47 protein-coding genes and 2 pseudogenes (2 of these 49 cut by a window edge) are annotated in these 56,760 nt (G+C 72.1%); 27 read left to right on the top strand and 22 right to left on the bottom strand.

Annotated features, from left to right (window positions below; genetic code table 11):
- The 5 genes from ACWDRW_RS08650 to ACWDRW_RS08630 form a co-directional block, all read left to right on the top strand.
- Positions 1-86, top strand: partial view of a gas vesicle protein gene (locus tag ACWDRW_RS08650; RefSeq protein ID WP_451721613.1) — the 3' portion only. The gene continues 364 nt to the left of window position 1, outside the view; the window shows 86 of its 450 coding nt (coding positions 365-450); its start codon lies off the left edge, out of view; it ends in the stop codon at positions 84-86.
- On the top strand, positions 83-862 hold the full coding sequence (locus ACWDRW_RS08645) for a GvpL/GvpF family gas vesicle protein (protein ID WP_451721553.1): 780 nt from the start codon (positions 83-85) through the stop codon (positions 860-862). The genes ACWDRW_RS08650 and ACWDRW_RS08645 overlap by 4 nt, the downstream gene beginning before the upstream one ends.
- Positions 859-1,113: a gas vesicle protein gene (locus ACWDRW_RS08640; protein ID WP_451721552.1), complete on the top strand. Its 255-nt coding sequence runs from the start codon at positions 859-861 to the stop codon at positions 1,111-1,113. The genes ACWDRW_RS08645 and ACWDRW_RS08640 overlap by 4 nt, the downstream gene beginning before the upstream one ends.
- Positions 1,097-1,483 carry a gas vesicle protein K gene (locus ACWDRW_RS08635; RefSeq protein WP_451721551.1) on the top strand — a complete coding sequence of 129 codons (387 nt, stop codon included), beginning with the start codon at positions 1,097-1,099 and terminating at the stop codon, positions 1,481-1,483. The genes ACWDRW_RS08640 and ACWDRW_RS08635 overlap by 17 nt, the downstream gene beginning before the upstream one ends.
- A gap of 192 nt (positions 1,484-1,675) precedes the next feature.
- Complete coding sequence (locus tag ACWDRW_RS08630; protein ID WP_451721550.1) at positions 1,676-2,065, top strand: VOC family protein; 390 nt, start codon at positions 1,676-1,678, stop codon at positions 2,063-2,065.
- Here the strand turns inward: ACWDRW_RS08630 and ACWDRW_RS08625 are convergent.
- Positions 2,053-2,979 (bottom strand): aldo/keto reductase, encoded by a 927-nt coding sequence (locus tag ACWDRW_RS08625; RefSeq protein WP_451721549.1) that lies wholly within the window; start codon positions 2,977-2,979, stop codon positions 2,053-2,055. The genes ACWDRW_RS08630 and ACWDRW_RS08625 overlap by 13 nt on opposite strands.
- Before the next feature lie 76 nt (positions 2,980-3,055).
- Between ACWDRW_RS08625 and ACWDRW_RS08620 the strand changes: the two genes are divergently transcribed.
- Positions 3,056-4,108, top strand: a complete 1,053-nt coding sequence (locus ACWDRW_RS08620; RefSeq protein WP_451721548.1) for an ArsR family transcriptional regulator — start codon at positions 3,056-3,058, stop codon at positions 4,106-4,108.
- On the opposite strand, the gene ACWDRW_RS08615 is transcribed toward ACWDRW_RS08620, so the two are convergent.
- The 3 genes from ACWDRW_RS08615 to ACWDRW_RS08605 are packed head-to-tail and all read right to left on the bottom strand — an operon-like array spanning position 4,029 to position 7,176.
- Entirely contained in the window at positions 4,029-4,826 is a 798-nt protein-coding gene (locus ACWDRW_RS08615; protein WP_451721612.1) for a sugar phosphate isomerase/epimerase family protein, read from the bottom strand. The genes ACWDRW_RS08620 and ACWDRW_RS08615 overlap by 80 nt on opposite strands.
- 32 nt (positions 4,827-4,858) lie before the next feature.
- Positions 4,859-6,028 (bottom strand): dihydrodipicolinate synthase family protein, encoded by a 1,170-nt coding sequence (locus ACWDRW_RS08610; protein ID WP_451721547.1) that lies wholly within the window; start codon positions 6,026-6,028, stop codon positions 4,859-4,861.
- A complete protein-coding gene (locus tag ACWDRW_RS08605; protein WP_451721546.1) occupies positions 6,025-7,176 on the bottom strand; it encodes a Gfo/Idh/MocA family protein in 1,152 nt (383 codons plus the stop codon). Before ACWDRW_RS08605 ends, ACWDRW_RS08610 begins: the two co-directional genes overlap by 4 nt.
- 282 nt (positions 7,177-7,458) lie before the next feature.
- Here ACWDRW_RS08605 and ACWDRW_RS08600 point away from each other — a divergent pair, with 282 nt between their 5' ends.
- The 5 genes from ACWDRW_RS08600 to ACWDRW_RS08580 all read left to right on the top strand — a co-directional run bounded on the left by ACWDRW_RS08600 (position 7,459) and on the right by ACWDRW_RS08580 (position 15,167).
- The gene (locus ACWDRW_RS08600) at positions 7,459-8,505 is read left to right on the top strand and encodes a LacI family DNA-binding transcriptional regulator (protein WP_451721545.1); all 1,047 of its coding nucleotides are present in this window, start codon (positions 7,459-7,461) and stop codon (positions 8,503-8,505) included.
- Between the two features lie 645 nt (positions 8,506-9,150).
- Positions 9,151-11,916, top strand: coding sequence for a hypothetical protein (locus ACWDRW_RS08595; RefSeq protein WP_451721544.1), 2,766 nt, complete (start codon positions 9,151-9,153; stop codon positions 11,914-11,916).
- 165 nt (positions 11,917-12,081) lie between these two features.
- Positions 12,082-13,014 carry a bifunctional helix-turn-helix transcriptional regulator/GNAT family N-acetyltransferase gene (locus ACWDRW_RS08590; RefSeq protein ID WP_451721543.1) on the top strand — a complete coding sequence of 311 codons (933 nt, stop codon included), beginning with the start codon at positions 12,082-12,084 and terminating at the stop codon, positions 13,012-13,014.
- Positions 13,015-13,065: 51 nt separating this feature from the next.
- Positions 13,066-13,866 (top strand): sugar phosphate isomerase/epimerase family protein, encoded by an 801-nt coding sequence (locus tag ACWDRW_RS08585; protein ID WP_451721542.1) that lies wholly within the window; start codon positions 13,066-13,068, stop codon positions 13,864-13,866.
- A gap of 80 nt (positions 13,867-13,946) precedes the next feature.
- Complete coding sequence (locus ACWDRW_RS08580; RefSeq protein WP_451721541.1) at positions 13,947-15,167, top strand: MFS transporter; 1,221 nt, start codon at positions 13,947-13,949, stop codon at positions 15,165-15,167.
- On the opposite strand, the gene ACWDRW_RS08575 is transcribed toward ACWDRW_RS08580, so the two are convergent.
- Positions 15,164-15,727 (bottom strand): RBBP9/YdeN family alpha/beta hydrolase, encoded by a 564-nt coding sequence (locus ACWDRW_RS08575; protein WP_451721540.1) that lies wholly within the window; start codon positions 15,725-15,727, stop codon positions 15,164-15,166. The genes ACWDRW_RS08580 and ACWDRW_RS08575 overlap by 4 nt on opposite strands.
- Positions 15,728-15,778: 51 nt before the next feature.
- On the opposite strand from ACWDRW_RS08575, the gene ACWDRW_RS08570 reads away from it, so the two are divergent.
- The gene (locus ACWDRW_RS08570; RefSeq protein WP_451721539.1) at positions 15,779-16,741 is read left to right on the top strand and encodes a LysR family transcriptional regulator; all 963 of its coding nucleotides are present in this window, start codon (positions 15,779-15,781) and stop codon (positions 16,739-16,741) included.
- Here ACWDRW_RS08570 and ACWDRW_RS08565 read toward each other — a convergent pair.
- The 3 genes from ACWDRW_RS08565 to ACWDRW_RS08555 form a co-directional block, all read right to left on the bottom strand.
- Positions 16,686-17,297 carry a GNAT family N-acetyltransferase gene (locus ACWDRW_RS08565; RefSeq protein WP_451721538.1) on the bottom strand — a complete coding sequence of 204 codons (612 nt, stop codon included), beginning with the start codon at positions 17,295-17,297 and terminating at the stop codon, positions 16,686-16,688. The two genes, ACWDRW_RS08570 and ACWDRW_RS08565, sit on opposite strands and share 56 nt — an antisense overlap.
- A 10-nt stretch (positions 17,298-17,307) precedes the next feature.
- On the bottom strand, positions 17,308-18,540 hold the full coding sequence (aroA, locus tag ACWDRW_RS08560; protein ID WP_451721537.1) for a 3-phosphoshikimate 1-carboxyvinyltransferase: 1,233 nt from the start codon (positions 18,538-18,540) through the stop codon (positions 17,308-17,310).
- An 856-nt stretch (positions 18,541-19,396) separates the two neighbouring features.
- Positions 19,397-20,734: an aminotransferase-like domain-containing protein gene (locus ACWDRW_RS08555; RefSeq protein WP_451721536.1), complete on the bottom strand. Its 1,338-nt coding sequence runs from the start codon at positions 20,732-20,734 to the stop codon at positions 19,397-19,399.
- 141 nt (positions 20,735-20,875) lie between these two features.
- On the opposite strand from ACWDRW_RS08555, the gene ACWDRW_RS08550 reads away from it, so the two are divergent.
- The 5 genes from ACWDRW_RS08550 to ACWDRW_RS08530 all read left to right on the top strand — a co-directional run bounded on the left by ACWDRW_RS08550 (position 20,876) and on the right by ACWDRW_RS08530 (position 29,040).
- Positions 20,876-21,523, top strand: a complete 648-nt coding sequence (locus ACWDRW_RS08550) for a LysE family translocator (RefSeq protein WP_451721611.1) — start codon at positions 20,876-20,878, stop codon at positions 21,521-21,523.
- Between the two features lie 435 nt (positions 21,524-21,958).
- A complete protein-coding gene (locus tag ACWDRW_RS08545) occupies positions 21,959-23,692 on the top strand; it encodes a glycoside hydrolase family 3 protein (protein ID WP_451721610.1) in 1,734 nt (577 codons plus the stop codon).
- A 222-nt stretch (positions 23,693-23,914) separates the two neighbouring features.
- Positions 23,915-24,541, top strand: coding sequence for a hypothetical protein (locus tag ACWDRW_RS08540; protein WP_451721535.1), 627 nt, complete (start codon positions 23,915-23,917; stop codon positions 24,539-24,541).
- A gap of 57 nt (positions 24,542-24,598) precedes the next feature.
- On the top strand, positions 24,599-24,937 hold the full coding sequence (locus tag ACWDRW_RS08535) for a CU044_2847 family protein (RefSeq protein ID WP_451721534.1): 339 nt from the start codon (positions 24,599-24,601) through the stop codon (positions 24,935-24,937).
- Positions 24,934-29,040 carry an nSTAND1 domain-containing NTPase gene (locus ACWDRW_RS08530; RefSeq protein ID WP_451721533.1) on the top strand — a complete coding sequence of 1,369 codons (4,107 nt, stop codon included), beginning with the start codon at positions 24,934-24,936 and terminating at the stop codon, positions 29,038-29,040. The genes ACWDRW_RS08535 and ACWDRW_RS08530 overlap by 4 nt, the downstream gene beginning before the upstream one ends.
- A gap of 58 nt (positions 29,041-29,098) precedes the next feature.
- Here ACWDRW_RS08530 and ACWDRW_RS08525 read toward each other — a convergent pair whose 3' ends face one another.
- The 3 genes from ACWDRW_RS08525 to ACWDRW_RS08515 form a co-directional block, all read right to left on the bottom strand.
- Positions 29,099-30,520, bottom strand: a complete 1,422-nt coding sequence (locus ACWDRW_RS08525; protein ID WP_451721532.1) for a S28 family serine protease — start codon at positions 30,518-30,520, stop codon at positions 29,099-29,101.
- Between the two features lie 171 nt (positions 30,521-30,691).
- Positions 30,692-31,081, bottom strand: coding sequence for a hypothetical protein (locus tag ACWDRW_RS08520; protein ID WP_451721531.1), 390 nt, complete (start codon positions 31,079-31,081; stop codon positions 30,692-30,694).
- Positions 31,082-31,163: 82 nt separating this feature from the next.
- Positions 31,164-34,886 carry an ABC transporter ATP-binding protein gene (locus ACWDRW_RS08515; protein ID WP_451721530.1) on the bottom strand — a complete coding sequence of 1,241 codons (3,723 nt, stop codon included), beginning with the start codon at positions 34,884-34,886 and terminating at the stop codon, positions 31,164-31,166.
- A gap of 153 nt (positions 34,887-35,039) precedes the next feature.
- Between ACWDRW_RS08515 and ACWDRW_RS08510 the strand changes: the two genes are divergently transcribed.
- Positions 35,040-35,612 (top strand): hypothetical protein, encoded by a 573-nt coding sequence (locus tag ACWDRW_RS08510; RefSeq protein WP_451721529.1) that lies wholly within the window; start codon positions 35,040-35,042, stop codon positions 35,610-35,612.
- Positions 35,613-35,617: 5 nt separating this feature from the next.
- On the opposite strand, the gene ACWDRW_RS08505 is transcribed toward ACWDRW_RS08510, so the two are convergent.
- Both ACWDRW_RS08505 and ACWDRW_RS08500 read right to left on the bottom strand, forming a co-directional pair.
- Positions 35,618-36,241 (bottom strand): response regulator, encoded by a 624-nt coding sequence (locus ACWDRW_RS08505; protein ID WP_451721528.1) that lies wholly within the window; start codon positions 36,239-36,241, stop codon positions 35,618-35,620.
- Positions 36,241-37,512 carry a sensor histidine kinase gene (locus ACWDRW_RS08500; RefSeq protein WP_451721527.1) on the bottom strand — a complete coding sequence of 424 codons (1,272 nt, stop codon included), beginning with the start codon at positions 37,510-37,512 and terminating at the stop codon, positions 36,241-36,243. Before ACWDRW_RS08500 ends, ACWDRW_RS08505 begins: the two co-directional genes overlap by 1 nt.
- Before the next feature lie 170 nt (positions 37,513-37,682).
- Here ACWDRW_RS08500 and ACWDRW_RS08495 point away from each other — a divergent pair, with 170 nt between their 5' ends.
- Together ACWDRW_RS08495 and ACWDRW_RS08490 are read left to right on the top strand one after the other, a co-directional pair.
- The gene (locus tag ACWDRW_RS08495; RefSeq protein ID WP_451721526.1) at positions 37,683-38,234 is read left to right on the top strand and encodes a GlcG/HbpS family heme-binding protein; all 552 of its coding nucleotides are present in this window, start codon (positions 37,683-37,685) and stop codon (positions 38,232-38,234) included.
- A 77-nt stretch (positions 38,235-38,311) separates the two neighbouring features.
- Positions 38,312-39,436, top strand: coding sequence for a hypothetical protein (locus ACWDRW_RS08490; protein ID WP_451721525.1), 1,125 nt, complete (start codon positions 38,312-38,314; stop codon positions 39,434-39,436).
- Here ACWDRW_RS08490 and ACWDRW_RS08485 read toward each other — a convergent pair.
- The gene (locus ACWDRW_RS08485; protein ID WP_451721524.1) at positions 39,433-40,464 is read right to left on the bottom strand and encodes an esterase-like activity of phytase family protein; all 1,032 of its coding nucleotides are present in this window, start codon (positions 40,462-40,464) and stop codon (positions 39,433-39,435) included. The genes ACWDRW_RS08490 and ACWDRW_RS08485 overlap by 4 nt on opposite strands.
- Positions 40,465-40,512: 48 nt before the next feature.
- Positions 40,513-41,352, bottom strand: coding sequence for a serine hydrolase (locus tag ACWDRW_RS08480; RefSeq protein WP_451721523.1), 840 nt, complete (start codon positions 41,350-41,352; stop codon positions 40,513-40,515).
- Positions 41,353-41,451: 99 nt separating this feature from the next.
- Here ACWDRW_RS08480 and ACWDRW_RS08475 point away from each other — a divergent pair, with 99 nt between their 5' ends.
- From ACWDRW_RS08475 to ACWDRW_RS08465, 3 genes and pseudogenes are all read left to right on the top strand, one after another.
- Positions 41,452-41,817, top strand: coding sequence for a hypothetical protein (locus ACWDRW_RS08475; RefSeq protein ID WP_451721522.1), 366 nt, complete (start codon positions 41,452-41,454; stop codon positions 41,815-41,817).
- A 181-nt stretch (positions 41,818-41,998) separates the two neighbouring features.
- Positions 41,999-42,799 (top strand): endonuclease I family protein, encoded by an 801-nt coding sequence (locus ACWDRW_RS08470; protein WP_451721609.1) that lies wholly within the window; start codon positions 41,999-42,001, stop codon positions 42,797-42,799.
- A 136-nt stretch (positions 42,800-42,935) separates the two neighbouring features.
- Positions 42,936-43,562 (top strand): annotated as a pseudogene (locus ACWDRW_RS08465) (MmyB family transcriptional regulator); the annotation flags it as partial.
- 176 nt (positions 43,563-43,738) lie between these two features.
- On the opposite strand, the gene ACWDRW_RS08460 reads toward ACWDRW_RS08465, so the two are convergent.
- From ACWDRW_RS08460 to ACWDRW_RS08450, 3 genes are read right to left on the bottom strand one after another with little or no spacing between them, the layout of a single operon-like run.
- Positions 43,739-45,433 (bottom strand): thiamine pyrophosphate-binding protein, encoded by a 1,695-nt coding sequence (locus ACWDRW_RS08460; RefSeq protein ID WP_451721521.1) that lies wholly within the window; start codon positions 45,431-45,433, stop codon positions 43,739-43,741.
- Entirely contained in the window at positions 45,430-46,398 is a 969-nt protein-coding gene (speB, locus tag ACWDRW_RS08455) for an agmatinase (protein ID WP_451721520.1), read from the bottom strand. Before speB ends, ACWDRW_RS08460 begins: the two co-directional genes overlap by 4 nt.
- Positions 46,399-46,453: 55 nt before the next feature.
- The gene (locus tag ACWDRW_RS08450; protein WP_451721519.1) at positions 46,454-47,920 is read right to left on the bottom strand and encodes a sodium:solute symporter; all 1,467 of its coding nucleotides are present in this window, start codon (positions 47,918-47,920) and stop codon (positions 46,454-46,456) included.
- A gap of 185 nt (positions 47,921-48,105) precedes the next feature.
- Here ACWDRW_RS08450 and ACWDRW_RS08445 point away from each other — a divergent pair, with 185 nt between their 5' ends.
- Positions 48,106-49,572, top strand: a complete 1,467-nt coding sequence (locus ACWDRW_RS08445; RefSeq protein ID WP_451721518.1) for a PucR family transcriptional regulator ligand-binding domain-containing protein — start codon at positions 48,106-48,108, stop codon at positions 49,570-49,572.
- 90 nt (positions 49,573-49,662) lie between these two features.
- Here the strand turns inward: ACWDRW_RS08445 and ACWDRW_RS08440 are convergent.
- Positions 49,663-50,527: pseudogene (locus ACWDRW_RS08440) on the bottom strand (RNA-guided endonuclease TnpB family protein); the annotation flags it as partial.
- 169 nt (positions 50,528-50,696) lie between these two features.
- On the opposite strand from ACWDRW_RS08440, the gene ACWDRW_RS08435 reads away from it, so the two are divergent.
- Positions 50,697-51,485 carry a phosphatase gene (locus tag ACWDRW_RS08435; protein ID WP_451721517.1) on the top strand — a complete coding sequence of 263 codons (789 nt, stop codon included), beginning with the start codon at positions 50,697-50,699 and terminating at the stop codon, positions 51,483-51,485.
- A gap of 7 nt (positions 51,486-51,492) precedes the next feature.
- Here ACWDRW_RS08435 and ACWDRW_RS08430 read toward each other — a convergent pair whose 3' ends face one another.
- The 3 genes from ACWDRW_RS08430 to ACWDRW_RS08420 form a co-directional block, all read right to left on the bottom strand.
- Positions 51,493-52,362: an acyl-CoA thioesterase gene (locus ACWDRW_RS08430; protein WP_451721516.1), complete on the bottom strand. Its 870-nt coding sequence runs from the start codon at positions 52,360-52,362 to the stop codon at positions 51,493-51,495.
- A gap of 36 nt (positions 52,363-52,398) precedes the next feature.
- Positions 52,399-53,556, bottom strand: a complete 1,158-nt coding sequence (locus tag ACWDRW_RS08425; RefSeq protein ID WP_451721515.1) for an acyl-CoA dehydrogenase family protein — start codon at positions 53,554-53,556, stop codon at positions 52,399-52,401.
- A 112-nt stretch (positions 53,557-53,668) separates the two neighbouring features.
- On the bottom strand, positions 53,669-54,268 hold the full coding sequence (locus ACWDRW_RS08420; RefSeq protein ID WP_451721514.1) for an SACE_7040 family transcriptional regulator: 600 nt from the start codon (positions 54,266-54,268) through the stop codon (positions 53,669-53,671).
- 87 nt (positions 54,269-54,355) lie between these two features.
- Here ACWDRW_RS08420 and ACWDRW_RS08415 point away from each other — a divergent pair, with 87 nt between their 5' ends.
- Both ACWDRW_RS08415 and ACWDRW_RS08410 read left to right on the top strand, forming a co-directional pair.
- The gene (locus ACWDRW_RS08415) at positions 54,356-55,972 is read left to right on the top strand and encodes a carboxyl transferase domain-containing protein (protein WP_451721513.1); all 1,617 of its coding nucleotides are present in this window, start codon (positions 54,356-54,358) and stop codon (positions 55,970-55,972) included.
- Between the two features lie 11 nt (positions 55,973-55,983).
- Positions 55,984-56,760, top strand: partial view of an acetyl/propionyl/methylcrotonyl-CoA carboxylase subunit alpha gene (locus tag ACWDRW_RS08410; protein WP_451721512.1) — the 5' end (the start) only. Its footprint extends 1,218 nt past the window's final position; the window shows 777 of its 1,995 coding nt (coding positions 1-777); the start codon lies at positions 55,984-55,986; its stop codon lies beyond the right edge, outside the window.

The raw sequence follows: 56,760 nt of genomic DNA, 5'->3' as shown, positions 1-56,760 counted from the left end.
GTGAGACGGAACGAGAGCCCGCCAAGGAGCCACGGCGCACCCGGCGCAGGGCGAGGGACGCCGAGGACGGGGACCAGGAGCCGTGAGCGGCCGGGCGAGCTACGTCTACGCCGTCGTCCCGGCCCCGGCCGAAACGGCGGCGTCCCCGGCACCGGCCGGATTGCGCGGGGTGGCCGGGGCGCCGGTGACGTTCGTGCGCTCGGGGGCAGTGTCCGCGGCGGTCAGCGAGGTGTCCGGCGAGGAGTTCTCGGAGGAGGCGCTGAAGCGGCGCCTGGAGGACCTGGACTGGCTCTCGGAGACGGCCCGCGCCCATCACTTCGTCGTCGACACCCTGGCCACGCGGACCGCGGTCCTGCCCCTGCGACTGGCCACCGTGTACCACGACGAGGCCCGGGTCGCGGAGATGCTGAGCGAGCGTCAGGAGGTCTTCGCCACGCTGCTGGGCCGGCTGGCGGGCCATGTGGAGTGGGGAGTGAAGGTGTACGCGGAGGCCGCGCCCGCCACGGCCGCCGCCTCCGAGCCGGAGTCGGGCCGCGCCTATCTTCGGCAGCGCCGACAGCAGTACCGCACCCGCGAGGAGGTCTGGCGGTCCGCCGAGGCCGTCGTACGGCGGACCGAGGAGGAGGCCCGCGCGCTGGCCGTGGACCGGGCCCGGCACCGGCCGCAGTCCGGTGACCTGGCCGAGGGACCCGGGGAGAACGTGGCCAACGACGCCTATCTCGTCCCGCTCCGGCTCGCCGAGGAGTTCCGGGGCCGGATGCTGCACGCGGCCGACGGTGTGCCCGGCGTCCGGGTCGAGGTCACCGGCCCCTGGGCGCCGTACTCCTTCGCGGTGCTGCCCGAAGGGCCCGGGCTGCGATGAGCGGGTACGACGCGCCCCTCCATGACGACCGGCCGATCAGCGGGCGGCAGGTGGCGCTGATCGACCTGCTCGACCGGCTGCTGAGCGGCGGAGTGGTGATCACGGGCGATGTCGTGCTGTCGATCGCCGACATCGACCTGGTGCGGGTCTCGCTGCGCGCGGTGGTGGTCGCCGTGCGCGAGCAGCTGGCGGAGCAGTGGCCGCTGCCCGCGGCCCCGAAGGACGGTGGCGACGGTGACGAACCCGGATGACCGGCTGCGGGAGGTGTCCGAGGCCGCGAGCCGCGCGTTCTCGCTGCTCCCGGCCCGGCCGGACGAGGTCCCGCGGCCCTCCGCCGGACAGTCCGCCGCGCGCCGGCTGCACGCCGATCCGGACACCGTCGAGCGGGACCTGGTCCGGCTGGTCCTCACCATCGTCGAGCTGCTGCGCCAGCTGATGGAGCGGCAGGCCCTGCACCGCGTCGACCAGGGCAATCTGACCGAGGAGCAGGAGGAGCGGCTCGGGCTGACGCTGATGCTGCTGCACGACCGCATGGCGGAGCTGTGCGACCGCTACGGCCTCACCCTGGAGGACCTCAATCTCGACCTCGGGCCTCTCGGTCCACTGCTGCCCCCGCAGTGATCGAGCCCCCGCCGATTCGGCGGGCCCGGCCGGTGCGCGCCCGCCGGTCCTGGCGCTGGCCGAGCTGCCGGTACCGGGCGTGCGGTCGGCGGCGCTGGGCTCCGCGGTTCTTCGCCAGGCGCGCGACAGCGAGGGTCCCCCAAGGGCCTGCGGGCGGTGAAGCAGTTCGCCGGGGCCTGGCAGCATGGGGGCATGGCGGACTCGTCCCTGCGGATCAACGCCCTCGTCGTCGACGCCCTCGACCCCGAGCGGCTGGCCGCGTTCTGGTCCGAGGTGCTCGGCAGACCCGTGGTCGGCCGCACCGGGCCTTATGTGTGGCTGCGCCGGGAGCAGGGGCTCGGGCTCGGCTTCCAGCGGGTCGGGGAGCCCGGGCGGGGCAAGAACCGGATGCACTTCGACGTCAGCTCGCCCGATCCCGCCGCCGAGCAGCGGCGGATCGAGCGGCTGGGCGGGCGGCGGCTGGAGGAGTACGCCGACGGCGGGTTCCTGGTGATGGCGGACCCCGAGGGCAACGAGTTCTGCGTCATCCCGGAGGGCCCGTTCGAGATGGACGACGAGGGGCGTACGGACTACCTGGGCTGACCCCGGTGGAGCCGCTCCAGCAGCGCCGACTCCGCCTCGCTCAGCCGGAGTCCGCCCGCCGCCACGTTCTGCGTCAGGTGGTCCGGATCGCCCGTGCCGGGGATGGCGAGGACGTGCGGGCCCCGGTGCAGCGTCCAGGCCAGCCGGATCTGGGCCGGGGTGACCCCGTGCGCGTCGGCGACGGCACGGATCGCCGGGTCCTCCCCCTCCCCCGCGTCCACCACGCCCGCCTCCCGGCGCGGGCCGGCGATGGAGTAGAAGGGCACGAACGCCACCCCCTGCTCGCCGCACTCCCGCACGAAGGCGTCCTGGTCGGGGCGGACGCCGAGACCGTACTGGTTCTGGACGCAGATCACCGGGGCGATCTTCTGGGCCTCCGCCAGGTGCGCGGGGGTGACATTGGACAGGCCCAGGTGCCGGATCAGGCCCGCTGAGCGCAGCTCGGACAGGGCGCCGAAGCGCTCGGCGACCGAATCGGTGCCGACGATCCGGAGGTTGACGAGGTCGAGGTGGTCGCGGCCGAGCTGGCGGAGGTTCTCCTCGACCTGGGCGCGCAGCGCCTCCGGGGTCCTCGCGTGCTGCTCCCAGTGGCCCGAGCGATCCCGTCCGGGGCCGACCTTCGTGGCGATGACGAGGTCGTCGGGATACGGGGACAGCGCCCGGTTGATCAGCTCGTTCGCCGAGCGCAGGGAGGAGAAGTAGAAGGCCGCCGTGTCGATGTGGTTCACGCCCAGCTCCCGTGCCCGGCGCAGGACGCGGATCGCCTGGTCGCGGTCCCTCGGGAGGGCGTCCGGGACGAGGGCCCCGCCGCACTGGGGCAGCCGCATCGCGCCGAAGCCGATCCGGTTGACCTCCAGGTCACCGAGGGTCCAGGTGCCCGCGGCCGCTGCCGTGATGTCGTTCTCTCGCCTCATGCCGGAAGGATCGCCTCGGCGCTAAGCTCCCGCCAACCTTTCAGCCGTGACCGAAACCAGTGGGGGGTAATTGGTCATGGAGGCGGAACTGGATTTCTCGGCGGGGGACTTGGCGCGACTGCGGTTCGCGGTGTCGCCGCTGTGGGAGGTCGGGACGAGTTTCCGGCTGCTCGCGACGGGGCGCCCGCACCCGGTGCACCGGGCCTGGGCCGAGCAGGTGCGCCCGCGAGTGGCGGCCGCGGGCCTGGACCGCGACCGGCTCGCCGAACTGGTACCGCCCGACGGCTACGTCCCCGACTTCCTCAACCCGGCACCGGCCGGCCCGGCCCCCTCCCTCGCCGAGGAGCTGACCGTGGTACGGGCCACTCCGGCCGAGCGGGTGCGCCGGGACCTGGAGCGTCTGGAACGGGAGCAGGGCCGCTCGCTGGGCCCCCGGCTGTGCGCCCTGTACGACGATCCGGCCGACCAACTGCCCCGGTTCGCCGAGGAGATCGAGGCCTACTGGCAGTTGGCGCTGGCCCCCTACTGGGCCCGGATCCGGGCCGTGCTCGACGCCGATGTGCTGTACCGCGCCCGACAGCTCGCCGAGCACGGCACCGCACGCCTGCTCAACGACCTGCACAGGGCGGCGAGTTGGGAGGGCACCACCCTCCGGCTGCGGGAGCGCAGGCGGGGCCTGTCCCGCGCCACGGCGGGCGCCGGTCTCGTCCTCGTCCCGTCCGCCTTCACCGGCCCCGGCCTGCTCACCCGGGTGACACTCCCGGATCCGCCGCAGCTCGCCTACCCGGCCCGGGGCACCGGGACGCTGTGGCAGCGCAGGCCGGCCCCGGCGGCCGGGGCCCTGGCCGCAGTACTGGGCCGGTCCCGGACCCGGCTGCTGACCGAGCTGGACATCCCGGCCGCCACGACCGAGCTGGCCCGGCGGACGGGACTGTCCCCGGCCGCCGTGTCCCAGTCGCTCACGGCGCTGCGCGACGCCGGTCTGGTCAGCGCCCACCGGGCGGGGCGCTGGGTGCTCTACGCCCGCACCGCCACCGCCGACGCGCTGCTCAGCCCGCGTGCGCCAGAAAGCGCTGAGCGGTCTCCCGCAGAACCTCCCGGCCGTCCCGAGCCCACAGCCCGTCGTTGAACAGCTCCACCTCGATGGCGCCGGTCCAGCCGGCGGTCTCGACGTAGCCCTGCCACTCCCGCATGTCGATCGAGCCGTCGCCGATCTGCCCACGGCCGTTGAGCACCCCCGCGGGCAGCGGGGTGGTCCAGTCGGCGAGCTGGAAGGCGTGGATACGGCCGCCCGCGCCCGCCCGCGCGATCTGCGCGGGCGCCTGGTCGTCCCACCAGACGTGGTACGTGTCCACCGTGACGCCGACCTGCTCGGCGGGGAAGCGTTCGGCCAGGTCCAGGGCCTGGGCGAGGGTGGAGACCACACAGCGGTCGGACGCGAACATGGGGTGGAGCGGTTCGATGGCCAGCCTCACCCCGCGCGCGGCGGCGTACGGGCCCAGCACCGCGAGCGCGTCGGCGATGCGTTCGCGCGCGCCGCGCAGGTCCTTGGAGCCGGGCGGGAGACCGCCGGAGACCAGGACGAGGGTGTCCGTGCCGAGGGTCGCCGCCTCGTCCACGGCGCGGCGGTTGTCGTCCAGGGCGGCGGCGCGCGGGCCGGGGCCGATCGCGGTGAGGAAGCCGCCCCGGCACAGGGTCGTCACGGTCAGGCCCGCGTCCCGGACCAGTTCGGCCGTCGCCTCCAGGCCGTACGCCCGGACCGGCTCGCGCCACAGGCCCACGTTGCCGATGCCCAGCTCACGGCAGGCGTCGACCAGTTCGGGCAGCGACAGCTGCTTGACCGTCATCTGGTTGACGGAGAAACGCGAGAGGTCATCGGTCACCGGTTCACCCCGTACAGCGAGAGCAGGTTCCGCATCCGTTCCTCGGCCAGTCGCGGGTCCGGGAACAGGCCCAGGCCGTCGGCGAGCTCGTAGGCGCGGGCGAGGTGGGGCAGGGAGCGGGCCGACTGGAGACCGCCGACCATGGTGAAGTGGCTCTGGTGGCCCGCGAGCCAGGCCAGGAAGACCACGCCGGTCTTGTAGTACCGGGTCGGGGTCCTGAAGAGGTGCCGGGACAGTTCGACCGTGGGGTCGAGCAGCCCGCGGAAGCCCGCCACGTCACCGGTGTCCAGGACCCGTACCGCCTCCGCCGCCAGCGGGCCCAGCGGGTCGAAGATGCCGAGCAGGGCGTGACTGAAACCGTGGTCGTCACCCGCGATCAGCTCGGGGTAGTGGAAGTCGTCGCCGGTGTAGCAGCGGACGCCGTCCGGGAGCGCCCGGCGCAGGTCGATCTCGCGCCGGGCGTCGAGCAGGGAGACCTTGATGCCGTCCACCTTGTCGGAGTGCGCGGCGATGACGTCCAGGAAGGTGCGCGTGGCGGCGTCCAGGTCGGTGGCGCCCCAGTAGCCCTCCAGCGCGGGGTCGAACATGGGGCCGAGCCAGTGCAGGATCACCGGCTCGGAGGCCTGGCGCAGCAGGTGGCCGTAGACCTCCAGGTAGTCCTCGGGGCCCTTGGCCACGGCCGCCAGAGCGCGGGAGGCCATGAGGACGGCCTGGGCACCGGACTCCTCCACGACCGCGAGCTGCTCCTCGTAGGCGGCGCGGATGTCGTCGAGGCCGTACGGGTAGCCGATCTCGGTGACGGGCAGCTGGTCGGTGCCCACCCCGCAGGCGATCCGCCCGCCGACCGACCGCGCCTCGGCTGCCGACCGCCGGATCAGCTCGGCCGCGCCGGCCCAGTCCAGGCCCATCCCGCGCTGCGCGGTGTCCATCGCCTCGGCGACCCCGAGCCCGTGCGACCACAGGTGCCGCCGGAAGGCGAGGGTGGCGTCCCAGTCGACGGCGGCCGGTGAGTCGGGGCTGACGTCGGCGAACGGGTCGGCCACGACATGCGCGGCCGAGAAGACCGTACGGGAGGAGAAGAGGGTGCCGGGGGTGACGGCGAGGGGTTCCTCGCGGGGTTCGTACGCCCGCAAGGACCCGTCGCCGGAGGGGAGGTGGATCGTCACAGCGTGATCTCCGGTACGTCGATACGGCGGCCCTCCGCCGAGGACTTCAGGCCCAGTTCGGCCAGCTGGACGCCACGGGCCCCGGCGAGGAGGTCCCAGTGGTAGGGGGCATCGGCGTAGACGTGCCGGAGGAAGAGCTCCCACTGGGCCTTGAAGCCGTTGTCGAACTCTGCGTTGTCCGGGACCTCCTGCCACTGGTCGCGGAACACCTCGGTGGCCGGGATGTCGGGGTTCCAGACGGGCTTGGGGGTGGCCGAGCGGTGCTGGACGCGGCAGTTGCGCAGGCCCGCGACGGCCGAGCCCTCGGTGCCGTCGACCTGGAACTCGACGAGTTCGTCGCGGTGGACGCGGACCGCCCAGGAGGAGTTGATCTGGGCGACGGCGCCGCCCTCCAGCTCGAAGATGCCGTAGGCCGCGTCGTCGGCGGTGGCGTCGTAGGGCTTGCCGTTCTCGTCCCAGCGCTGCGGGATGTGGGTGGTGGCGATGGCCTGGACGGACTTCACCCGGCCGAACAGCTCGTGCAGGACGTACTCCCAGTGCGGGAACATGTCGACGACGATGCCGCCGCCGTCCTCCGCGCGGTAGTTCCAGGACGGGCGCTGGGCCGCCTGCCAGTCGCCCTCGAAGACCCAGTAGCCGAACTCGCCGCGCACGGAGAGGATCCGGCCGAAGAAGCCGCCGTCGATGAGCCGCTTGAGCTTGAGCAGGCCCGGCAGGAAGAGCTTGTCCTGGACGACGCCGTGCTTGACGCCCTTGGCCGCGGCGAGCCGGGCGAGTTCCAGGGCGCCCTCCAGGCCGGTGGCGGTCGGCTTCTCGGTGTAGACGTGCTTGCCCGCGGCGATCGCCTTGGTGATCGCCTCCTCGCGGGCGGAGGTGACCTGGGCGTCGAAGTAGATGTCGACGGTCGGGTCGGCGAGGACCGAGTCGACGTCCGTGGACACATGCTCCAGGCCGTGCCGGTCGGCGAGCGCCCTGAGCGCGTGCTCGCGGCGGCCGACGAGGATCGGCTCCGGCCACAGCACGGTGCCGTCGCCGAGGTCGAGACCGCCCTGTTCGCGCAGGGCCAGGATGGAGCGGACGAGGTGCTGGCGGTAGCCCATGCGCCCGGTCACGCCGTTCATGGCGATACGCACCGTCTTGCGTGTCACGTGAGTCCCTTCGCAGGAGTCGTACGCGGGGTGTGCGCGCCGCGCACGCTCCCACTGACGAGCGGTACAGCAAGCGCTTTCTATACAGAAAGAAGCTAGCCTCTCGGCAGCGGTCCGGACAAGACCGTGACGGGGTTGAGTTGTTCGAGGGGGCGAACAAACGGGTTGGCTGGCCTTATGGTCTGCTCGGCACCTGAAGGAACCGCACCCGCCGGAAGGCTGTCTACGAGCACGTACGACGTACGAGGTGGTACGAGAGATGCGCGACCGGAGGACGACGAGATGACGGTGACCCTGGCGGACGTGGCGGCCCGCGCCCAGGTCTCCCCCGCGACGGTGTCGCGCGTACTGAACGGGAACTACCCCGTCGCCGCGTCCACCCGTGAGCGGGTGCTGCGCGCGGTGGACGAACTGGACTACGTGCTGAACGGGCCGGCCAGCGCGCTGGCCGCCGCCACGTCCGACCTGGTCGGCATCCTCGTCAACGACATCGCCGACCCCTTCTTCGGGATCATGGCGAGCGCGATCCAGGCGGAAATCGGCGGCCCGGGCGGACGGGCGGGCGGCGAACGGCTGGCGGTCGTCTGCAACACGGGCGGTTCCCCCGAGCGCGAGCTGACCTATCTGACCCTGCTCCAGCGCCAGCGGGCGGCGGCCGTGGTGCTGACCGGCGGGGCCGTGGAGAGCCCCGCGCACGGGGCGGCGGTCTCGGCGAAGCTGCGGAAGCTGGCGGAGGCGGGCACCCGGGTGGTGCTGTGCGGACGGCCGCCGGCGCCGGACACCGGGGCCATCGCGCTGACCTTCGACAACCGCGGGGGCGGCCGGGAACTGACCGAGCACCTGATCGGCCTCGGCCACCGGCGCCTCGGCTACATCGCGGGCCCGGAGGAGCGCACGACGACCCGGCACCGGCTGGAGGGACACCGGGCGGCGCTCCAGGCGCACGGGATCGAGGAGGACCCGCGCTGGACGGTGCACGGACGGTACGACCGGCGCTCCGGATACGAGGCGACGCTGGAGCTGCTGCGCCGGGATTCCACCCTGACGGCGGTGGTCGCCGCGAACGACTCCGTCGCGCTCGGCGCGTGCGCGGCGCTGCGTGAGTCGGGGCTCCGCATCCCCGAGGACGTGTCGGTCGCCGGCTTCGACGACCTCCCCTTCAGCATCGACGCGGTGCCCTCCCTGACGACGGTCCGCCTGCCCCTCACGGAGGCGGGAGCGCGCGCCGGCCGCATCGCGATGGGCCGCGAGGAGGAACCCCCCGGCGGCATCGCGACGATCCGGGGCGAACTGATGGTGCGGGGGTCGACGGGGGCGCCGCGCGCCTGACCCGGGGCGGGTCACCGCATACGGGACTGGCCAGCGCGGACGAGGACTGGCCAGCGCAGACGGGGACTGGCCAGCGCAGACGGGGATCGGCCGCCTGACACGGGGATCGGTGTCCTGACCCGAGAGCGGTCGGCTGCTGGAGGACCAGTGGCCTGACCCGAGAGCCGTCGCCTGATACCGAACCAGTCGCTCGACCCAAGAGCCGTCGCCTGATACCGAACCAGTCGCTCGACCCAAGAGCCGTCGCCTGATACCGAACCGGTCACTCGACCCGACAGCCCTCCCCTGATACCGGACCAGTCACTCGACCCGACAGCCCTCCCCCGACCCGAGACCGATCAGCGGACCCAAGCCCGGTCGCGTGACCCAAGACCAGCTGACCCAAGACAGTCGGCTGACGCAAGACGGTCGGCTGACCCGAGACGAATCGCCTGACCCGAGACCGGTCGGCCGGCGGGGTGCCGCGCTTTCGGCAGGGCCCGGCGGGCGGCTTACCGGGCGGCCACGACAGCGGTCTTCCCGAGTTCGCTCGTCCCCAACTCACCTCCCCCTCCCGCAAGTACAGCACGTTCACAGGCAACCCCCGCGCCCTCCTCCGCCTCCTCCTGCACGGAACGTGCTGTGCGGAGTGGGAGGGGAGCGGTTTTGATACGCGGCCGGAGAGTGTGGGCCACCGCCGTCGCGGCGGTGATGCTGGTGGGGGTGACGCCCGCCCTGGCGCAGGCGGGGACGCGGGCGGCCGGAGCCGTGAACGCGGCGGAGGACGACGGAGGGCTGCCCTCCGGGTGGCGGGTCGTCAGTACGGAGGACGGGCAAGCACTGGAGTGGCGTTCGCCCAGGTACGTGCCGCCAGGGAACGCGCGCGTGGAGTTCCACGCGGACGGCGCCCCGGTCGGCGTACCGGAGCAGGACGAGGACGGTCGTACGTTCCGGTTGCCGCTGAAGGACGTGGCCGGTCTCGAAGACCTGAGCGGGCTTCAGGTCGTGGCCGGGGGACGGCGGCTGGATCAGCCGGCGAGCGGCGGCAGGACCGGGGCGCGTGCCGTGACGCCGCCCGCCCAGTTGCCCGCCGGTGCCGTGGACCCCGGCAAGCCGGGCACCTTCGCCACCAAGACCACCGAGTACGCGCTGGATTCCGTCCGGCTGCCGGGCTACAAGCAGCCGGTCGAGATGCGCGGAGTCGTCGTCGCGCCCAAGGGCGCCACCGGCAAGCGGCCCGTCGCCCTGTTCCTGCACGGCCGGCACGCCACCTGCTACGTCCCCGGCCAGGGCGACGAGGCCGTCACCATCGACTGGCCCTGCGCCGCCGGGGCCAAGCCGATCCCCAGCCACCGCGGCTACCTGAAGGACCAGAAGCTGCTGGCCTCCCAGGGCTATGTCACGGTGTCCGTCTCCGCCAACGGCATCAACGGACAGGACAACGAGCTGGAGGACGCGGGCGCCCAGGGCCGCTCCTCGCTGGTGCGCGCGCACCTGGCGCGCTGGGCGGACTGGGCCGAGCGTCCGGCCGACGCGCCGGCCGCCGTACGGGACACCCCCGAGGCCGACCTGTCCAAGGTCCTGCTGGTGGGGCATTCGCGGGGCGGCGAGGGCGTGAACCGGGCCGCCATGGACAGCCTCTACCCCCCGCCCGCCGACCAGGACGGCGCACCGGGAACGGCCCGTTGGACCATCCGCGGCACCGTCCTCATCGGCCCCACCGTCTTCGGGCAGAACCCCGTCCCGGACGTGCCGTCCCTGACGATCCTGCCGGGCTGCGACGGCGACGTCTCCGACCTCCAGGGCCAGGTGTACGTCGACGGCACGCGCGGGGTCAGCGCGGGCAAGGCGCTGCACAGCGCGGTCTACATGACCGGCGCCAACCACAACTTCTTCAACAGCGAGTGGACGCCCGGCGAGGCCAAGGCGCCGGCGAGCGACGACTTCTGGGACGACCCGCAGAACCCGGACCCGGTGTGCTCCAAGGGCACCGCCACCCGGCTCACGGCCAAGCAGCAGCACCGTGCCGGGGCCACCTACATCGCCGCCGCCGCGCGGCTGTTCGTCGCCGGTGACGACCGGGTGCGCCAGCTCCTCGACGGCACCGGCCGCCGTGCCCCGTCGGCCGACCCCGCCCGGGTCCTGGCGCACGCCGTGGGCGGTGCCCGGGGCGCGGGGTTCCTGCCCGACACCCCCATGAAGGTGACCGGCGGCGGAAAGCTGTGCTCGGCGGTCCACCCGGACACCGGCAAGGCCTGCCTCGGCGACGACGTGGCCGGCGGCTCGCCGCACTTCGCCCACTGGTGGCCCAGCCGTGAGGTGGGCCGCCGCGCGGTCGCGCTGAAGTGGTCCGCGCCGGGCGCGAAGACCGTCGTACGGCCGGAGAAGAGCGTCGACCTCAAGGGCGCCAAGAGCCTCGCGCTGCGCGTGATCGTGCCGCCCAACAGCAAGGGGACGCGCCTCGACGTCGCCGTCACCGACGCGTCCGGCAAGCGGGCCGTCCTCGGCCAGGTGAAGGCGAACGGACTGCCGGGCAGCCCGAGCACCACCGCCCACTGGGCGCAGGAGCTGCGCGTCCCGCTCGCCGGCGCCCGCGGTGTGGACCTGAGCCGTATCGCCAAGCTGGAGCTGACGCCCCGTTCGAGCAAGGGCAAGGCCTGGCTGATCGACGCCCACGCCTGGCGCCCCGGCACCCCCGCGGTGCGTCCGGCCGACCTCACGCGCGTCGACGTCGGCCGGCTGAGCGTCGAGGAGGGCGACTCGGGCGAGCGCACCTACACGGTGCCCGTCCGGCTCACCGGCCCGGGCACCGGCACGCTCCGCATGTACGTCTCCGACTTCGGCGCCGAGGAACTGCGCCACCGCCTGGTGACCCTGCGCCCCGGACAGCCGGGCACCGACGTGACCTTCACGGTCAAGGGCAACACCCGCTTCTCGTATGGCGCGTCGCAGGACGTGATGGTGAAGGCGGTACGTGGCACGGTCATCGGTTCCTACGGCGGTGGCGTCACCGTCGTCGAGGACGACCCGATGCCCGCGATCACGGTCTCCCCCCTCGCCGACGACGTCACCGAGGGACAGACGCTGCACTGGAAGGCGACCCTGTCCGAGCCCGCTGACGTGGACCTGGGCGTGTCGCTGGGATTCCTGCCCGTCGCCGACGGCCCCGAGCTGTCCACCAAGGACGTCGATCCCCGGTGGCTGCGCGACCAGCTCGGCGAGGTGCCCGCCGGGGAGATCCCGCTGTCGAAGCTGGAGTACTTCTCCCTCTGGGCGCCGATCCCGCGCGGACAGACGAGCGCCGAGCTGACCGTGCCCACGGCCCGCGACCGGGTCGCCGAGCCCGCCGAGCGGCTGCTGCTCCAGCCGAGCGACGACAACGGCCAACCGCACGGCCCGGCGCTGACCGGAACGGTGCGCGACGCCTCGTAGCAGCGGATTGATCGGATCCGGCCGGGACCGTTCCCGGCCGGATCCTTTTTCGCGCACGGTGGCCCGCCGTGCTGAGCCCCGTCGAGGGGTAGCCGGGAGGGCGCTGGCGTCCTACGCTCGACCCATATCTCTGACTGAGTCAGCTATCAGGGAAGCGGGTCGATCATGACCGTCCAGGACATCCGCGCCTTCAACCGCTTCTACACCAATGTCATCGGCGCCCTCGACTACAGCCGCCGTCTCTACGCCCCGTACACCCTCACCGAGTCCCGCGTGCTCTACGAGCTGGCGCACTCCCCGCGCACCGACGCGGCCGACCTGCGGACCGAGCTGTCGCTGGACTCGGGGTATCTGAGCCGGATCCTGACCAGGTTCGAGCGGGACGGCCTGGTCGAGCGGGCGCCCTCCGCGCGGGATCCCCGCCGGCGCCGGATCACGCTGACCGCGCACGGCCGGGAGACCGCCACCCTGCTGGCCGAGCGGTCGAACGAGGCGGTCGGCGCCCTGCTGTCGGCCGTACCGGCCGCCGAGCGGGACCGGCTCGCCGAGGCGATGCGCACCGTCCGCGAGATCCTCTCCGACGGCCGGCCCCCGCGCCGCGAGGACGTGGTGCTGCGCGAGCCGGGCCCCGGCGACCTCGGCTGGATCGTGCAGCGCAACGCGGCGCTGTACGCGGCCGAGTTCGGCTGGAACACCGACTACGAGGGCCTGGTCGCGCGGATCGTCGCGGACTTCGCCGAGGACCACGACCCGCATCTGGAGCGGGTCTGGATCGCCGAGCTGGACGGACGGCCCGTGGGGTGCGTGATGTGCGTACGGGACGAGGCACCCGCCACCGCCCGGCTCCGGCTGCTGCTCGTGGAACCCGACGCGCGGGGCCTCGGCATCGGCGACCGGCTGGTCGGTGCCGTGATCGCCTTCGCCCGCGGGGTCGGCTACCGCGACCTGGTGCTGTGGACCAACGACGTCCTGTCCGCCGCCCGCCGCCTCTACCAGCGCCACGGCTTCGTCCTCGCCGCCGAGAAGCCCCACCGCTCCTTCGGCAGGGATCTGGTCGGCCAGGACTGGCGCCTGGATCTCACCGGCACCGACCAGTAGCGCCCCGCCCTCCCCGGGTGAGGCGCAGGAGGTACGCGTAGAGTCGCGAGCATGAAGCTGGCGTTCTCCACTCTCGGTGTCCCCGGTCTTCCCCTCGCCGACGTGGCGCGGCTCGCGTCCGCCCACGGCTATCACGGCGTGGAGCTGCGCGCGCATCCGGAGGAACCCGTGCACACGGGTCTCGGCGCGGCCGAACGGGCCGCGGCGGCGGCCGAGTTCAAGGCGGCGAACCTGGAGGTCCTCGGCATCGCCGGGTATCCGCGCGTGGCCGCCCCCGGCGACGACGAACCGGTCATCCAGGAGATCCGCGACCTGCTCGACCTCGCCCGCGACCTCGGCGCCGGCTTCGTCCGCGTCTTCCCCGGCGCCGAGGACTCCCAGCGCCCCGAGGAGGCCGACGCCGTCGCCGCCCGCAGGCTCGGCACCGCCGCCGAGTACGCCGCCGACCTCGGCGTGCGGATCCTGCTGGAGACGCACGACTCGCACGGCACCGCGGCGGCCTCGATCCGCGTCCTCGGCCTGGTCGGGCACCGCCACGTGGGCTCGCTGTGGGACGTGATGCACACCTGGCTGGGGGGCGAGCAGCCCTCCGAGTCGTACGCCGCCCTCGCCCCCTACCTCGGCTACGTCCAGGTCAAGGACATCGCCTCCGCCGCCGACACCACCCCGCTGCCGCTGGGCGCCGGGGTGCTGCCGCTCGCCGAGTGCGTGGAGGTGCTCTCCCGGCACGGCTGGGACGGCTGGCTGTGCTGGGAGTACGAGAAGCGCTGGTACGAGGGGGCCGCGCCGCTGCCGAAGCTGCTCGGCCCGGGTCACGACCATCTGGCGCGGCTGCTCAACGACTCCGCGTAATTCATTGGCCCGAGCCAGGGCCTTGCGGCTAGCGTCCTCGGAATGATCCCGCCCGCGCCGCCGCGCTTCGCCATGCCCTCATGAGCCTCGCCCGTACCTTCGTCGACGTACGGCCCCTGCGCACCTCCCCCGTCTTCCGGCGGCTGCTGATCGGACGTACCGCCTCCATCCTGGGCAGCTTCATGACCGTCGTGACGGTCATGTACCAGGTGTGGGACCTGACCCACAGCGCGGTCTGGAGCGGCGCCGTGGGGCTCGCGCAGGCGCTGCCGCTGGTGGTGGTCGGGCTGTTCGCCGGCTCGTGGGTGGACCGCGGGGACCGGCGGCGGATCTTCCTCGTCGCGACGGTCGGACAGGCCGTGTGCTCGCTGCTGCTGGCGGTACAGGGCTTCACCGGGGGCGTGCCGGTGCCCGGCATCCTGGCCCTGGTCGCGGCCAGCTCCTGCTTCGGCGCGGTCGGCGGCCCGGCGGCGGGCGTGTTCGTGCCCCGGCTGCTGCCCAAGGAGCAGGTGGCCGCCGGGCTCGCCCTGAACCAGGTCACCGCCCAGGCGATGATGCTCCTCGGCCCGGCGCTCGGCGGACTGTTCCTGGGCTGGTTCGGCATCGGCGTCTGCTACCTGATCGACGCCGTCAGCTTCGGCCTGTCCTTCTACGGCGCCTTCGGCCTGCCCGCGCTGCCGCCGGAGGGCGAGAAGTCGAAGCCCGGACTGCACGGCGTGCTGGACGGACTGCGCTTCCTGGGCGGGCACCGGGTGGTGCGCGGGGCGCTGATCACCGACCTCGCGGCGACCCTGCTGGCGATGCCGATGAGCCTGTTCCCGCTGATCAACGAGGAGCGCTTCGGGGGCAGTCCGCGCACCCTCGGTCTGTTCCTGTCGGCCGTCGCCGTCGGCGGGGTCACCGCCACCGCCCTGTCCGGCTGGGTGACGCGGCTGGCCCGGCCCGGCGCGGTCATGCTCTGCGGGGCGGCGGCCTGGGGCGGGGCGCTCGCCCTGTTCGGGCTGACCACCAACGCCTGGGCGGGGCTCGGGCTGCTGGCGGTGGCGGGCGCGGCGGACTCCGTCTCGGTGCTGTCCCGTACGACGATCGTCCAGACCCGCACCCCGGACGCGCTGCTGGGCCGGGTCACCGCGGCCGAGGCGATCGTCGGCCAGGCGGGCCCGCACCTGGGCAATCTGCGCGGCGGCGTGGTGGCCGGCTGGACCTCCGGCCCGACCGCCCTGGTCACCGGCGGCCTGCTGTGCGTACTGGCGGTGGCCTACGTCGCCACGAGCACACCGGAACTGCGCGACGGGGCTTAGGCCGGAGTGATCCGCGCGTGCGGGTCGAGGCACCACTCCAGGGCGGCGGGCCAGGGCCCGTACCCGGCGTCCAGGTCGAGGTGGGCGGCGCCCGGGAGCACGTCGGACGGGATGCCGAGCGGGTCGGCGAACAGGGCGCGGGCGCCTTCCGGGCAGTACGGGTCGTCGTCGCCCGCGACCAGCCGGGTGGGGCCGGGCAGCGCGAACCCCGGGGCGGGCGGGGCGAACGCGGCGACCTCCGGGTACCGCCGCAGGACGGAACCGGAGGGCGGGGCGACGAGCAGCACGCGGCCCACGCCGTCCAGGCCGGGCAGGGCGCGCGCCGCCGCGTGCAGCCACAGCACGGCGGAGAGGCTGTGGGCGAGGACGACCTCGGGCCGGTCGTCGAGCCGCCGCGCCAACTCCTGCAGCCAGATCTCCAGTTCGGGAACGTCGGCGTCGGGCAGCTGCGGGTAGGCGACCTGGTGCCCGAGCGCACCGAGGCGGTCGGCGAGCCAGTGCTGCCAGTGGTCCTTCGGGCGGTGGTTCTGCCAGCCGTGGAGGATGAGGTACGAGGTCATGGCGTCGATGGTTTCCGATCACCGCCCTCCAGGTCCAGTTAACCTTTTACGATGGAACCGGTAAGCGAGAACTTCACGGTTGATCTGCGCCGCCTGGGCGTCCTGCGCGAGCTGCGTCGCCGGGGCAGTCTGGCGCGCACCGCCGAGGCCCTGCATCTGACCCCGTCGGCCGTCTCCCAGCAACTCGCCGCGCTCTCCCGGGAACTCGGCGTCCCGCTGACCGAGCGGGAGGGACGGGGCGTACGGCTCACCGGACAGGCCCGGGTCCTGCTCGACCACGCCGATCTGATCGCGGCCCAACTGGAGCGCGCCCGAGCCGACTTGGCGGCGTACGGGGAGGGCGGGCGCGGGCAGGTGACGATCGGCTGCTTCTCCAGCGGCGTCCTGGGCCTGCTGCCCGGGGCGCTCGGCGCACTGGCGTCCCGGATCCCCCGGCTCCGGGTCGACGTCGTGGAGGCCGAACCCCCGGATCTGTTCACCGCGTTGGACGCGGGACGGATCGACGTGGCGGTGGCCGTCGACTTCGCGGCGACACCCCCGCACACCGACCGCCGCTATCACCGGGTCGACCTGCTCACCGACGTCCTGGACATCGCCGTACCCGCCCACCACCCGTTGGCGGGGCGGCCCACGGTCGCGCTGCGGGAGTTGGCCGAGGAGCCGTGGATCGTCGGCGACGCCCGCAGTTGCTGCGGTGCGGTGGCCCGGTCGGTGTGTGCCGCGGCCGGGTTCACCCCCGACATCCGGCACGCGGTGAACGACTGGGCCGCGCTCGCGGCGCTGGTGGAGGCCGGTCAGGGTGTCGCGCTCGTCCCCCGCCTGGTCCGGCCGCTCCACGCCCACCGCAGGATCGCCCTGCTCGCGCCCGAAGGGGATCCGCCGTCGCGGAACGTCTTCGCGGCCGTGCGGGCGGGCTCGGAGGCCGACCCGGTCCTGACCGCCGTACGAGAAGAGCTGCTCAGCGCAGCCGCTTCTCCAGCAGGGTCCGGCACTCCGGCCACTCGTCGGCCGTGATCGAGTAGATCGCGGAGTCGCGCAGCCGGCCCTCCTCGCCCGGGGCCCAGGAGCGGGACCAGTTGCGCAGGACGCCCTCGAAGCGGGCGCCGGTGCGCTCGATCGCGGCGCGGGAACGGCTGTTGCGGGCGTCGGTCTTGAGGTCGACGCGGGACACCTCCCACTCCTCGAAGGCATGCCGGAACAGCAGGTACTTGGCCTCGGTGTTCACGCCGGTGCCCTGCGCGGAGGCGGCGAGCCAGGTGAAGCCGACCTCCACGGCGTCGAGCCGGTCCTCGGTACGCCAGCAGCGCGGCTCCCAGTAGGAGGTGGCGCCGACCACGCGGCCCGTCGCCGTGGCGATCTGCGCGTACGGGGCGAGCTTCCCGGTGGCCGCGCGGGCCAGTTGAGCGTCGACGTACTCCTCCGCCTCGGCCGCCCCGGGCACCCAGGTGAAGGCATAGGAGTCGCGGTTCTCCTCGGCCGCCAGGGCAAGGCCGGCCGCGTGCCGCCGCTCCAGCGGTTCCAGGCGCACCAACTCGCCCTCCAGCAGCGGCCCTCGCAGTCCAAAGCTCACCCGTCGTCCCTCACAGCCGCGCGCGCAGCGCCCCGAACTCCTCGTGGAAACCCGGGAAAGTCTTGCGGACGCAGCCCGGGTCGTCGAACGAAATACCGGGCACGCGCAGGCCGGTGACCGCGAAGGACATGACGATGCGGTGGTCGCCGTACGACGTGATCTCCGCGCCCGTCGGCCGCGCCCCGGGGTGGATCTCGATCCAGTCCGGGCCCGTCTCCACCCGCACACCCAGCCGCCGCAGGTTCTGCGCGCAGGCCTCCAGTCGGTCGCACTCCTTGACCCGGGTGTTGGCTACGTCCTCGATGCGCACCGGGCCCGAGGCGAAGGGGGCGATGGCGGCCAGGGTGGGCATGGTGTCGGAGATGTCCCGCATGTTGACGGTGAGGCCGCGCAGTTCGCCGGTGCCGCGGACCGTCGTGCGGTCGGCGCCGATCTCCACGTCCGCGCCCATCCGGCGCAGTACGTCGACGAAGCCCAGGTCGCCCTGGAGCGCGCTCTCGCCGAGGCCCGGCACGGTCACCTCGCCGCCGGACAGGGCCGCGGCGGCGAAGAAGTAGCTGGCGGTGGAGGCGTCGGGTTCGATCGCGTAGGTCGTGGCGCGGTAGCCGCCGGGCGGGACGAGGAAGTCGTCGCCCTCGCGGGTCACCTCCACGCCGAACGCCCGCATCATCGCGAGGGTGATCTCGACGTACGGCACCGAGACCAGGTCGGTGACGTGGATGCGCAGGCCCTTGTCGGTGAGCGGGCCGAGCAGGAGCAGCGCGGTCAGGTACTGCGAGGACTGTCCGGCGTCGAGGGTGACCTCGCCGCCGGCGACGCCCTTCGCCGCCACGGTGAGCGGGTGGTGTCCCTCGCGGTCCTCGTGGCGCAGGTCCACGCCCAGTTCGCGCAGGGCGCGGGTGAGCGGGAGCAGCGGGCGGCGGCGCATCTGCTCGGAGGCGTCGAAGCGGTAGGTGCCGTGGCCGGCCGCGGCCAGCGTCGGCAGGAAGCGGGCGGTCGTCGCGCCGTCCCGGCAGTACACGTCCGCCTCCGCGACGGCGGGGCCCTGCGGGCGGCCGTCCACCTGCCAGCTCTCAGGGGTCCGGCCGACCCGGTAACCGAGGCTGACCAGGCCCTCGGCGAAGCCCTCGGTGTCGTCCGACCGCAACGGCCGTACGAGGGTGGTGACTCCGTCGGCCGCCGCGGCCAGGAAGAGGGCACGCGCGGTGATGGACTTGGAACCGGGAATGGCGACGACTGGCATGCCCCCATGATCGCCCGCCGCACACCCCCGGCGCCCGCGAGTCCACGAGATGGACCCCGGATCGTCAGTCCGCGGCCATGTCGTCGGCGGCGGAGGGCGGCGGTCCGGCGAGGGGTTGCGGGAGGCGTCGGTCTCGGGCGGCCGTCAGTCCATGGCCAGCTCGTCGGGGGCCGAGGGTGGGGTCCGGCGAGGGTTTACGGGAGCCGTCGGTCTCGGGCGGCCGTCAGTCCGTGGCCAGCTCGTCGGGGGCCGAAGGTGGGGCCCGGCGAGAGTTTCCTGGGGGCGTCGGTCTCGGGCGCCTATCAGTCCTGGACACGTCGCCGGGAGCGGAAGATGGGGCCCGGCGAGAGGTTTCAGGAGCCGTCGGCCTCGTGCGACCGTCAGTCCATGGCCAGCTCGTCGAGGGCCGAAGGTGGGGCCCGGCGAGGGTTTACGGGACCGTCGGCCTCGGGCGGCCGTCAGTCCATGGCCAGCTCGTCGGGGGCCGAAGGTGGGGCCCGGCGAGGGTTTACGGGACCGTCGGTCTCGGGCGGCCGTCAGTCCGTGGCCAGCTCGCCGGGGGCGGAAGATGGGGGCCCGGCGAGAGTTTTCTGGGGGCGTCGGTCTCGGGCGCCTATCAGTCCTGGACACGTCGCCGGGAGCGGAAGATGGGGCCCGGCGAGAGGTTTCAGGAGCCGTCGGCCTCGTGCGACCGTCAAGTCCGTGGCCAGCTCGTCGAGGGCCGAAGGTGGGGCCCGGCGAGGGTTTACGGGAGCCGTCGGTCTCGGGCGGCCGAGGGTCCGTGCACACGTCGTCGGCGGCGGAAGGCGGCGGTCCGGCGAGGGGGTGCCCGGGGGGCGTAGGTCTCGGGCGGCCGTCAGTCCGTGGCCAGGTCGTCCGGGGTGGAGCGGGCCAGGCTCGCGAGCGTCGCCAGGGCCGTCGTCAGGTCTTCCGTGCGCGGGGTCGCGAGGCCGACGCGGATCGCGTTCGGGGCGTGGGCGTCGCCCACGGTGAACGCGGCGGCGGGCGGTACGCCGATGCCGTACCGGGCGGCCGCGGCCACGAAGGTGTCGGCGCGCCACGGCTTCGGCAGCCGCCACCAGCAGTGGTACGAGCGCGGATCGGTGCGCAGCGCGAACCCGGACAGCTGCCGGGCCGCGATCTCCTGGCGTACGGCCGCGTCCCGCTGCTTGGCCCGCACGAGCCGGTGCACGACCCCCTCACGCTGCCAGCGGGTCGCCGCCTCCAGGTTGAAGCGCTGGGCCGTCCAGCCCCCGGAGCGCACGGCGGAGGTGAGACCGCCGAGCAACGGGGCCGGGGCGACCGCGAAACCCAGGGACAGACCGGGGGCGATGCGCTTGGAGAGGCTGTCGACGAGGACCGTCCGCTCGGGCACCAGGGCGGCGAGCGGCGGCAGTTCGTCGTGCAGGAAGGCCCAGATGGTGTCCTCGATCAGGGGCAGGTCCAGCCGGCGCAGCAGCTCGGCCAGCCCTTCCCGGCGGGCCGCGGGCATGGTCAGGGACAGCGGGTTGTGGACCACCGGCTGGGCGTACACCGCGTGCAGGGGGCTCGCCCGATGGGCCTCGGCCACCGCGTCCGGGACGAGTCCGTCGTCGTCCATGGCGAGCGGGACGAGGGTGATGCCGAGCCGCCCGGCGATGGCCTTCACCACGGGGTACGTCAGCTCCTCGACCCCGAGCCGGGCACCGGGCGGGACCAGGGCGGCGAAGGCGGCGGACAGGGCCTGGCGGCCGTTCCCGGCGAACAGCACCCGCGCCGGGTCGGGGCGCCAGCCACCCCGGGTGAGCAGATCGGCGGCGGCCTCCCGGGCGGCGGGGTGTCCCGCCGGGCCGACCGGGCGCACGGCGTCCTGGAAGACGTCGGCGCGCAGCAGGCCCTCCAGGCCCGTGGCGAGCAGTACCGACTGCTCGGGGACGACCGGGTAGTTGAACTCCAGGTCGATCCGGCTGCCCGCGGGTTCGCCGAGCGCGGGCGCGTCGACGGGGGCGGCGGCACGCACGAAGGTGCCGCGGCCGACCTCGCCGACGGTCAGTCCCCGGCGGCCGAGTTCCTGGTAGACGCGGGTGGCCGTGGAGTTGGCGATGCCGTACCGCCGGGCGAAGGCGCGCTGCGGTGGGAGCCGGTCGCCCGGCTTGAGCGCGCCCGCCCTGATCTCGGCTGCCACCTGGTCGGCGACGCTCCGGTAGTCCGGCACGACGGCTCCTCTCTCGATCCCTGACACCCAACCACAGGATTGCACCGAGGGCAATATCGCCATTGCATCGAGGCAATAATGCGACTTAGGGTCAGTGCATTGCCGGTCAGCCCAGTACCGACCTCACGGGGAGTCGTCATGATCGTCGATCCGAGCGGAGTCCTCGGCGTGTTCGTCGTGGCCCTGGGCATGGTGCTGACACCGGGCCCGAACATGCTGTATCTCGTCTCCCGCAGCATCACCCAGGGCCGCCGCGCCGGGGTGATCTCGCTCGGCGGCGTGGCCGTCGGCTTCCTCGTCTACCTGACGGCCGCGAACCTCGGCCTGTCGGTCGTCTTCTACGCGGTGCCCGAGCTGTACGTCGCGGTGAAGCTGGCCGGCGCCTGCTACCTCGGCTGGCTCGCCTGGAGCGCGCTGAAGCCGGGCGGGATCTCGGTGTTCGCACCGAAGGACGTGGCCCCCGACTCACCGCGCAGGCTCTTCACGATGGGCCTGGTGACGAATCTGCTCAACCCGAAGATCGCCATCATGTACCTGTCCCTGATCCCGCAGTTCATCGATCCCGAGGCGGGTCGCGTGCTGCTCCAGGGGCTGGTACTGGGCTCGGTGCAGATCGTGGTCGCCGTGACGGTCAACCTCTCCATCGTGCTGGCCGCCGGGACCATCGCCGTGTTCCTCGCCCGCCGCCCCGGCTGGCTGCGGGCGCAGCGCTATGTGATGGGCACGGTGCTCGGGGGACTCGCGGTCTCCCTGGCCGTGGACACCTCGGGACCGGCGCGGGCGAGCTGACGGCGCCGCAGTCACCCCTTGCGACTCCGGCGCCCCAACTTCCGGGATTCGGCGCGGAGGCGGGAACCCGCCTTCGCCACCGCCCGTCCAACTCGCAAGCTGTCGGAGAGTCACCACGGTGCGGTGTCGGCCTCGCTGCTGGCTGCGAACGCTGACCACCCTCTCCGCCGTACCGCGGCCGACAGCCCGCCGTCATCGGCGCGCCCCCTCCAACAGCGCCGATGGCGGCCCTCATTCCCCGGCCGCGCGCCTTCACCGGGTTACTGTGCACTCTCTTGACTGGCAGAAACTTCCCGGATATTGGTGACTCCTCGGAAGTTTCTTTCAGCGGAACCCCTCTGAAGCCTCTTCAGCGGATCACCTCCGGAAGGAGCGCACGTGCCCTCCAGACGCACCGTCCTCGCCGCGACAGCGGGAGTCACCGCCGCCCTCGCGATGGGCGGCACCGCATACGCGGACGACAAGAAGCTCCGCTCCCTCATCTCCCGTATGACGCTCGAGGAGAAGGTCGGCCAGCTGTTCGTGATGCGGGTCTACGGCCACTCCGCCACCGCCCCCGATCAGGCCGACATCGACGCCAACCTCAAGGAGATCGGCGTCCGCACGGCCGCCGAGCTGATCGCCAAGTACCGCGTCGGCGGCATCATCTACTTCGCCTGGGCCCACAACACCCGCAACCCGCACCAGATCGCCGACCTCTCCAACGGCATCCAGAAGGCGTCCCTGGAGCTGCCGCGCGGACTGCCCGTCCTGGTCTCCACCGACCAGGAGCACGGCATAGTCGCCCGCGTGGGCAAGCCCGCCACCCTCTTCCCGGGCGCGATGGCCGTCGGCGCGAGCGGCTCGCGCTCCGACGCCCGCACCCTCGGCCGGATCGCCGGAAAGGAACTGCGCGCCCTCGGCATCCGGCAGGACTACTCCCCCGTGGCCGACGTCAACGTCAACCCGGCCAACCCGGTCATCGGCGTACGCTCCTTCGGCTCCGACCCGGCAGCGGTCTCCCGGCTGGTCGCCGCCGAGGTCGTCGGCTACGAACGCTCCTCGGTCGCGGCGACCGCCAAGCACTTCCCCGGGCACGGCGACACGGCCGTGGACAGCCACTACGGCTTCCCGGTCATCACGCACACGCGCGCACAGTGGGACGCGCTGGACGCGCCCCCCTTCCGGGCGGCGATCGAGGCGGGCATCGACTCGATCATGACCGCGCACATCATGGTCCCGGCACTGGACGACTCCGGCGACCCGGCCACCCTCTCCCGCCCGATCCTCACCGGCATCCTGCGCGAGGAGCTGGGCTACGACGGGGTCGTGGTCACCGACTCGCTCGGCATGGAGGGCGTCCGCACCAAGTACGGCGACGACCGGGTCCCGGTGCTGGCGCTGAAGGCGGGCGTGGACCAGCTCCTGAACCCGCCGAACCTGGACGTCGCCTGGAACGCCGTGCTGAAGGCGGTGCGGGACGGCGAGCTGACCGAGGCGCGGCTGGACGAGTCGATCCTGCGGGTGCTGCGGCTGAAGGCGAAGCTGGGGCTCTTCGGCCAGCCGTACGTCAGTCACCGGGGCGTGGACCGCACGGTGGGCATCCCGGACCACCTGGAGGCGGCCGACCGGATCGCCGAGCACTCGACGACCCTGCTGGTGAACGAGGGTGCCCTGCTGCCGCTGTCCCCCGTCGAGCTGCCGAGGATTTTGGTCGTGGGCGCGGACCCGGCGTCCCCCTCCGGCACGACGGGCCCGCCCACCGGTGTCCTGGCCACCGCGCTGACCGAGCTCGGCTTCACGGCGACCCCGCTGTCCACCGGCACGGCACCGTCCACCGCGACGATCGCGCGCGCGGTGGCGGCGGCGCAGGACGTGGACGCGGTGGTGGTGGGGACGTACAACGTCACGGCGACCAGCAGTCAGAAGACACTGGTGGCGCAGTTGCTGGCGACGGGGAAGCCGGTGGTGGCGGTGGCCATCCGCAACCCCTACGACGTGGCGCACCTGCCCGCCGTGCAGGGCTACCTGGCCTCGTACTCCTGGACCGATGTGGAACTGCGAGCGGCGGCAAAGGTGATCGCCGGCACGGTGACCCCGCGCGGCAAACTGCCGGTGCCGGTACAGCGGGCGGACGACCCGAGCCGGGTGCTGTACCCGCTGGGGCACGGGCTGTCTTATCCGGCGTAGAACACGGGCTGTCTTATCCGGCGTAGAACACGGACTGTCGTACCCGGTGCGGGGCACGGACTGTCGTACCCGGCGCAGGGCACGGACTGTCGTACCTGGCGTAGCGCCTGGTACGCCACCGCTCGGGCGCACCACCCCCAATGGGCCCAAAGCACCCCGTGCGTCTGGCGTGCGCCCGCTGTGGCGGGCCACGCTGGACCTGGGGGCTCTGGGGGGAGTGCGATGCGTGGGAGACATGCCGTGGGGGCGGTGGTACTGGCGGTGGCGGCGCTGTTGACGGCCTGCCAGTCGGAGGGGGGCGCGGAGGAGGACGGCCGCGGGAGCGAGGCGGTGTCGGCGGCCCCGTCCCGGGCCCGCCCCTCGGGGTACGGCACGGTGTTCCTCGGGGTCGACGAGTGCAGTTCCTTCGGCACGACGAGCTTCACGGAAGTGCCGTGCGGCGGGGAGCGGGCGGCGGCGAGGGTGGTGGCCCGCTTCGACGGCGCCGTCGGCGACGGCCCGCCCTGCCCCAGCACCACGGACTTCGTCCTGCACATCAGCGAACAGAGCCCCTCGGACGAGGACGGCGACGGCGCGGTCCCCCAGGGCTACGCCTGCATGCGCAACCTCACCCCGCCCCACCCCGGCGACCCGGGCGCGGGCGGCGGCCCCCGCACGATCGTCGGCGACTGCGTCTACAACACGGGCGGCCGCCAGGTCCGCGAGACGTCCTGCGACGGCAAGGACAGGAAGAAGCCGCAGTACAAGGTGGTCGAGGCGGTGGCGAAACGCACCGACTGCCCGGTGTCGACGGCGCTGTACGTCCAGTTGGGCGGCGACCGCCCGGTGGGCTGCGCGCGGCCGGTGTGACACGCGAACGGCCCCATCCGGCATGCGGCATATGCCAGGTTCATGGAACGTGGCAGCGTGACCTCTCTTCGACGGATACCTCTGGAGGGCGGGGGCTGGCTGCTGGTGGAGGAGCCGGGCCCGCCTGACGCGGGGCCGGTGAAGGCCGGCCGCATCGGCGACACGGTGCGCGAGTTGCCGTCCACGTTGGAGGGCGCCCTGGAGCCGGTGACGGAGGCGGCCCGAGCCGCCCTCACCGCCCTGCGCAAGGCCCGCCCCGACGAGATCACCGTCGAGTTCGGCGTCGACCTCGCGTTCGAGGCGGGCGCCGTGATCACGAAGAGCCAGGCCGGGTGCCATCTGAAGGTGACGGTGGCCTGGAAGGACGAGGTCGCCGAGGGGGGTGGCCAGCCATGACCGGTGACGGCATCGCTTCCGACCTCCCCTTGTCGGTGGCCCAAATCCTCACACCGGACGGACAGGTCGCCGGCACCGGCTTCCTGGTGGCCGAGGGTGTACTGGTCACCTGTGCGCACGTCGTCGAGGATGCCGGGGGCGGACCCGACTCCGAGGTCCTGCTGTCCTTCCCGTACCTGGTGAACGCTGACGGCATCCGGGGAACGGTGCCCACCGACCTGTGGCGTTCCGCCGAGCGCGAGGACGTGGCCTTCATCCGACTGAACCGCACGCCGGCCGGTGCGTGGATCCTCCCGCTCGGCTCGGCTGAGGGCCGTCGGCGCCACGACGTGCGGTCGTACGGATTCCCCGCACAGGCCTCGCGGGAAGGACATCTCGGCTTCGGCAAGGCCGGCGATCTGCTGCCCGCCACGGAGTCTCGGAGCGCGCTTCTGCAGCTGACCGACGCCAACGACCTCACCACCGGGTTCAGCGGCGGACCCGTCTTCGACGAGGACACCGGCCTGGTCGTCGGCATGCTCACCGCGATCACCGCGCCCGACACGTACGAACGGGGACTGGGCATCGCGTACGCCACCCCCACCGAGGTCCTCCGGGAGATCCTCCCGGAGCTGGCCGAGCGCGACGTATGCCCCTACCGAGGCCTGGAGCCGTTCACGGCCGAACACGCCCAGTGGTTCGAGGGCCGCTCGGAGGCGGTACGACAGGTACTGGCGAACCTCTCGCAACAGCGCCGCCTGACCCTTCTGCTCGGCCCCTCGGGCTCGGGCAAGTCGTCGCTGATCCAGGCGGGCGTGCTGCGCGAGCTGGCGGACGGCGCGCTGCCAGGCAGCGACCGGTGGCTGCCCGTACTGGCTCGGCCTCGGCAGGACATGCTCGCGGAGATCGAGCGGGCGGGGCTGCCCGGGGCGAGCCTGGACGGCATCACGGCGGCGGTCAACGCCCGCCTGGCGGCGGAGACTTCGTACCAGCGGGTCCTGTTGGTCATCGACCAGTTCGAGGAACTGCTGGTGCAGAGCACCAACGGGCGGCTGCGGAAGCTGCTGGAGGCCATCGACGAGGTTACGTCCGCGGCGGACGCCTACACGAAGGTCACCGTGATCCTGATCATGCGGGACGACTTCTATCCGCAGCTGGCGGCACGGGCGCCCAAGTTGCTGGAAGCCGCGATGTCGGGCCTGCTCAATGTGCCGGGCACCCTCACCCAGCAGGACCTGCACGACATCATCGTCCTGCCTGCCGAGAACGTGGGGCTGCGCTTCCAGCCCGGCTTGGCCGAGCGGATCATCGGCGACGTACTGGACATCACCCCCGAGGCCGCCGTCACCCGGCAGGCGCCCGTCACCGTGCTGCCGCTACTGGAGATGACGCTCCAGCAGTTGTGGGACCGGCGTGAGGACGGGTACCTCACCCACGAGGCGTACGAGCGCATCGGGGAGGTCAGCGGCAGCGTCACCACGTGGTGCGACAGCGCGCTCGACGAACTCTCCCCCGAGCAGCAGGACATCGCACGGCGGGCCCTCACCTCCCTGGTCCACCCCGCCGACCCCAGCCACAACATCACCGCCGTACGCACGCAGGTTCCGCTCCATGAACTGCGCGACCTGGCGGCTGACCCGGGCGCCACGGGGAGACAGGAGGCCGTCGACTCCGTGATCGCCGCGCTCGCCCGTCGCCGCATCATCACCACCCAGACGCTGCGAGCCCCGCAGGTCCCCGGCGCCCCGCCCGGGGAACCGGTGGCCGAGCTGATCCACGAGGCGCTCATCCGCAACTGGGGCGCCCTGCGCAAGTGGGTCGACCAGGACCACCGCTTTCAGGAGTGGCTCGGCCGCACCCGCGAACGCCAGGCCCGCTGGGCAGAGAAGAAGGACCCGGGGGACCTGCTGGGCGGAACGGCCCTGGCGGAGGGGCTTGAGTGGTCACAGCAGCGGCGGTTGCCGGGGGATATCGCGGAGTTCCTGACGGCGAGCAAGGACCGTCAGCGGTCGGCAATCCGACGCAGCAGGATGCTCAATGGCGTACTGGGCGGCTTGCTGGTGCTGGCGCTGTTGGCGGCGGGGGGTGCGGTGTGGCAGGGGCTCCGAGTGGGGAACGCCAAGGAAAGGGCCTTGTCTCGGCAGCTTGCTGCGCAGTCCGACGAACTCATCGGCACGAACCCGGAGATCGCCGCGCTGCTGGCCGTCAAGGCGTATCGCACTAGTCATACAGCGGAGGCAGTCGAGAGCCTGCAGAACGCTGGGGCGTTGCCAGCGCATCGACGCCTGACCGGACACACTGACGAGGTGCGCTCTGTGGCCTACAGTCCCGACCGCCGCACCCTCGCCAGCGCCAGCGCCGACGGAACGGTACGGCTGTGGGACACGGACACGAACGAGGTACGGACCACGTTCAGGAGCCACGAGGTAAACGCAGTGGCATTTCATCCCGAGGACCACATACTCGCCACCGGCAGCGCCGACAAAACCATCCGCCTCTGGGACACAGACACCGGCAAAACACTCACCACACTCAAAGGACACACGGACCAAGTAAGAACAGTGGCCTTCCACCCCAAGGGCCACACACTCGCCACCGGCAGCGCCGACAAAACCATCCGCCTCTGGGACACAGACACCGGCAAAACACTCACCACACTCAAAGGACACACGGACCAAGTAAGAACAGTGGCCTTCCACCCCAAGGGCCACACACTCGCCACCGGCAGCGCCGACAAAACCATCCGCCTCTGGGACACAGACACCGGCAAAACACTCACCACACTCAAAGAGCACACGGAGCCTGTGACGTCGTTGGCCTACAGTCCCGACAGCCGCACACTGGCCAGCACCGACGGCTACGAACTTCGCCTGAGACACGGAACCACCGGCAAGACTCGCGAAATCCCCGCCAGCTCAGCACTTCTGCTCGCCTTCAGCCCTGACAGCAAGACACTCGCCGCTGCGAGCGACCGCTACGTAGAACTGCTGGACGCCACCAACGGTTCGGTTAGAGCATCCCTCATGGGGCACTCGAACGCCGTTCTCGGGCTGGCCTTTAGCCATGACAGCGACACGCTCGCCACGGTCAGCCGCGACAGAACCCTTCGCCTATGGCGCTCCGCCCCCGACGACCGCACCGCACTGGCCGGACACACCGCCGAGATCTGGGGCGTGGCCTTCAGTCCCGACGGTCGTACGCTCGCCACTGCGAGTGCCGACAAGACCGTACGGCTGCGTGATCCGGCCACCGGCAAGCTGGGCAAGACACTCAGGGGACACCGCAATGAGGTGAATGCGGTGGCCTTCAGCCGCGACGGCCGCATGCTCGCCACCGCAAGCGACGACAACACTGCACGGCTGTGGGACGCGGCCACCGGCGCCTCGCGCACCACGCTCAAGGGACACGACGCCAGATTGTGGGCGGTGGCCTTCAGCCCTGACGGCCGTACCCTCGCCACCGCGAGCGCAGACGGAACCGCTCGTCTGTGGAACACGGCCACCGGTACATCACGAGCCGAACTGACCAAGCACAACGCGACGGTGTTGGCGGTGGTCTTCAGTCCCGACGGCCACACCCTCGCCACCGCAGGCCAAGACTCCACTGCACGGCTGTGGGACGCGGCCACGGGAAGGCTACGAAAAACGCTTCCCGGACACACCGCCGATGTGTCGGGGGTGGCCTTCAGCCCGGATGGCCGTACCCTCGCCACCGCCAGCTGGGACGGAACGGCGCTTCTGTGGGATGCAGCCACCGGCAGAGCACGCGCGACGCTGACCGAGCACACGGGGGCTGTCAACGCGGTGGCCTTCAGCCCTGACGGTCGCACACTCGCCACCGCAGGCGACGATGGAGCCATCCGCATGTGGGACGCGGAAACCGGCAAAGCCCGTACCACCAGGCTCACAAGCCCCGTGGCCATCACCTCGCTGGAGTTCAGCCCCGACGGCAATACTCTGGCCACCGTGGCCTGGGACGGAACGGGTCGATTGTGGAAAGTACCCACCTCGCTAAAGGTCGACCAAGCCATCAAGAAGGTCTGCAGCACGTTCGATCGTGACCTCACTCCGGAAGAGCGCAAGGCCTATTTCCACGACGAGTCCGACGAGTCGGTCTGCCCCTGAAAAGGCACGCCAGACCGGCGGCAGGCCCACCAAGGACCCGCCGCCGGTTCAAGGCAGGTTACGGACGCAGCGTCCGCTCCACCCCCCGCCTGTCCAGCTTCGCGTCGAACTTCGCCAGGGGCTTCGCCGAGGACGGGTTCGACTGGACCGAGGCCGGGGCCACGCCCGCCCACTCCAGGATCTTCGCCGTTGCCAGGGCCTTCTCGGAGTCGATCAGGCCCGCTACCCGGGCGCCGTGGTTCGCGCCGGGGGCCGTGAAGATGTACGAGTCACGCGCGCCCTTGCCCAGGTGGAAGGGTTCGGCGCCCCACGGGTCGTTCTCGCCGTAGACGAAGAGCATGCGCGTCGCGTTGTGGCGGACCCAGTGGTCCACGTCCCGCATCACCCACGGCTGGAACTTCATCTCGATGTCCCGCGGGACGAAGTGGCGCGGCGGCAGGTAGCCGTAGCGGATGTACTTCTTCTCGATGTGCGGGAAGACGATCGTCGGCGCGCCCAGCTGCGTGCCCGCCTGGTAGTAGTACGGCGTGTACGGCTCCAGGCCCTGGTCGGTGTAGAAGCTGAAGCCCGCGATCGTGTCGATGGACGTCCAGATCTCGTCGTCCGTCGCGTTCTTGGCGTCCGCCGGGATCGTGTCGCAGTCCGACAGCAGGCTGTACTGCCAGAAGCCCCAGACGTAGTCGAGCACCGTCGCCTCGTACGCCTTGTCCAGGCTGCCGACCGTGTTGAAGGTGTACTCGTTCTCCGCCGCGTACGCCGCGTACCGCTGCTCCAGCGGCTCCCGGCGCACCAGCGCCTCGCGCTGGACGCCGTTCAGGCGGTCCCGGCACTCCTTGGTGCCGACGGTGGCGAAGAACTCGTCGTACGCCGAGTCCTCCCTGTTCACCACGTCGTTGGGGGCCACGTAGGCCACGACGCCGTCCATGTCACGCGGGTAGAAGCGCTCGTAGTACGTGGCGGTCATGCCGCCCTTCGAACCGCCCGTCGACAGCCACTTCTTGGGGTAGATCGGCTTGAGCGCCTCGAAGATGCGGTGTTGGTCGCTCGCCGCCTGCCAGATGTCCAGCTTCTTCCAGTCCGCCGGAGCCGGCCGGGACGGGGTGAAGTAGCGGTACTCCATGGAGATCTGGTTGCCGTCCACGATCTGCGTCGGCTCGCGCCGGCTCGGGGTCGTGGAGACGTTGTAGCCGCCGGTGTAGAAGACCGTCGGGCGGCTGACGTCCTTGTGCAGCATGGTGATCCGCTGCTGGAACGTGCCCTTCGACGGGTGCCGGTGGTCCACCGGCTGCGTGTAGTTGAGGACGAAGAAGCGGTAGCCGGGGTACGGCTTCTCCTCGATCAGGCTCATGCCCGGTATCGCGAGCAGCCGGTCCTTGATGTCGGTGGTGGCCTCCGGCTGGGCGGCGGTGGCCGCCCCTGCCGTGCTCAACGTGCCTATGAGCACCGTGAGCGCCAGCAGCCATCTGAGCGCCTTGCGCATGCACCCTCCCCTGTGAGTCAGATGTGCGCCCGGAAGCTATCGGAGCAACTGACGATCACACCAGGGGACTTACCGAAAAAGGCCGGTTCGCAAGGGAACAGAAACAGTTCGAGGGGACACAGGGACTGTTCAAGGGGACACAGTTTCGCGGGGCCGCGGGCATCGGCGGTCTCAGCACAGGATCCAACCCGACTCCCCCGAGCCCCCGCCCACCCTGCCCGTCACCTTCACGCAGCGATGCCCCACGTACAACGTCACCGTGCGGGACTTGCGGCGGTGCTTGCCCTTGTACGGCACCGGTTGATGGCCCCGCGCCTGCACGCTGACCGCCATCGTCCGCAACGGCCCGGGGTTCTTGGCCACGGTGACCGCGCAGACCTGTCCGCCGGACTGGTAGACGTGCACGGCGCCCGTGGAGAACGGCACCGTGCGGACCTTGCGGCCCGCGCACGAGGTACCTGCGGCCTGTGCCTCCCCGGGCGCCGCGACCGCCAGCAGCCCGGACGCGGTCAGCACGGCCAGGCCGACCGCGAGCCGTCGGCGTATCGCACCACTGTCCACTGCGTCGTCCTCCCCGTACCCCGGCGATGAGCGTACTGGTGTACGGACGCGTGACGTACGCCGGACGGTTGCGTGCCGATCGTCACGCCAGCTCTACACCGACCGGTTCACCGACGAAAGTCCGCCACAGTTCGGCGTACCGCCCGCCCAGGGCAAGCAGCTCCTCGTGCGTGCCGTCCTCCGCCACCCTGCCGTGGGCCATCACCACGACCCGGTCCGCGCGGGCGGCCGTGGTCAGGCGGTGGGCCACGACGAGCGTCGTACGGCGGCCCGCGAGGCGGTCCGTGGCCTGGTTGACCTGCGCCTCCGTCGCCAGGTCCAGCGCGGCCGTGGCCTCGTCGAGGAGCAGGACGTCGGGGTCGACGAGTTCGGCGCGGGCCAGGGCGATCAGCTGGCGCTGGCCTGCCGAGAGGTTGCGGCCGCGCTCGGCGACCTCGTGGAGGTAGCCGCCTTCGAGCGTCGCGATCATCTCGTGCGCGCCCACCGCCCGGGCCGCCGCCTCCACCTGGGCGTCCGTCGCCTCGGGACGGCCGTAGGCGATGGCGTCACGGACGGTGCCCTGGAAGAGGTACGCCTCCTGCGGGACGACGCCGAGCCGGTGCCGGTACGCCGTCATGTCCAGGGCGCGCAGATCGGTGCCGTCGACGGTGACCCGGCCGGCGGTCGGGTCGTAGAAGCGGGCCACCAGTTTCACGAGGGTCGACTTGCCGGCCCCGGTCTCGCCGACGAAGGCGACCGTCTGGCCCGCGGGGATGCGCAGGTCCACGGCGGTCAGCGCCTCCTCGTCGCCGCCGTACGCGAAGTGCACGTCCTCGAAGGCGATCTCGCCGCGCAGCGACAGCACGTCGAGCGGCTCCTCGGCGGACTTCGTGGACGTGGGCTCCCGGAGCAGCTCCTGGATCCGGCCCAGCGACACCGTCGCCTGCTGGTAGCCGTCGAAGACCTGCGAGAGCTGCTGCACCGGGGCGAAGAACAGGTCGATGTAGAGCAGGTACGCCACCAGCGCGCCGGTCGTCAGCGTCGCGTCGTCGATCCGGCCCGCGCCCACGATCAGCACCGCCGCCACGGCCGCCGACGACAGGAATTGCACGAAGGGGAAGTAGACCGAGATCAGCCACTGGCCCCTGATGCGGGCCTGCCGGTAGCTGTCGCTGCGCCCGGCGAACCGCGCGCCGCCGTCCCGCTCGCGCCGGAAGGCCTGCACGATCCGCAGCCCGGAGACCGACTCCTGGAGGTCGGCGTTGACCACCGACACCCGTTCACGGGCCAGTTCGTACGCCTTCACACTCGCCCGGCGGAAGAAGTAGGTGGCGACGATCAGCGGCGGCAGGGTCGCGAAGACGACCAGTGCCAGCTCGAGGTCGATCACCAGCAGGGCGACCATGATGCCGAAGAAGGTGACGACCGAGACGAACGCGGTGACCAGGCCCGTCTGGAGGAAGGTCGACAGGGCGTCGACGTCCGTCGTCATCCTCGTCATGATCCGGCCGGTCAGCTCGCGCTCGTAGTAGTCGAGTCCGAGCCGCTGGAGCTGGGCGAAGATCTTCAGGCGGAGCGCGTACAGGACCCGCTCGCCGGTCCGCCCGGTCATCAAAGTCTCGCCGACCTGCGCCGACCACTGCACGGTCACCGCCAGCAGGGCGAGCAGCGAGGCCGCCCAGACCGCGCCGAGGGCCGCCTCGGAGACCCCGCTGTCGATGCCGTGCCGGATCAGCACCGGCAGCAGCAGTCCGGTGCCTGCGTCCACGGCCACCAGGGCGAGGCTCACCAGCAGGGGCAGCCCGAAGCCGCGCAGCAGCCTGCGCAGGCCGTACGACTCCTCGGGGGTGACCGCTCGGGCCTCGTCGATCTCGGGGAGGTCCTTGGCCGGGGGCAGCGCCTCGACCGCGGCGAGGAGCTCCGGGGTGGCGGGGGCCGCGTCCATCGCGGCGTCGCGCGGGGTGCGCTCGCCCGCCCACAGCCGGGGGGTGATCCCGCGCTCGGCGTCGAACTCGGCGTCCAGCTCGGCCCGTACGGTCGTGTCCTCGTCCTGCGGTACCGCCTTCGGGGTGTGTCCGGGCGAGACGCCGCCCAGCTCGTCGGGGTCGGTGAGCAGGCGCCGGTAGAGGGCCGAGCGCTGCTGGAGTTCCTCGTGCGTGCCGAGGTCGGCGAGCCGTCCGCCGTCGAGGACGGCGATGCGGTCGGCGAGGTTCAGGGTGGAGCGGCGGTGGGCGATCAGGAGGGTCGTACGGCCCTCCATGACCTGGGCGAGGGCCTCGTGGATCTCGTGTTCCACGCGCGCGTCGACGGCGGACGTGGCGTCGTCGAGGACCAGCAGGCGGGGGTCGGTGAGGATGGCGCGGGCCAGGGCCACGCGCTGGCGCTGGCCGCCGGAGAGGGTGAGGCCGTGCTCGCCGACCTTGGTGTCGTAGCCCTCGGGGAGCTCCCGGATGAAACGGTCCGCCTGGGCGGCGCGGGCGGCCTGCTCGATCTGTTCCTGGGTGGCGTCGGGGCGGCCGTAGGCGATGTTGCTGCGGACGGTGTCGGAGAAGAGGAAGGAGTCCTCGGGGACCAGGCCGATCGCGGCGCGCAGCGAGTCCAGGGTCAGCTCGCGGACGTCGTGGCCGCCGATGAGGACGGCGCCGTGGGTGACGTCGTAGAAGCGCGGCAGCAGGAGCGAGACGGTGGACTTGCCGGAGCCGGAGGAGCCGACGACCGCGAGGGTCTCGCCGGCGCGGATCTCGAAGCTCAGGCCGTCCAGGACCGGGCTGGCCTTGCCGCCCGCGCCTTCGTACCCGAAGGACACGTCGTCGAACTCCACCGTCGCCGGGGCGTCGGCGGGCAGCTCCTTGGTGCCGTCCTTCAGCGACGGCTCGGTGTCGATCAGCTCCAGGACGCGCTCGGTGCCCGCGCGGGCCTGCTGGGCGACCGTGAGGACCACGGCGAGCATCCGGACCGGGCCGACGAGCTGGGCGAGGTAGGCGGAGAAGGCGACGAAGGTGCCGAGGGTGATGTGTCCGCGGACAGCGAGCCAGCCGCCGACGGCGAGCATCGCGACCTGGCCGAGGGCGGGGACGGCCTGGAGGGCCGGGGTGTACTTGGAGTTGAAGCGGATGGTCCGCAGCCGGCCGGCGAAGAGCCGCCGGCTGACGTCCCGCAGCTTGCCGGTCTCCTGCTCCTCCTGCCCGAAGCCCTTGACCACCCGGACCCCGGTGACGGCCCCGTCGACGACGCCGGCGACGGCCGCCGCCTGGGCCTGCGCGTACCAGGTGGCGGGGTGCAGCTTGCTGCGGCTGCGCCTGGCGATCCACCACAGCGCGGGCGCGACCGCCAGGGCGACGAGGGTGAGCGGCACCGACAGCCAGGCCATGACGACCAGGGAGATCAGGAACAGGGCGAAGTTCCCGATGGTCATCGGGAGCATGAACAGCAGGCCCTGGATCAGCTGGAGGTCACTGGTCGCCCGGCCCACGATCTGCCCGGTGGACAGCTCGTCCTGCCGCCGCCCGTCGAGCCGGGTGATCGTGTCGTACATCTCGGTCCGCAGATCGTGCTGGACGTCGAGAGCGAGCCGGCCGCCGTAGTAGCGCCGGACGTAGGTGAGCACGTACACGACGACCGCCGAGGCGATCAGCAGTCCCGCCCACAGCGCCATGCCCCGGCTCTTGTCGCCGATCACGTCGTCGAGGATCACCTTGGTGATCAACGGCACCAGGGCCATGACGGCCATACCGGCCAGGGAGGACCCGAGGGCGAGGACGACGTCCTTCGGGTAGCGCCAGGCGTACCCCCACAGTCTCCGCGCCCAACCCTGCCGCGCTGCCACGTCCGGCCTCCCCGTGTGATCGTCCACGGACATCCCCAACGTGTTCCGGGGCAGTTTTCATCCCGGGGCGGGTCTCGGATGAGCATCAACGCTCATTACCTCTGAGTAGCCCGGCGGTGCCGCCGCGTCCGCCGCCCCGCTTTGATCATCGGCATGAGGAAGAACACCGTGCTCGTCGTCGCCGCCGTCGCCCTCGTGCTGCTGTTCGCGCTGCTGGCCAAGGGGTGCGAGGCGATCGAGGGCGGCCCGGTGCGCACGACGGACGAGTTCCGCGCGCATGTACAGGCCACCACGGAAACGGGCACGCGGGTCTACCTCGCGCTCTCCCCCGTGCCGACGGGCGACCCGCACCCCAGCCAGGAGAACGGCGGCTCCTGCGTGGACGACTTCGGCTGGGACCAGGGCAATGTCACCCGGGACCAGCCGACCTACGCCTGGGACCTGGAGTACGCGAGCACGGCGGACTTCCGCGCCGCGCTGAGGGCCCTGGAAGCCACCTGGCGCGAGGAGGGACGCGAGGTGGAGAAGGTCGAGAACGGCATCACCACCGCCCTCGACGACGGCATACGGGTCACCCTCCACCTCGGCTGGTACACCGGGAAGCCCGAGCTGCGCGCGGAGGGCAGGTGCATGCGGTACACGGACGACTACCGCGACGCCTACCAGTACACGAGCGACGCGAACGGCGACGGCACCGTCGACGAGTACGAGCGGCCCGCGTACTGAGGCGTTCAGGGCAGCAGCCGCTGTTCCTTCGCCACCGCCACCGCGCCCGCCCGGGTGTCCACGCCGAGCTTGTCGTAGATCCGGCCGAGGTGGGTCTTGACCGTGGCCTCGCTGATGAACAGCGCCTTGGCGATGTCCCGGTTGCCGAGGCCCTGGGAGAGCTTGCCGAGGATCTCCTGTTCCCGGTCGGTGAGCGTGGGGCGCGGATTGCGGAGGTTGGCCATGACCCGGCCCGCGACCGGTGCGGACAGGGCCGTACGGCCCTCGGCGGCGGCGTGGATCGCGGCGAACAGCTCCTCCGGGCGCTCGGCCTTCAGCAGGTAGCCGGTCGCGCCCGCCTCGATGGCCCGGGTGATGTCGGCGTCGGTGTCGTAGGTCGTCAGAACCAGCACGTGCGGGCCGCCGGGGGCCGCGGTGAGCCGCCGGGTCGTCTCCACTCCGTCGATCCCGGCCCCGAGCTGGAGGTCCATCAGCACCACGTCCGGCGTGAGCTTCGCGGCGAGCGCCAGCGCCTCCTCGCCGGTCCCGGCCTCCCCCACGACCTCGATGTCCGGGGCGCTGTCGAGGAGGGCGAGCAGTCCGGCGCGGACGACGGCGTGGTCGTCGCAGAGCAGGATGCGTACGGTCATCAGGGGTGCTCCAAGGAGTTCGCCACCGGCTTCTCCAGCGGGATCGCGGCTGACAGGACCGTGCCCTCGCCCGGCGCCGACTCCACGGCCAGGGTGCCGCCGAGCTGCCGTACCCGCGCGCGGATGGCGGGCAGCCCGTGCCCCCGCACTCCGGACGGGATGTCCGGCAGTGCCGCCGGGTCGAAGCCGTGCCCGTCGTCGGCGACGTCCAGGACGGCCTGGTCGTCGAGGAGGGTGAGGGTCAGCGCGGCGGCGCTCGCCCCGGAGTGCTCCCGTACGTTCGCCAGGGCGCCCTGCGCGATGCGCACCAGCGCCGACTGGACCCGGTCGGGCAGCTCGGGGGCGCGGCCGCCGTCGTCGAGGTGGACGCGGACGGTGAGGCGGTCGCCGGACTCCCGGGCGGCCAGGGTGCGCAGCGCCTCGCCGAGCCCGCCGCCCCGGGCCAGGTCGGCGGGGGCGAGGTCGTGCACGAAGCGACGGGCCTCGGTGAGGTTGTGCTCGGCCACCGACTCGGCGGTCCGGACATGCGCGCGGGCCTTGTCCGGGTCCGACTCCCAGACCCGCTCGGCGGCCTGGAGCAGCATCTGCTGGCTGGACAGGCCCTGGGCGAGGGTGTCGTGGATCTCCATGGCGAGCCGCTGGCGTTCGGCGAGGGTGCCCTCACGGCGTTCGGTGGCGGCCAGTTCCCGGCGGGTGCGGACCAGGTCGTCGATGAGCGCCCGCTGCCGGGCCGCCTGGCGGCGCAGGTGCACGAAGATCGCGGTGGCGAACCCGGCGACGGCCGCCGGGCCGACGACGAGGTCGAGGTCGAAGCGCGGGGCCAGCTGGAGCTGGGCGGCGATCACGAACACGGTGAGGACGGTGACGAGGACGTACGCGGCAGCGGGGGGCAGGTGGCGCAGGGCGACGTAGAAGAGGGGGACGGCGACCCAGGCGAAGCTCGGCGCCAGGGCGACGAGGACCGCCCAGACGGCGACGACCGCACCGAGCCAGAGGAGGCGGGGCGGGGTGGGCCAGGCGGACTCGGTGCCGGCCGGTCCCGGCCGGTCGCCGAAGCGGCCCATGACGTACAGCACCGCGAGGACGGCGGCCAGGGCGATCACCCAGGGGGCCCCGGGTTCCCCGCCGTGGCGCTGGAGGTAGCGGGCCATGGACGTGCCGAGCAGGAGGAAGAAGGTGGCGTGCATGACGGCGGCGAGCCAGCGGGCGTCGGGGTCGGCGGGCGTGCCGGGGGTGGCCGTGTCGCCGTACTCCTGCCGTGGTGCCCGCATGCTGCCCAGTGTCCCCCGCCCCACCGGCCGCCGGGGTCAACCGATCGGTTGACCCGCGCGTCCGCCGACCCGCTCTCCGGGAGCAGCCGGAACGCCGACGGGCGGGCCCCGGATCCGGGCCCAGGCTGGATCACGCAGTCGAACCCGCCGAGCCCAGGAGTTGCTGAGCCATGAAGAAGTTCTCCCGCCGTGCCCGTCTCGCCACCGGTGGCGTCGTCCTCGCGGCCGTGGCCGCCGGCACCTTCGGGGCCGTCTCCGCCAGCGCCTCGGCCCCGGCCGCCGCGCAGGCCCGCCCCGCCGCCGTGAAGTCGTCGGACACGGTCACCTCCACGCATCTGACGGTCAAGGCCGCCACCGAGGCCGCCGAGGCCGTCCTGGAGGCGGCGAAGAAGGAGAACCAGCGGGTCACCGTCGCCGTCGTGGACCGCAACGGCAACACCCTGGTGACCCTGCGCGGTGACGGCGCGGGCCCGCAGTCCTACGAGTCCGCGATCCGCAAGGCCTTCACCGCGGTCTCCTGGAACGCCCCCACCTCCGAGCTGGTCAAGCGCCTGGAGCAGACCCCGAACCTGAAGGACATCCCGGGCACTCTCTTCCTGGGCGGCGGGGCCCCGGTCACCGTGAACAACGCCCCGATCGCGGGCATCGGCGTCGCGGGCGCCCCGTCCGGCGCGCTGGACGAGAAGTTCGCGCAGGCGGGCGTGGCCGAGCTGGCCGGCTGACCCGACCGCCGTGTCCCCGGGCGCTCCGTCGGGGCGCCCGGACCCTCCTTTCCCGGTCCTTTCCCGGAGGCAAGCCCATGACCTCACCGCGAGCCGCCGTCCTGGCCCTCGTCGCGGCGGCCGTCCTGCTCACCGCCTGCGACACCGCCCCCGAACGCGGGCGGGCCGCCGGGAGTCCCCGCACGCCGACCGCCGCCCCCACTCCGGCCCCCGACCGCACGCCGACCCCCGACCCCACCCTCCTCGTCGCCGACTTCGGCGCCGACACGGTCACCTTCGTCGACCCCGCCGAGGGCCCGCTCGACTCGGTGAGGGTCGGCACCGCCCCCTACGGCCTGACCGTCGGCGCGGACGGCCGCGCGTGGGTCGCCGCGGCCGAGGGCGTCGCCGTCGTCGACACGCGCACCCGGGAACGCCTCGCGCTGATCCCGTACGAGACCGACGACCTCGGCGATCCGACGTACGGCGAGTACCGCGGCGGCGGCATGGGCATCGCGCTCGCCCCCGACGGCCGGCGGGTGTACCTCGGGGTCAACGTCCCGGGCGGGAACGGGACGTTGGAGGTCATCGACACCCGCACCCTGAAGGTCACCGGCACGGCGGACACCGGCCGCCGCCCCTTCGACCTGGACGTCTCCCCGGACGGACGGCACGTCTACGCCACCGGGCACGACTCCTTCGACGTCACCGTCGTCGACACGGCCTCCCTCGACACGCGTCGCGTCGAGGTGGCCCCCTACGGCACGGAGGGCGGCCTCGGCTCGTGGCTGAAGCCGCACTACGCGGCCGTACGACCGTCGGACGGCAGGCTGTTGCTGCCCTTCGAGGGCGAGAAGCTGGTCGTCCTCGACCCGGAGACCGGCCGCTCGACGGTCGAGCGCATGACGGCGAACACGCACCAGCACGGGGTGACCGTCCTGGCCGACGGCACCCTCCTCGTCGTGGGCACCGGTCCCATCGACCCGGCGGAGGACGCCGGCCCTTCCCTGACCGTCCGCCACCCGGACGGCCGGGAGAGGGTGATCCCGCTCGACGGTCCCCACGAGGACGTCGTCGCCGACGGCCGTACCGCCTACGTCACCGGGGGCTTCACCCGGGACGGCCACTGGGACGGCATCACGGTGGTCGACCTCGACACCGGCGGCACCCGTCGGCTGGCCGCGGGCGAGCGGCCGTCGGGGATCGCCGTGCTCCCGGGCTAGACCCGCGCCCTGAGGTAGTAGAACCGGGTCGTCTGGCTCGGGTTCTGGTTGTCGTCGCTGGCCAGCACGACCTTCAGGGCGCCGCCCTTCGTCCGGCCCGTGACCGTCATCGCCTCGATGTTGTCGAGGAGCGGGTTCGGCTGGGGCTGCTTCGCCGTGGCGCCGAGGTCCGGGCAGGCGGCGATGTCGGCGAGGAGGGTCTTCCCGACCAGCCGCACCCCGGGCTGTCCGGTGAGGTTCTCGACGTCGGAGGTGTCCGTCGCCCGGCGCGGGTCGGCGAGGTAGAGACGGACGGTGTTGCCGACGCCGGAGGTGAAGCCGCGCTCCAGGACGAGGAGCCGGCCGTCGGGGAGGGCCTGGACCTCCGGGACGCCGAGGCCGGTGTCGGCGCGGTAGCCGTACTGGGCGGCGAGTTCGTGGGCGCCCTTGTGGGCGCCCTTGTGCCGGTCCCAGGTCTGGAAGCGGACGATGCCCGCGGTGTCGCCGGACAGCGCGTACTCCATGGAGGCGAGCAGGCCGCCACGGAACCAGGTCAGGCCCTCGAAGGTGCCGTTGCTCACTGCCCGCCCGGCCGGGGCCGGCCGGAGCGCGTCGGGCACGGGGAGACGGCCGAGGATCCTGCCGTCCGCGGAGTAGCGGCGTACGGCGGGCTCGCCCTCGGAGCTGATCAGCCGGGTGCCGTCCCGGTCGACGACCACGCCCTCGGAGTCGAGGGCGGCGCCGTTCTCGTCGGCGAGCGCGACGACGGACCGCGGCGCGAGCGTCCTCGAGTCCAGCGAGAACAGCGCGGAACGGTCGGACACGGCCGCGAGCGAACCGTCCCGGTCCACCGCGAGCGCGGAGAGGTTGCCCACGAAGGTGCCCTGGTACGTCGTCTTGTCGAGCGCGTCGGAGAAGCGGTCGATGGCGACGTACGGCGAACAGGCGTGGTCCTGCCAGCCGTTGGCGTGGGAAGGACCGGCGGCGGTCAGACAGGTGGCCGCCGCCAGGGCCGCGGTGGCGGTCGCGAGTACGGATCTCATGCGCATGGACGTCACCGTAGGGCGGGCCGGTGAAGGACGGGAGACCGTCAGGCGTCAACTCGCGTCGAGATCGCGGTGGATGACCTTGGCGACGCTCTGGATGGTGTTGATGCCGTAGTTCATCGTGCTGTTCCCGTGGGTCAGCACGGTGATCATGTAGTCGTGGCCGCCGCCCTTGAAGGTGCCGACGCTGTGGACCCGCCAGCCATTGGTGGCGCGCTGGAGCCAGCCGTTCTTGACGTGCACGATGACGTCGGAGGGCGCGCCGTAGGGGGTGCCCCAGCGCTGCGAGGAGATGACGTCGCCCATCAGCTTGCGGATGTACCAGCGGGAGTCGTCGGTGAGCACCGTGTTCTTCGCGGTGAGCAGCTTCATCAGCTTCTGCTCGTCGGTGACGGTGATCTGGGTCAGGCCCCAGTAGCCGTTCGCGCCGGGCTTGGTCTGCGTCATGCCGGCGGCGGCGAGGAAGTTCTTCACCTTGGTGACGCCGAGCTGCTTCCACAGGGTGGAGGTGGAGGTGTTGTCGGACTTGGTGATCATGGCCGTGGCGAGCGACTTCTCCCGGCTGGTGAGCGCGCGCCCGGTCTTCTGCGCGTCCCAGAGGAGGGTGGCGAGGACGGTCACCTTGACCACGCTCGCGGAGTCGTAGGCGGTGGACGGCCGCAGGGTGCAGGTCGTCTGGGTGGACCGGTCGTAGAGCCCCACCGCGACGGTGCCCTTACGGGTGGCGAGCGCCGCGGTGATGTCCTTCTTCAGCTTCTCGGCGAGCCCCGCCTTGGCGGACGTACAGCTGACGGCGGGGGTCGCCGCGGCCGCGGGTGTGACGGCAGCCACGGAGGCGAGGAGCACCCCGCCCGCCACCCATCTGACACGTCTGGATATCGCGTGAGTCATGCCCCTTCGACTCGCACGGACGACCCGAAGTTGTACACGTGTTCCCAGGGTCACGTTTTCGGGTAGGGCAGCAGGTGTCGTCGGCGGGGGGAGTGGCCCATGGCGGGCAACGGGCGGAGCCAGGCATATCTGTGCGGTCAGCTGTACGCGGCGCTGCACGCGTTGCGCATCCTCGGCACCGGAAGCAAGGAGCTGGCCGGGATGAGCAACATGAAGAAGGCGTTCGAGAACCCCAAGAACGAGATGCCGAAGCTTCTCCAGGCAGCGGGTGGCCACCTCCTCAGGGCGTTCGAGAAGGGCACCGAGGCGGCCAGGGCGGCTTCCAAGATCTTCCGGGACATCCCCGACTTCATCCCGCCCGGCTCGGTCGGCAACGGCACCAGTGGTGATTCGGCGGACTTCACGACCGGCTGGTGCGAACAGATGAACACGTACAAGCAGGAGTATCCGAAGCTGCTGGCGTGACCCGCGGCGCGGCCGTGCCGGCCCTGTTGCCGCCGACGCCCGGTCAACTCGCGTAGACAAGCCCCGATTTGCCGTTTCCGGTCACCCAATGGACACGTGACATCCATTTACACCGCCGCATGTCCATGTCACTCTCCCAGGTGCCGCCTCCATTCAACCCGCGTAGATGGGACTCCCCCTCATGCTGGCGACACACATACGCCGCTGGAAGTCGGTGGCCCTCGCCACCGCCACCGTCCTGGCCGGCCTCAGCGTTCCCGCGCTCACCGCGACCCCCGCCGCGGCGACGACCACCGCGTACGACTCGACGTACTACAAGAACGCGATCGGCAAGTCCGGTACGAGCCTGAAGAGCGCGCTGCACACCATCATCAGCCCCCAGACCAAGCTGTCGTACACAGCGGTCTGGGAGGCCCTGAAGGTCACCGACCAGGACCCGAACAACAGCGGCAACGTGGTCCTGCTCTACAGCGGCATCTCCCGCAGCAAGTCGCTGAACGGCGGCAGCACCGGCAACTGGAACCGGGAGCACGTCTGGGCGCAGTCGCACGGCGACTTCGGCACCTCGGCGGGTCCGGGCACCGACCTGCACCACCTGCGCCCCGAGGACGTCCAGGTCAACTCCATCCGCGGCAACAAGGACTTCGACAACGGCGGCAGCTCCTTCACCAACGCCGGTGGCAGCCTGACCGACTCGAACTCCTTCGAGCCCCGCGACGCCGTCAAGGGCGACGTGGCCCGCATGATCCTGTACATGGCCGTCCGCTACGAGGGCGACGACAGCTGGCCGGACCTGGAGGCCAACGACTCCATCAACGGCAGCGTCCCCTACCACGGCCGCCTCTCGGTCCTGAAGACCTGGAACGACGAGGACCCGCCGGACGCCTTCGAGGAGCGCCGCAACCAGGTGATCTACACCAACTACCAGGGCAACCGGAACCCGTTCATCGACCACCCGGAGTGGGTCGAGGCGATCTGGTAGCCCACCCGGCCGGTCCGACCCCGCGTCAGGGCTCCCCCGTAGCCCTGACGCGGGGTCCTCGGATCCCCTCCGCAACCCGCTGACCAGGAGTCTCGCCCGCTTCGACGGCTCTTTCCACGTGCAGAAATTGCAGATAATGCGGCCCATGCGACTCAACACCAGTGATCGCGCCGCCCTGAGGAAAGTGCTCCAGGCGCGGCGGGCGGCGATCGACCCCGCGGCCAAGGGGTTCCCTCGGCGCCCGGCCGGGCCCGGGAGGCGGGCCGTGGGGTTGAGCCAGGAGCAGATGGACGAGCTGCTGGCGCGGGCGCGAGGGACGTACAACCGGTTCGAGAACGGTCAACTCGTCCGTCCGGCTGCCGACTTGATCACCGCCATCGCGAGGGCCCTGGAGCTCAGCGAGCAGGAGTGGGTGTTCCTGTGGCAGCTGACCCGCAAGGAGAACCCGCCCCGCGCGCTGCACGACAGCTCGGGAATGGCCCTGTCGGGGATGTGGCAGGGGCTGCTCGACCGGGTCGGCGGGGCGATCGCCTACGTGAGCGACGCGGAGTTCGACATCGTCGCCCACAACGAGGAGTTCCGGCTGCTGTTCCCCCCGGGACGGGCCCCGGCCAACGTCATGCGGGGTCTGCTGCTGGACCCGCGCATCCGCGCCGAGACGCTGACCGGCTGGCGGACGCACTGGGCGCCGGCCGTCATGCCGTTCCTCAAGCAGGCGGTGGAGCTGCGGCCGGGCAGTGCCGCGCTCGCCGCGCTCGAACGGGACGTCCTCGCCGACCCGGCGGCCGGACCGCTCTACCGGGCCGCCGGTTCCGTGCCGCTCCCCCATGTCGACGGTTCGGAGCTGCCCGTCCGCCACGCGATCCACGGCCCCGGGTGGCTGGCCACCTGTCTGGCCGAGCCCGTCGTCGCGCCCGGGGCCCGGATCAACCTCAGCTTCTACCGCTCCGACGACAGATGCGTGGGCGCGAACATCCGCAGCAGCGCCGGGAGTACGACCACCGAGGGGCCCGGCGCCGCGAGCGCCTTCGCCAGGTCCGCCTCCAGCGTCGACGGCGTGGTCCGCACCCCCGGCACGCCGAAGGACTCGGCCAGCGCCACATAGTCCGGGCGGGTCAGCTCGGTGGCCGTGGCCTGGCCGAAGGTGTCCGTCATGTACTCGCGCAGGATGCCGTAGCCGCCGTCGTCGACGATCAGCCAGGTGACGTTGAGGTCGTACTGGCGGGCCGTCGCCAGCTCCGCGACGGAGTACAGCGCCCCGCCGTCGCCGGAGACCGCGAGGACCGGCCGGGTGGGGTCCGCCGCCGCCGCGCCGAGCGCCGCCGGGAAGCCGTAGCCGAGGCCGCCGGCGCCCTGGGCGGAGTGCATGTGGTTCGGGCCCTTGGCGTCGAAGGCCGACCAGGCCCAGTAGGCCAGGATCGTCATGTCCCAGAAGGAGGGCGAGTCGGCGGGCAGGGCCCGGCGCACCGACGCCAGCACCTCCTGTTCCAGGGTGAGTTCCTGGGACGCGATGCGCTCCCGCACCCGGGACAGCAGGTCCCTCACGCGCTCCGCGGCCGTCGGATCCGTACGCTTCGACGCCGTCTCCAGCAGCGCCTGCAGCGCGAGTCGCGCGTCCGCGTGGATGCCGAGCGCCGGGTGGTTGGACTCCAGCTTGCCGAGGTCCGCCTCGATCTGGATCACCCGGCCACGCGGCTTGAACGTGTGGTAGTTGGACGACAGTTCACCGAGACCGGACCCCACGACCAGCAGGACGTCCGCGTCCTCCAGGAAGTCGGTCGTGTACCGGTCCTCCAGCCACGACTGGAGGGACAGCGGATGCGTCCAGGGGAAGGCGCCCTTGCCGCCGGGGGTGGTGACGACCGGCGCCTGGAGCAGTTCCGCGAGCTGCCGCAGCTTCCCGGACGCGTCCGCCCGTACGACGCCTCCGCCCGCGATGATCGCCGGGCGCAGCGCCTTCGACAGCAGATCGGCCGCGACGGCCGTCAGCTCCACGCGCGGCGCCAGCTCCTCCGGTGTGGCGTCCACGCCCGTGACCACCGGCACCCGCGTCTCGGCGAGCAGCACGTCCTGCGGGATCTCCACCCAGACCGGCCCGTGCGGGGCGGTCAGCGCCGACTTCCAGGCGGCGGCGATCGCGGAGGGGATCTGGGACTGCGTACGGACGGTGTGGACGGACTTGACCACGCCGCGGAACGAGGCGGCCTGGTCGGGGAGTTCGTGCAGGTAGCCGTGACGGCCACCGCCCAGACCGGCGGAGGGGATCTGGCTGCTGATCGCCAGCACGGGTGCCGAGGCGGCCGCCGCCTCCTGGAGCGCGGCCAGCGAGGTCAGCGCGCCGGGGCCGGTCGACAGCAGCAGCGGGGCCGCCTCGCCGGTGATCCGGCCGTAGGCGTCCGCCGCGAACCCGGCGTTGTTCTCCACGCGCAGGCCGACATAGCGCAGGTCGGAGCGGCGCAGGGCGTCGAACATGCCGAGGGCGTGCTGGCCGGGCAGGCCGAAGACGGTCGTCGCGCCGAGCCCGGCCAGCGTCTCCACGACCAGGTCTCCGCCGTTGCGGCCGGGGGGAGGGTTCAGCGCGGCCTCCGTCTGGGCGTCGGTGGGGCGCAGCACCAGGTCGTGGTCGTGAGTCACTTCGCGCGGGCCTCTGCAATCTGGCGGGACATGATGGTGGTCAGTTCGTACGCCGTGTGGGACGCGGCCACCGACGTGATCTCGGCGTGATCGTACGCGGGCGCCACCTCGACGACGTCGGCCGAGACGAGGTTGCAGGAGGCGAGTCCGCGCAGGATCTCCAGCAGCTCGCGGGAGGTCATGCCGCCCGCCTCCGGGGTGCCGGTGCCGGGCGCGTGCGCCGGGTCCAGGCAGTCGATGTCGATGGAGATGTAGAGCGGCCGGTCGCCGATGCGCTGGCGCAGCTGGTCGGCGATCTCGTCGGCGCCCCGGCGGTAGACGTCGGAGGAGGTGACGATGCCGAAGCCCATCTTCTCGTCGTCGGTGAGGTCCTGCTTGCCGTAGAGCGGGCCCCGGGTGCCGACGTGGGAGAGCGCCGAGGTGTCGAGGATGCCCTCCTCCACCGCGCGGCGGAACGGGGTGCCGTGCGTGTACTCGGCGCCGAAGTAGGTGTCCCAGGTGTCGAGGTGGGCGTCGAAGTGGAGCAGGGCGACGGGCCCGTGCTTCTTGGCGACGGACCGCAGCAGCGGCAGCGCGATGGTGTGGTCGCCGCCCAGGGTCATCAGCCGGGCGCCGGTGCCGAGCAGGTCGTCGGCGGCGGCCTCGATGGTCTCGACGGCCTCGTTGATGTTGAACGGGTTCACCGCGATGTCGCCGCCGTCGGCGACCTGCGCCAGCGCGAAGGGGGACGCGTCCTGCGCCGGGTTGTAGGGGCGCAGCAGCCGGGACGCCTCACGGATGGCGTTGCCGCCGAAGCGGGCGCCCGGCCGGTACGAGACGCCCGAGTCGAAGGGCACGCCGACCACGGCGACGTCGGCGGTGCCGACCTCGTCCAGGCGCGGCAGCCGGGCGAAGGTGGCGGGTCCGGCGTAGCGCGGGATCCGCGAGGAGTCGACGGGGCCGCGGGGCGTCTCGCTGCTGCTCATGGGAAATGCCTTCTTTCCTACGCTTCGTCGCGTATGTACATCTGGGTCTACGACTCTACTGGTGAGCCGGGACGGGTTCGGACACGAGTTCGGGATCGGGCGCACGTCCGGCGAGGCGCTCGCGCCAGGCGGCGAGCACGGCCGCGTCGGTGGGCTTCGTCATCAAGGAGACGGCGAGGTAGGCCGCGAGGGAAGACAGCAGGCCGTAGTAGACCGGCTCGTTGGCGAGGATGCCGTAGCCCGCCATCAGTGCGACGACCGCGAGTCCGCCGACGACGACGGAGGCGAGGGCGCCCTGCGCGGTGCCGCGCCTCCACAGCAGTCCGCCGAGGATCGGGACGAGCAGTCCGCCGACCAGGAGGTTGTACGCGACGGTCAGCGCCTCGACGACGTTGTTCAGCGCGATGGCCGTACCGATGACCGCGACGCCCATGATCAGGATGAAGACGCGGTTGCCCTTGACCTCGTCGTGCGCGTCGTCGGACTCGCGCACGAGGCCCCTGAGCCGCGACCAGATGTCGTTGTTGGCGACGGTGGCGCAGGCGATGAGCGCGCCGGAGGAGGTGGACATCACGGCGGCCAGGGCGGCGGCCAGCACCAGTCCGCGGACACCGATGGGCAGTTCGTCCTTCACGATCGTGGCGAAGGCGTCGTCGGCGCTGGCCAGGTTCGGGTAGAGCACCTTGGCGGCCGTGCCGATGACGGCGCCCGCGAGGGCGTAGGCGAGACAGTAGGTTCCGGCGACCGTGCCGCCCCACTTGGCGGTCCGGTCGCTGCGCGCGGTGAAGACGCGCTGCCAGATGTCCTGACCGATGAGCATGCCGAAGGTGTAGATGAGCACGTAGGTGAAGATCGTCTCGCCGCCGATGCCCAGCGGGTCGAAGTACTCGGTGGGCAGCTGGGCCTTCATCTCGCCGAACCCGCCGGCCTTGACGACGGCGATGGGCAGGAGCAGGAGCAGCACACCGATGGTCTTCACGACGAACTGGACCATGTCGGTGAGGGTGATCGACCACATGCCGCCGAGGGTGGAGTAGGCGACGACGATCGAACCGCCGAGGACGATGGCGAGCGTGCGGTTCATGTCGAAGAGCACGTCGAAGATCGTGGCGTAGGCGATCGTGGAGGTGACGGCGAGCATCAGGGTGTACGCCCACATGACCACGCCGGAGATCACACCCGCCCTGCCGCCGTACCGCAGATCGAGCATCTCGGAGACGGTGTAGACCTTGAGCCGGGCGATCCGGGCGGAGAAGAAGACGGAGAGGGCTAGCAGCCCGAGGCCGATGGTGAACACCATCCAGGCGCCGGAGAGCCCGTACTGATACCCGAGGCCCACGCCACCGATGGTGGACGCGCCGCCGAGGACGATGGCGGCCATGGTGCCGGAGTACATGGCGGGCCCGAGGCGCCGCCCCGCCACCAGGAACTCGCTCTTGGACCTGGCGCGGCGCATGCCCCACCAGCCCATGGCCAGCATGCCGACCAGATAGACGACGATCACTGTGTAGTCGACGGCCATGTGGGCCCTCCCTTACGTACATCCCGGTGGCGTGTCGTGCAGATACAGGGGGACGTCGGCAGCGGCTCGCGGGGACATCCGCCCGTACCCGCGGCTGCCGGTCTGGACCGACCCTAGGTGGCCGAAAAGCGGCTGCGAAGTGTACGTTTCATCCATTGAGGCTGTACGGAGTGGAGGAAACGCACATGCCGGACCCCTCCGTCCCACCCACCCCACCGGTACCGCTGTCGGCGCTGCTGGCCCGGGAGGACCTGGCGCTGCGGCACATCGCGGGCGCCGCGGACCCGACGCGCGTGATGATCCACTGGGCGCACACGTCGGAGATGGCGGACCCGTACCCGTATCTGCTGGGCGGAGAGCTCCTGCTCACGGCGGGCGTCCACATCCCGGAGGCGGCGGGCTCCGGCACCTACTTCGACGACTACGTCTCGAGGATCGTCGAGGCGGGCGGCACGGCCCTGGGCTTCGGACTGGCTCCGGTGCACGAGACGGTACCGAGGGCTCTGGTGGCGGCGTGCGAGAGGTACGACCTCCCCTTGCTGGAGGTCCCGCCCCGGACGACCTTCTCGGGCGTGGCCAGAGCGGTCTGGCAGCTGATGGCCCAGGCCCGCCTGGCGGAGCTCCGCCGAGTGACGGAGGCCCAGCAGCGGTTGGCGACAGCCGCCTCCCGCCCGGACCCGGTCCCCTCGGTCCTCCGCCAACTCGCCCAACGGGTGTCCGGCTGGGCCGTCCTGTACGGCCCGGAGGGGGCGGAGGTGTCGTCGGTGGGCCGCGCCGTGGAGAGCGCTGCCCGGGAAGCCCTGGCCGAACTCACGAAGGTCGTGCGCCCCTCGGGTCCGGGCACACCCACCTCGGCCACGGACACGGTCGCCGGTACCCACCTCGCCGCCTACGCCCTCGCCCCGGGACACGGCTTCGTCCTCGGTGTCGCCGCCCCCCAGCGCGACCCCGCCGACCACACCATCGCCTCCGTGGCCGCCGTACTGCTCTCCCTTCTCACCGGCGAGCAGCAGAGCGGCACCGGCGCGGCCCGCACCTCCGCTCTCGTACGGCTGTTGCTCGGGGCGGAGCCCGCGGACGTCGCCCCCCTCCTCGGCACCGACACATGGCACGTCGTACACGCCCGCCCCGAAACCCCCGCCACCCCCGACCCCGTCACCGCCTCCGCCCTCGGCGCCGCCCTCGGCTCCCCCCTCGTCGACCTCGCGAAGGACGTCGTACGCGTCCTCGTCCCCGCCGACCGCGAGCCCGCCCCGCAGCCGGGATGGATCCTCGGCGTCAGCGATCCCGCCATCCCCACGGAGTGGCCCGCCGCCGACACCCGCGCGGCCCGCGCGCTCGCCCGCGCCCGCGCCACCCGCACCCCCCTCGTCCGCCACGGCACCGGAACCGGCCTGTCCGACCTCGTCCCCCACGACGAGGCCGCAGCCCACGCCCGTTCCGTGCTCGCCCCGATCGCCGGCTCCCCCGCGCTGGTCGACACCCTGCGCACCTGGCTCTCCCTGCACGGCAGTTGGGACCGGACGGCCGTCGCCCTCGCCGTGCACCGCAACACCGTCCGCCAGCGCATCACCCGTTGCGCCGCGCTCCTCGACACCGACCTCGACGACCCGGACGTACGCATGGAGCTGTGGTTCGCACTGCGGCATTGAATCCTCCCCCTCATAAATGAGAGGGGATCCCTGGCTCAGGCAGCCCCTCGGAGCAGCGCTCCAGGAGGTTCTACGCCTTCGGCGCCAGCCAGTTCGTTCCGACAGCGGCAGTGCGTGCTTGGCTCTCGCTCCGCAGTGCGCGCAGTCCATGGTGGTGTGGGCGGGGTACACCAGGTGCACGATCCGGCCGTGCTTGCGGGCCGATTCGGTCAGCGCCCGCTTGGTGGCGCCGATCGCCGCGTCAGCGGCCTTGCGGGCCATCGTCGACCTTCGATCCGGCCCGCCCCTTGCCGGAGACTGGCCGGGCGATCGGCGTTGACCGGGGCGTCCGAAAGATCGCGACCACCACCTCCGACGCCCACGACCTACGCGGCCGCACCTCGGCCGGGACCACGAAACTCGCGTACCAGTGCCCCGGCGTGTCCTGGTACACGCGCACCGAGGAAGGCGCGGCGGGCAGCTCCCGCGACCACACGACGGTCAGAACGATGCCCTCGGCCAGGTGCAGACGGCCGTCCTTCAACCGGAACCCGCGCTGGGTGCAGTTCAGGCTCGCCAGCACCTCGCGCTTCTTCTTCCACCCCGGCATCCCGGCCCGCCGCCGCTGCGGCAGTGGTTCGCGGATGTCCTTGTGCGCCTTCGCCCGAGACTTACCGAAATCCCGGATGATCTGCTGCTGCGGCACCGAACTGCCCTCCCGCAGCCACGGCGTCCCGGCACGGGCCCCGGTCAGCGGTTTGTCGAGCCGCGCAGGACCGCACGTCTGCATGTCAGCACCGTCGGAACCGGACCTGTTGTGGGCGTGCACCTGCTTGGACTTGGCCACGCACTCGTTCCACACCCAGCGGCACCGGTCCCACTCAGCCGTCAGCGCCGCCGGCGCGGTCGACGACACCCGCAGCCGGAACGTCCACCGGGCGTACCTGGCGGCCTCTGCGACCGCCTCTGCTCCCACCCGTACGTCGATCGCCCGAGCACCACACCAACCGGCGGCCACTGGCACACGCGTTCGCATTCCCTGCCGTCGCCGACAGCCAGGCGGCGCTCCCGAGAAGGAGGTGACCCACGTCCCAGCGGCCGGGACACCCCGCGCGTCCGCGGGGGTCTGCCTCACAATGGGACACATGCCGATACCCGGGACACCCAGCCGCGCCGAGCTCGTCGAACACCTCGTCAGAACCCGTATCGCGGGCGACGTAGCCACTCCCCGCGAGAACAACCTCTCCCATTACCGCAAGCTCGCGAACGGCGACCGGAACTTCTGGCTCGGCCTGGAGCTGGGCGACCGCTGGACCGACGAGCAGGACGTGCTCGCGGTGATGGCGGAGCGGGTCGGTGTCAACGACGATCCCGAGTACCGGTTCGGCCAGGACACCATCGACCCCGAGCTGACCGTCGCCGGCCTGGAGCGGATGGCCGGCCGACTGCGCAAGGCGGCCGACGGGGGCCAGCGCGTCCTGTTCGCCACCGGCCACCCCGGCGGCCTCCTCGACGTGCACCGCGCCACCGCCGCCGCCCTGCGCGCGGCCGGCTGCGAGATCGTGGTCATCCCGGACGGGCTGCAGACGGACGAGGGCTACGTCATGCAGTTCGCGGACGTGGCGGTGCTGGAGCACGGCGCCACGCTGTGGCACACCCACTCGGGCGAGCCGATGAAGGCGATCCTGACGGCGCTGGAGCGCCTGGGCAGCCCGCTGCCGGACCTGGTCGTCGCCGACCACGGCTGGGCGGGCTACGCGGGACAGCACGGCGTCGACTCGGTCGGCTACGCCGACTCCAACGACCCGGCCCTCTTCCTCGCGGAGGCCGAGGGGACCGTCCAGGTGACGGTCCCGCTCGACGACCACGTGGTCAGCCCCCGCTACTACGACGCGATGACGGCGTACCTGCTGGCGGAGGCGGGGCTGGACTAGGGAGGGCCTAGCCGCGCGGGGCGCGGACCACGCCCTCCTGGATGACCGAGATCGCCAGTCGGCCGTCCTGGGTGTAGATGCGGGCCTGGCCGAGGCCGCGCCCGCCGGAGGCCGACGGGGACTGCTGGTCGTACAGCAGCCACTCGTCGGCGCGGAACGGGCGGTGGAACCACATCGCGTGGTCCAGGGAGGCGCCGACGACATCGCCGACGGCCCAGCCACCCCGCCCGTGCGCGAGCAGGACCGAGTCCAGCAGGGTCATGTCGGAGACGTACGTGGCGAGGACGACGTGCAGCAGCGGGTCGTCCCCGAGCTTGCCGTTGGCGCGGAACCACACCTGCGAGTGCGGCTCCCGCGGCTCGCCGAACCTGCCGAACGGCGGTTCGTCGACGTAGCGCACGTCCACGGCGGCGCGCGCCTCCAGGAACTTCTCCACGACGCCGGCGTCGAGATGGCCGTAGCCGCGCAGCCGCTCCTCGGAGGTGGGGAGGGTCGCCGGGTCGGGGGCGGCGGGCATCGGGGCCTGGTGCTCGAAGCCCTCCTCCGGGCGCTGGAAGGAGGCGGACAGCGCGAAGATCGGCTGCCCGTGCTGGACGGCGACCACCCGGCGGGCCGTGAAGGACCGGCCGTCGTTCATCCGGTCGACGGTGTAGACGATGGGCGCGCCGGGGTCCCCGATGCGCAGGAAGTACGCGTGCAGGGAGTGGGCGAGCCGGTCCTCGGGGACCGTCCGCCCGGCGGCGACCAGTGCCTGGGCCGCGACCTGTCCGCCGAAGACCCGCGGGACGACGGCGGACCGGGACTGGCCGCGGAAGATGTTCTCCTCGATCTGCTCCAGGTCGAGCAGATCGAGGAGATCCTGTAGTGCCTCGTTCATGGCAACTGGTTGTACCGGCCAGTCATTTCGGGGACCTTACAGGCCCATGTCCTTGGCGATGATCGACTTCATGATCTCGCTGGTGCCGCCGTAGATGCGGTTGACCCGGTTGTCCGCGTAGAGGCGGGCGATCGGGTACTCGTTCATGAAGCCGTAGCCGCCGTGCAGCTGGAGGCAGCGGTCGATCACGCGGTGGGCGACCTCGGTGCAGAACAGCTTCGCGGACGCGGCCTCGGCCGGGGTCAGCTCGCCCGCGTCGAGGGCCTCCAGGGCGCGGTCGGCGACGGCCTCGGCGGCGTCGACCTCGGCCTGGCAGGCGGCCAGCTCGAACTTGGTGTTCTGGAACGCGGCGACCGGCTTGCCGAAGACCGTGCGGTCCTGGACGTACTCCTTGGCGAACCGCACGGCGGCCTTGGCCTGCGCGTAGGCGCCGTAGGCGATGCCCCAGCGCTCGGAGGCGAGGTTGTGGCCGAGGTAGTAGAAGCCCTTGTTCTCCTCGCCGAGGAGGTCCTCGACCGGGACCTTCACGTCGACGAACGCCAGCTCGGCGGTGTCGGAGGTCTTCAGGCCCAGCTTGTCGAGCTTGCGGCCGACGGAGTAGCCCTCGGACTTCGTGTCCACGGCGAACAGCGAGATACCGAACCGGCGGTCCTCGGCGGTGGGCGCGGAGGTGCGGGCGCAGACGATGACGCGGTCGGCGTGGACGCCGCCGGTGATGAAGGTCTTGGCGCCGTTGAGGACGTAGTGCGTGCCGTCCTCGCTCAGCCTGGCGGTGGTCTTCATGCCCGCGAGGTCGGAGCCGGTGCCCGGCTCGGTCATCGCGAGGGCCCACATCTCCTCGCCGGAGACGAACTTCGGCAGGAAGCGCTTCTTCTGCTCGTCATTGGCGAGCATCTTGATGTACGGCAGGCCGAGCAGGACGTGCACGCCGGAGCCGCCGAACTGCACACCCGCGCGGGCGGTCTCCTCGTACATCACCGCCTCGAACTTGTACGAGTCGATGCCGGCGCCGCCGTACTCCTCGTCGACGCGGATGCCGAAGACGCCGAGCTCGGCGAGCTTGTAGTAGAAGTCCCGGGGCGCCTGGCCCGCCGCGAACCACTCGTCGTACACCGGTACGACCTCGGCCTCGATGAAGGCGCGGATGGTCTCCCGGAACGCCTCGTGGTCCTCATTGAACACAGTACGGCGCACGCCGCCACCTCCACCTGCGTATGTCTAAGCGCTTGCTCACTCAACCGTACCGGCGAGTATGAAGCGGCGTCCAGAGGTGTCCGGCCGTAACCCTCGTCACGCCCGCGCGCGGCTACTCCTGGCCGCCCGCCGCCCCGAAGGCCCCCCGGGCCATGCGGTGCAGCAGCTCGGCCGTGGCCCCCCGCCCCGGCAGCGACCCGGGACGTCCCAGGTGAGGCGTGGAGTTCAGCAGGCCGAAGACCGAGTGGACGGCCGAGCGGGCCGTGGGCTCGGACAGCGCCGGGTAGACCTCGCGGACCACCTCCACCCACAGCTCCACGTACTGCCGCTGCAGCTGCCGCACCAGCTTGCGGTCGCTGTCCCGGAGGCGGTCCAGCTCGCGGTCGTGCAAGGTGATCAGGGGACGGTCGTCGAGGGCGAAGTCGATGTGCCCCTCGATCAGGGAGTCCAGCACCGCCGGGGACGGCATCCCGTCGGCCTCCGCCAGCCGGCGCTTCGCCCCCGTCAGCAGCTGGCCGCTGATCCCCACCAGCAGCTCCGCCAGCATCGCGTCCTTGCCCGCGAAGTGCCGGTAGAGCCCGGGTCCGCTGATGCCGACGGCGGCACCTATCTCGTCGACCCCCACGCCATGGAAGCCGCGTTCGGCGAAGAGCCGCGCGGCCTCCTTGAGGATCTGCTCACGACGGGTCGGGGCGTCGGTTCTGGTGGCCATGCGAGCAATTCTAGACAGGGAGGTTAGCGGTCGTTAACCTGAAGGAAATGCGTTAACGCTCATTAACAAGGGTGAGGGGACCGCAGGATGCACGAGGCACCGGAGCTGACGAGCGCGGCAGATCCCGCGTCGGAGGCCTGGCAGGCCAATGAGGAGGCGCAGCTCGCGCTCGTGGCCGAGCTGCGCGACAAGCTCGCCGCCGCCCGGCTCGGCGGGGGTGAGAAGGCGCGGGCCCGGCACACCGCGCGCGGCAAGCTGCTGCCCCGGGACCGGGTGGACACCCTGCTCGACCCCGGCTCCCCGTTCCTGGAACTGGCGCCCCTCGCGGCCGACGGCCTGTACGAGGGCCAGGCCCCGGCGGCCGGCGTCATCGCCGGGATCGGCCGGGTCAGCGGGCGCGAGTGCGTGGTCGTCGCCAACGACGCCACCGTCAAGGGCGGCACGTACTACCCGATGACGGTGAAGAAGCACCTGCGGGCCCAGGAAGTGGCGCTGGAGAACCGGCTGCCCTGTCTCTACCTAGTCGACTCCGGCGGCGCCTTCCTGCCGATGCAGGACGAGGTCTTCCCCGACCGCGAGCACTTCGGGCGGATCTTCTACAACCAGGCCCGGATGTCGGCCGCCCGCATCCCGCAGATCGCCGCCGTCCTCGGCTCCTGCACGGCCGGCGGGGCGTACGTCCCGGCGATGAGCGACGAGGCCGTCATCGTCCGCAACCAGGGCACGATCTTCCTCGGCGGCCCGCCGCTGGTGAAGGCCGCCACCGGCGAGGTCGTCACCGCCGAGGAGCTGGGCGGCGGCGAGGTCCACGCGCGGGTGTCGGGCGTGACCGACCATCTCGCCGAGGACGACGCGCACGCGCTCAGGATCGTCCGGAACATCGTCGACACCCTCCCCCCGCGCGGGCAGCTCCCCTGGGAGGTGCGGTCGGCGGAGGAGCCCAAGGTCGACCCCTACGGCCTGTACGGCGCGGTGCCGGCCGACCCGCGCACCCCTTACGACGTCCGCGAGATCATCGCGCGCGTGGTCGACGGCTCCCGGTTCGCGGAGTTCAAGTCCGAGTTCGGGCAGACCCTGGTCACCGGCTTCGCCCGGATCCACGGCCACCCGGTCGGCATCGTCGCCAACAACGGCATCCTGTTCGCCGAGTCCGCCCAGAAGGGCGCCCACTTCATCGAGCTGTGCGACCAGCGCGGGATCCCGCTGGTGTTCCTGCAGAACATCTCCGGGTTCATGGTCGGCAGGGACTACGAGGCGGGCGGTATCGCCAAGCACGGCGCCAAGATGGTGACGGCGGTCGCCACCACCCGCGTCCCGAAGCTGACGGTCGTGGTCGGCGGCTCCTACGGCGCCGGGAACTACTCCATGTGCGGCCGCGCCTACTCGCCCCGCTTCCTGTGGATGTGGCCGGGCGCCAAGATCTCCGTCATGGGCGGCGAGCAGGCCTCCTCCGTCCTCGCCACCGTCAAGCGCGACCAGCTCGAGGCGCGCGGCGAGGAGTGGCCGGCCGAGGAGGAAGAGGCCTTCAGGGCACCGATCCGTGCGCAGTACGAGCGCCAGGGGAACGCCTACTACGCGACGGCCCGCCTGTGGGACGACGGGGTCATCGATCCCCTGGAGACCCGGCAGGTGCTGGGCCTGGCACTGACCGCCTGCGCGAACGCCCCGCTGGGTGACCCCCAGTTCGGCGTCTTCCGGATGTGAGGACCCAACCCATGTTTGACACAGTGCTCGTCGCCAACCGGGGTGAGATCGCGGTCCGCGTCATCCGCACCCTGCGCACGCTCGGCATCCGTTCGGTCGCCGTCTTCTCCGACGCCGACGCCGACGCCCGGCACGTCCGGGAGGCCGACACGGCGGTACGGATCGGCCCCGCGCCGGCCGTCGAGAGCTATCTGTCCGTCCCCGCGCTGCTGGAGGCCGCCGCGCGCACCGGCGCCCAGGCCGTCCACCCCGGCTACGGCTTCCTCGCCGAGAACGCCGAGTTCGCGCGGGCCTGCGCCGAGGCGGGCCTGGTCTTCATCGGACCACCGGCCGAGGCGATCGCCCTCATGGGCGACAAGATCCGCGCCAAGGAGACCGTGCGGGCGGCCGGAGTCCCGGTCGTCCCCGGCGGACGCGACCCCGAACTCGCCGAGGCGGCCCGGGAGCTGGGCCCGCCGGTGCTGCTGAAGCCCAGCGCGGGCGGCGGCGGCAAGGGCATGCGGCTGGTCCGGGACCTGGACCTGCTGGACGAGGAGATCGCGGCTGCCCGCCGCGAGGCGGCGGCCTCCTTCGGTGACGACACGCTTCTGGTCGAGCGGTGGATCGACCGCCCCCGGCACATCGAGATCCAGGTGCTGGCGGACGGCCACGGCCAGGTCGTCCACCTCGGCGAGCGCGAGTGCTCCCTCCAGCGTCGCCACCAGAAGGTCGTCGAGGAGGCGCCGAGCGTGCTCCTCGACGAGGAGACCCGGGCGGCGATGGGACGGGCGGCCGTGGAGGCGGCCCGC

The organism is Streptomyces sp. NPDC003635 (genome assembly GCF_053587635.1).
The sequence above is the reverse complement of the archived record's forward strand: the minus strand, read 5'-3'. Positions and strand labels throughout refer to the sequence as shown.

Coding starts and splice junctions, on each gene's coding strand:
- ACWDRW_RS08640 (WP_451721552.1), top strand. CDS start 859: ATGAGCGGGTACGACGCGCCCCTCCATGACGACCGGCCGATCAGCGGG.
- ACWDRW_RS08630 (WP_451721550.1), top strand. CDS start 1,676: ATGGCGGACTCGTCCCTGCGGATCAACGCCCTCGTCGTCGACGCCCTC.
- ACWDRW_RS08625 (WP_451721549.1), bottom strand. CDS start 2,979: ATGAGGCGAGAGAACGACATCACGGCAGCGGCCGCGGGCACCTGGACC.
- ACWDRW_RS08620 (WP_451721548.1), top strand. CDS start 3,056: ATGGAGGCGGAACTGGATTTCTCGGCGGGGGACTTGGCGCGACTGCGG.
- ACWDRW_RS08615 (WP_451721612.1), bottom strand. CDS start 4,826: ATGACGGTCAAGCAGCTGTCGCTGCCCGAACTGGTCGACGCCTGCCGT.
- ACWDRW_RS08600 (WP_451721545.1), top strand. CDS start 7,459: ATGACGGTGACCCTGGCGGACGTGGCGGCCCGCGCCCAGGTCTCCCCC.
- ACWDRW_RS08590 (WP_451721543.1), top strand. CDS start 12,082: ATGACCGTCCAGGACATCCGCGCCTTCAACCGCTTCTACACCAATGTC.
- ACWDRW_RS08585 (WP_451721542.1), top strand. CDS start 13,066: ATGAAGCTGGCGTTCTCCACTCTCGGTGTCCCCGGTCTTCCCCTCGCC.
- ACWDRW_RS08580 (WP_451721541.1), top strand. CDS start 13,947: ATGAGCCTCGCCCGTACCTTCGTCGACGTACGGCCCCTGCGCACCTCC.
- ACWDRW_RS08575 (WP_451721540.1), bottom strand. CDS start 15,727: ATGACCTCGTACCTCATCCTCCACGGCTGGCAGAACCACCGCCCGAAG.
- ACWDRW_RS08570 (WP_451721539.1), top strand. CDS start 15,779: ATGGAACCGGTAAGCGAGAACTTCACGGTTGATCTGCGCCGCCTGGGC.
- aroA (WP_451721537.1), bottom strand. CDS start 18,540: ATGCCAGTCGTCGCCATTCCCGGTTCCAAGTCCATCACCGCGCGTGCC.
- ACWDRW_RS08545 (WP_451721610.1), top strand. CDS start 21,959: ATGGGCGGCACCGCATACGCGGACGACAAGAAGCTCCGCTCCCTCATC.
- ACWDRW_RS08540 (WP_451721535.1), top strand. CDS start 23,915: ATGCGTGGGAGACATGCCGTGGGGGCGGTGGTACTGGCGGTGGCGGCG.
- ACWDRW_RS08530 (WP_451721533.1), top strand. CDS start 24,934: ATGACCGGTGACGGCATCGCTTCCGACCTCCCCTTGTCGGTGGCCCAA.
- ACWDRW_RS08525 (WP_451721532.1), bottom strand. CDS start 30,520: ATGCGCAAGGCGCTCAGATGGCTGCTGGCGCTCACGGTGCTCATAGGC.
- ACWDRW_RS08510 (WP_451721529.1), top strand. CDS start 35,040: ATGAGGAAGAACACCGTGCTCGTCGTCGCCGCCGTCGCCCTCGTGCTG.
- ACWDRW_RS08505 (WP_451721528.1), bottom strand. CDS start 36,241: ATGACCGTACGCATCCTGCTCTGCGACGACCACGCCGTCGTCCGCGCC.
- ACWDRW_RS08500 (WP_451721527.1), bottom strand. CDS start 37,512: ATGCGGGCACCACGGCAGGAGTACGGCGACACGGCCACCCCCGGCACG.
- ACWDRW_RS08495 (WP_451721526.1), top strand. CDS start 37,683: ATGAAGAAGTTCTCCCGCCGTGCCCGTCTCGCCACCGGTGGCGTCGTC.
- ACWDRW_RS08490 (WP_451721525.1), top strand. CDS start 38,312: ATGACCTCACCGCGAGCCGCCGTCCTGGCCCTCGTCGCGGCGGCCGTC.
- ACWDRW_RS08485 (WP_451721524.1), bottom strand. CDS start 40,464: ATGCGCATGAGATCCGTACTCGCGACCGCCACCGCGGCCCTGGCGGCG.
- ACWDRW_RS08480 (WP_451721523.1), bottom strand. CDS start 41,352: ATGACTCACGCGATATCCAGACGTGTCAGATGGGTGGCGGGCGGGGTG.
- ACWDRW_RS08475 (WP_451721522.1), top strand. CDS start 41,452: ATGGCGGGCAACGGGCGGAGCCAGGCATATCTGTGCGGTCAGCTGTAC.
- ACWDRW_RS08470 (WP_451721609.1), top strand. CDS start 41,999: ATGCTGGCGACACACATACGCCGCTGGAAGTCGGTGGCCCTCGCCACC.
- speB (WP_451721520.1), bottom strand. CDS start 46,398: ATGAGCAGCAGCGAGACGCCCCGCGGCCCCGTCGACTCCTCGCGGATC.
- ACWDRW_RS08450 (WP_451721519.1), bottom strand. CDS start 47,920: ATGGCCGTCGACTACACAGTGATCGTCGTCTATCTGGTCGGCATGCTG.
- ACWDRW_RS08445 (WP_451721518.1), top strand. CDS start 48,106: ATGCCGGACCCCTCCGTCCCACCCACCCCACCGGTACCGCTGTCGGCG.
- ACWDRW_RS08435 (WP_451721517.1), top strand. CDS start 50,697: ATGCCGATACCCGGGACACCCAGCCGCGCCGAGCTCGTCGAACACCTC.
- ACWDRW_RS08430 (WP_451721516.1), bottom strand. CDS start 52,362: ATGAACGAGGCACTACAGGATCTCCTCGATCTGCTCGACCTGGAGCAG.
- ACWDRW_RS08420 (WP_451721514.1), bottom strand. CDS start 54,268: ATGGCCACCAGAACCGACGCCCCGACCCGTCGTGAGCAGATCCTCAAG.
- ACWDRW_RS08415 (WP_451721513.1), top strand. CDS start 54,356: ATGCACGAGGCACCGGAGCTGACGAGCGCGGCAGATCCCGCGTCGGAG.